The organism is Alienimonas sp. DA493, from assembly GCF_043951915.1.
Lineage (GTDB): Bacteria > Planctomycetota > Planctomycetia > Planctomycetales > Planctomycetaceae > Alienimonas.
Genome location: NZ_JBINJD010000024.1, coordinates 1 through 47,346, shown reverse-complemented (window position 1 = coordinate 47,346; position 47,346 = coordinate 1). Strand labels below are relative to the sequence as shown.

Annotated in this window: 41 protein-coding genes and 1 pseudogene; 23 read left to right on the top strand and 19 right to left on the bottom strand. The window is 71.8% G+C overall.

Features of this window, described 5'->3' with window-relative positions:
• The 4 genes from mraY to ACG2DA_RS05875 all read left to right on the top strand — a co-directional run.
• Nucleotides 1–1,198, top strand: a 1,198-nt coding sequence (gene mraY / locus ACG2DA_RS05890) for a phospho-N-acetylmuramoyl-pentapeptide-transferase (protein WP_395254551.1), incomplete at its 5' end; no start/stop codon positions are given.
• A gap of 11 nt (nt 1,199–1,209) precedes the next feature.
• The gene (locus ACG2DA_RS05885) at nt 1,210–2,337 is read left to right on the top strand and encodes an FtsW/RodA/SpoVE family cell cycle protein (protein WP_395254550.1); all 1,128 of its coding nucleotides are present in this window, start codon (nt 1,210–1,212) and stop codon (nt 2,335–2,337) included.
• Nucleotides 2,334–3,347, top strand: a complete 1,014-nt coding sequence (locus ACG2DA_RS05880; RefSeq protein ID WP_395254549.1) for a UDP-N-acetylglucosamine--N-acetylmuramyl-(pentapeptide) pyrophosphoryl-undecaprenol N-acetylglucosamine transferase — start codon at nt 2,334–2,336, stop codon at nt 3,345–3,347. The genes ACG2DA_RS05885 and ACG2DA_RS05880 overlap by 4 nt, the downstream gene beginning before the upstream one ends.
• A 32-nt stretch (nt 3,348–3,379) precedes the next feature.
• Nucleotides 3,380–3,619, top strand: coding sequence for a hypothetical protein (locus ACG2DA_RS05875; protein ID WP_395254548.1), 240 nt, complete (start codon nt 3,380–3,382; stop codon nt 3,617–3,619).
• Between the two features lie 122 nt (nt 3,620–3,741).
• On the opposite strand, the gene uvrB is transcribed toward ACG2DA_RS05875, so the two are convergent.
• The 3 genes from uvrB to ACG2DA_RS05860 all read right to left on the bottom strand — a co-directional run bounded on the left by uvrB (nt 3,742) and on the right by ACG2DA_RS05860 (nt 7,404).
• Complete coding sequence (gene uvrB, locus ACG2DA_RS05870) at nt 3,742–5,838, bottom strand: excinuclease ABC subunit UvrB (protein ID WP_395254547.1); 2,097 nt, start codon at nt 5,836–5,838, stop codon at nt 3,742–3,744.
• A 98-nt stretch (nt 5,839–5,936) separates the two neighbouring features.
• A complete protein-coding gene (locus ACG2DA_RS05865) occupies nt 5,937–6,737 on the bottom strand; it encodes a segregation and condensation protein A (RefSeq protein WP_395254545.1) in 801 nt (266 codons plus the stop codon).
• Complete coding sequence (locus ACG2DA_RS05860; RefSeq protein WP_395254544.1) at nt 6,727–7,404, bottom strand: tRNA (adenosine(37)-N6)-threonylcarbamoyltransferase complex ATPase subunit type 1 TsaE; 678 nt, start codon at nt 7,402–7,404, stop codon at nt 6,727–6,729. The genes ACG2DA_RS05865 and ACG2DA_RS05860 overlap by 11 nt, the downstream gene beginning before the upstream one ends.
• Here ACG2DA_RS05860 and ACG2DA_RS05855 point away from each other — a divergent pair.
• Nucleotides 7,403–8,479, top strand: a complete 1,077-nt coding sequence (locus tag ACG2DA_RS05855; protein WP_395254543.1) for a C45 family autoproteolytic acyltransferase/hydolase — start codon at nt 7,403–7,405, stop codon at nt 8,477–8,479. The genes ACG2DA_RS05860 and ACG2DA_RS05855 overlap by 2 nt on opposite strands.
• Before the next feature lie 561 nt (nt 8,480–9,040).
• Nucleotides 9,041–9,856: a gamma-glutamyl-gamma-aminobutyrate hydrolase family protein gene (locus ACG2DA_RS05850; protein ID WP_395254542.1), complete on the top strand. Its 816-nt coding sequence runs from the start codon at nt 9,041–9,043 to the stop codon at nt 9,854–9,856.
• A 279-nt stretch (nt 9,857–10,135) separates the two neighbouring features.
• Here ACG2DA_RS05850 and ACG2DA_RS05845 read toward each other — a convergent pair whose 3' ends face one another.
• Nucleotides 10,136–10,564, bottom strand: coding sequence for a hypothetical protein (locus ACG2DA_RS05845; RefSeq protein WP_395254541.1), 429 nt, complete (start codon nt 10,562–10,564; stop codon nt 10,136–10,138).
• A gap of 51 nt (nt 10,565–10,615) precedes the next feature.
• Between ACG2DA_RS05845 and ACG2DA_RS05840 the strand changes: the two genes are divergently transcribed.
• From ACG2DA_RS05840 to rpmA, 5 genes and pseudogenes are all read left to right on the top strand, one after another.
• A complete protein-coding gene (locus ACG2DA_RS05840; RefSeq protein WP_395254540.1) occupies nt 10,616–11,476 on the top strand; it encodes a deoxyribonuclease IV in 861 nt (286 codons plus the stop codon).
• Between the two features lie 292 nt (nt 11,477–11,768).
• Nucleotides 11,769–13,631: a hypothetical protein gene (locus tag ACG2DA_RS05835; protein WP_395254539.1), complete on the top strand. Its 1,863-nt coding sequence runs from the start codon at nt 11,769–11,771 to the stop codon at nt 13,629–13,631.
• A 250-nt stretch (nt 13,632–13,881) separates the two neighbouring features.
• Nucleotides 13,882–15,516: a hypothetical protein gene (locus ACG2DA_RS05830; RefSeq protein WP_395254538.1), complete on the top strand. Its 1,635-nt coding sequence runs from the start codon at nt 13,882–13,884 to the stop codon at nt 15,514–15,516.
• A 265-nt stretch (nt 15,517–15,781) separates the two neighbouring features.
• The gene (locus ACG2DA_RS05825) at nt 15,782–16,723 is read left to right on the top strand and encodes a hypothetical protein (protein WP_395254536.1); all 942 of its coding nucleotides are present in this window, start codon (nt 15,782–15,784) and stop codon (nt 16,721–16,723) included.
• Between the two features lie 233 nt (nt 16,724–16,956).
• Nucleotides 16,957–17,199, top strand: a pseudogene (gene rpmA, locus ACG2DA_RS05820) (50S ribosomal protein L27); the annotation flags it as partial.
• A 152-nt stretch (nt 17,200–17,351) separates the two neighbouring features.
• Here rpmA and ACG2DA_RS05815 read toward each other — a convergent pair.
• The 7 genes from ACG2DA_RS05815 to ACG2DA_RS05785 all read right to left on the bottom strand — a co-directional run bounded on the left by ACG2DA_RS05815 (nt 17,352) and on the right by ACG2DA_RS05785 (nt 25,916).
• Nucleotides 17,352–19,133 carry an LbtU family siderophore porin gene (locus ACG2DA_RS05815; protein ID WP_395254535.1) on the bottom strand — a complete coding sequence of 594 codons (1,782 nt, stop codon included), beginning with the start codon at nt 19,131–19,133 and terminating at the stop codon, nt 17,352–17,354.
• 157 nt (nt 19,134–19,290) lie between these two features.
• On the bottom strand, nt 19,291–19,569 hold the full coding sequence (locus ACG2DA_RS05810) for a hypothetical protein (protein ID WP_395254534.1): 279 nt from the start codon (nt 19,567–19,569) through the stop codon (nt 19,291–19,293).
• 70 nt (nt 19,570–19,639) lie between these two features.
• Nucleotides 19,640–20,686 (bottom strand): phosphoribosylformylglycinamidine cyclo-ligase, encoded by a 1,047-nt coding sequence (purM, locus tag ACG2DA_RS05805; RefSeq protein ID WP_395254533.1) that lies wholly within the window; start codon nt 20,684–20,686, stop codon nt 19,640–19,642.
• A gap of 12 nt (nt 20,687–20,698) precedes the next feature.
• Nucleotides 20,699–21,565 carry a DUF4058 family protein gene (locus ACG2DA_RS05800; RefSeq protein ID WP_395254532.1) on the bottom strand — a complete coding sequence of 289 codons (867 nt, stop codon included), beginning with the start codon at nt 21,563–21,565 and terminating at the stop codon, nt 20,699–20,701.
• Between the two features lie 148 nt (nt 21,566–21,713).
• Nucleotides 21,714–23,129: a type I glutamate--ammonia ligase gene (glnA, locus tag ACG2DA_RS05795; RefSeq protein ID WP_395254531.1), complete on the bottom strand. Its 1,416-nt coding sequence runs from the start codon at nt 23,127–23,129 to the stop codon at nt 21,714–21,716.
• Nucleotides 23,130–23,361: 232 nt separating this feature from the next.
• Entirely contained in the window at nt 23,362–25,182 is a 1,821-nt protein-coding gene (locus ACG2DA_RS05790; RefSeq protein WP_395254530.1) for an Hsp70 family protein, read from the bottom strand.
• A 107-nt stretch (nt 25,183–25,289) separates the two neighbouring features.
• Nucleotides 25,290–25,916, bottom strand: a complete 627-nt coding sequence (locus ACG2DA_RS05785) for a DUF2760 domain-containing protein (RefSeq protein ID WP_395254529.1) — start codon at nt 25,914–25,916, stop codon at nt 25,290–25,292.
• Between the two features lie 226 nt (nt 25,917–26,142).
• Between ACG2DA_RS05785 and ACG2DA_RS05780 the strand changes: the two genes are divergently transcribed.
• The 4 genes from ACG2DA_RS05780 to ACG2DA_RS05765 all read left to right on the top strand — a co-directional run bounded on the left by ACG2DA_RS05780 (nt 26,143) and on the right by ACG2DA_RS05765 (nt 29,455).
• Nucleotides 26,143–27,579: a phytoene desaturase family protein gene (locus tag ACG2DA_RS05780; protein ID WP_395254528.1), complete on the top strand. Its 1,437-nt coding sequence runs from the start codon at nt 26,143–26,145 to the stop codon at nt 27,577–27,579.
• Nucleotides 27,576–28,013, top strand: coding sequence for a 3-hydroxyacyl-ACP dehydratase FabZ family protein (locus ACG2DA_RS05775; RefSeq protein WP_395254527.1), 438 nt, complete (start codon nt 27,576–27,578; stop codon nt 28,011–28,013). Before ACG2DA_RS05780 ends, ACG2DA_RS05775 begins: the two co-directional genes overlap by 4 nt.
• 1 nt (nt 28,014) lies before the next feature.
• On the top strand, nt 28,015–28,968 hold the full coding sequence (locus tag ACG2DA_RS05770) for an endonuclease/exonuclease/phosphatase family protein (protein WP_395254526.1): 954 nt from the start codon (nt 28,015–28,017) through the stop codon (nt 28,966–28,968).
• A 133-nt stretch (nt 28,969–29,101) separates the two neighbouring features.
• Nucleotides 29,102–29,455 (top strand): hypothetical protein, encoded by a 354-nt coding sequence (locus ACG2DA_RS05765; protein WP_395254525.1) that lies wholly within the window; start codon nt 29,102–29,104, stop codon nt 29,453–29,455.
• A gap of 42 nt (nt 29,456–29,497) precedes the next feature.
• Here ACG2DA_RS05765 and ACG2DA_RS05760 read toward each other — a convergent pair whose 3' ends face one another.
• The 4 genes from ACG2DA_RS05760 to cobA all read right to left on the bottom strand — a co-directional run bounded on the left by ACG2DA_RS05760 (nt 29,498) and on the right by cobA (nt 34,249).
• A complete protein-coding gene (locus tag ACG2DA_RS05760) occupies nt 29,498–30,040 on the bottom strand; it encodes a hypothetical protein (protein WP_395254524.1) in 543 nt (180 codons plus the stop codon).
• 198 nt (nt 30,041–30,238) lie between these two features.
• On the bottom strand, nt 30,239–31,792 hold the full coding sequence (locus ACG2DA_RS05755) for an HTTM domain-containing protein (protein ID WP_395254523.1): 1,554 nt from the start codon (nt 31,790–31,792) through the stop codon (nt 30,239–30,241).
• Between the two features lie 55 nt (nt 31,793–31,847).
• Nucleotides 31,848–32,579 (bottom strand): hypothetical protein, encoded by a 732-nt coding sequence (locus ACG2DA_RS05750; RefSeq protein WP_395254522.1) that lies wholly within the window; start codon nt 32,577–32,579, stop codon nt 31,848–31,850.
• A gap of 149 nt (nt 32,580–32,728) precedes the next feature.
• A complete protein-coding gene (gene cobA / locus ACG2DA_RS05745; protein WP_395254521.1) occupies nt 32,729–34,249 on the bottom strand; it encodes a uroporphyrinogen-III C-methyltransferase in 1,521 nt (506 codons plus the stop codon).
• Nucleotides 34,250–34,354: 105 nt separating this feature from the next.
• On the opposite strand from cobA, the gene ACG2DA_RS05740 reads away from it, so the two are divergent.
• The gene (locus ACG2DA_RS05740) at nt 34,355–35,146 is read left to right on the top strand and encodes a class I SAM-dependent methyltransferase (RefSeq protein WP_395254520.1); all 792 of its coding nucleotides are present in this window, start codon (nt 34,355–34,357) and stop codon (nt 35,144–35,146) included.
• An 18-nt stretch (nt 35,147–35,164) separates the two neighbouring features.
• Here the strand turns inward: ACG2DA_RS05740 and ACG2DA_RS05735 are convergent, their stop codons facing one another.
• The gene (locus ACG2DA_RS05735; RefSeq protein ID WP_395254519.1) at nt 35,165–36,106 is read right to left on the bottom strand and encodes a DUF1207 domain-containing protein; all 942 of its coding nucleotides are present in this window, start codon (nt 36,104–36,106) and stop codon (nt 35,165–35,167) included.
• 206 nt (nt 36,107–36,312) lie between these two features.
• On the opposite strand from ACG2DA_RS05735, the gene ACG2DA_RS05730 reads away from it, so the two are divergent.
• The 4 genes from ACG2DA_RS05730 (at nt 36,313) to guaA (ending at nt 40,898) form a co-directional block, all read left to right on the top strand.
• Nucleotides 36,313–37,437, top strand: a complete 1,125-nt coding sequence (locus ACG2DA_RS05730; protein WP_395254518.1) for a hypothetical protein — start codon at nt 36,313–36,315, stop codon at nt 37,435–37,437.
• A complete protein-coding gene (locus ACG2DA_RS05725) occupies nt 37,434–38,705 on the top strand; it encodes a PQQ-binding-like beta-propeller repeat protein (RefSeq protein WP_395254517.1) in 1,272 nt (423 codons plus the stop codon). The genes ACG2DA_RS05730 and ACG2DA_RS05725 overlap by 4 nt, the downstream gene beginning before the upstream one ends.
• Entirely contained in the window at nt 38,702–39,151 is a 450-nt protein-coding gene (gene crcB, locus ACG2DA_RS05720) for a fluoride efflux transporter CrcB (protein ID WP_395254516.1), read from the top strand. Before ACG2DA_RS05725 ends, crcB begins: the two co-directional genes overlap by 4 nt.
• Before the next feature lie 118 nt (nt 39,152–39,269).
• Nucleotides 39,270–40,898 carry a glutamine-hydrolyzing GMP synthase gene (guaA, locus tag ACG2DA_RS05715; RefSeq protein WP_395254515.1) on the top strand — a complete coding sequence of 543 codons (1,629 nt, stop codon included), beginning with the start codon at nt 39,270–39,272 and terminating at the stop codon, nt 40,896–40,898.
• A gap of 7 nt (nt 40,899–40,905) precedes the next feature.
• Here the strand turns inward: guaA and ACG2DA_RS05710 are convergent, their stop codons facing one another.
• The 3 genes from ACG2DA_RS05710 to surE form a co-directional block, all read right to left on the bottom strand.
• Entirely contained in the window at nt 40,906–42,111 is a 1,206-nt protein-coding gene (locus ACG2DA_RS05710; protein WP_395254514.1) for an alpha/beta fold hydrolase, read from the bottom strand.
• 106 nt (nt 42,112–42,217) lie between these two features.
• Nucleotides 42,218–42,805, bottom strand: a complete 588-nt coding sequence (locus tag ACG2DA_RS05705) for a hypothetical protein (RefSeq protein ID WP_395254513.1) — start codon at nt 42,803–42,805, stop codon at nt 42,218–42,220.
• A 16-nt stretch (nt 42,806–42,821) separates the two neighbouring features.
• Nucleotides 42,822–43,616: a 5'/3'-nucleotidase SurE gene (gene surE, locus ACG2DA_RS05700; protein ID WP_395254512.1), complete on the bottom strand. Its 795-nt coding sequence runs from the start codon at nt 43,614–43,616 to the stop codon at nt 42,822–42,824.
• A gap of 509 nt (nt 43,617–44,125) precedes the next feature.
• Here surE and ACG2DA_RS05695 point away from each other — a divergent pair.
• The 3 genes from ACG2DA_RS05695 to ACG2DA_RS05685 form a co-directional block, all read left to right on the top strand.
• Entirely contained in the window at nt 44,126–45,766 is a 1,641-nt protein-coding gene (locus ACG2DA_RS05695; protein WP_395254511.1) for a hypothetical protein, read from the top strand.
• A 185-nt stretch (nt 45,767–45,951) separates the two neighbouring features.
• A complete protein-coding gene (locus ACG2DA_RS05690) occupies nt 45,952–46,929 on the top strand; it encodes an NAD-dependent epimerase/dehydratase family protein (protein ID WP_395254510.1) in 978 nt (325 codons plus the stop codon).
• Nucleotides 46,926–47,346 (top strand): hypothetical protein (locus tag ACG2DA_RS05685; protein ID WP_395254509.1); only part of this gene is annotated, 421 nt, incomplete at its 3' end. The genes ACG2DA_RS05690 and ACG2DA_RS05685, both read left to right, overlap by 4 nt.

Below are 47,346 nucleotides of genomic sequence, written 5' to 3'. Positions count from 1 at the left end.
GCGCCCCCGCCGGCGGAAACGCCGGCGGGGGCGTTTTCATTCACGCCCCCGTTTCGTCTCTCCCCAGTCCCCCGACGCGACCGCGGCCTGGCCGATGATCGTCTTCCTGCTCCAGGCGTTCGGCCCGCTGTTGGACTCCGCCGACGCGCTGGTGTCCGGGGACAGCCGGGTGTTCCTCGCCGGCCGCACCGTCGCCGCCGGGGTGACCGCCTTCTGTTTGGCCCTGCTGCTGGGCCCCAAAGCGATCGCCTGGCTGCGGGCCCGGTTTCGGGAAGAGGTGAAGAGCGCCAGCGGCACGCTGGACGCCCTCCACGCAAATAAAACCGGCACCCCGACGATGGGCGGCCTGTTCACCGTCGCCGCGACCCTGCTGGGCGGGGCGGTCTGGGGCGACCTCTCCAACCGCTTCGTGCAGGCCGGGCTGCTGGTCGTCGGCTCCTTCGCGGCGCTGGGCGCCGCGGACGACTGGGTGAAGCTCCGCACCGCCCGCCGGGGGCTGCGGGCGAAGGAGAAGCTCGCGGTGCAGTTCGGCCTCGCGGCGCTCGCCGCGGTCGTCCTGCAACTCGCGTTGCAGGAGGCCGGGGCGACGACGGCGATCGTGCTGCCGCTGGGCGGCTTCGAAATCCCCACCGGGCTGCTGTTCGTCCCCTGGATCGCCCTGGTGACGACGGCCGGCTCCAACGCGGTGAACCTGACCGACGGCCTCGACGGGCTCGCCGCCGGCTGTGCGGTGGTCAGCGGGGCCGCGGTCACTGGCCTGTGCTATCTCGCCGGGCACGCCCTCTGGGCGGAGCACCTCACCGTCCCGCACGTCCGCGGCGGGGGGGAACTCGCCGTGCTGCTGAGCGCCGCGACCGGCGGGATGCTCGGCTTTCTCTGGTTCAATACGCACCCGGCGGAGGTGTTCATGGGGGACACCGGCGCCCTGTCGTTCGGCGGCCTGCTGGCCTTCGGGGCCGCGGCGGTGCGGCAGGAACTGTTGCTGATCCTCGTCGCCGGCGCCTTCGTGGCGGAGGCCGTCTCCGTTATCGGGCAGGTCGGCTGCTACCGGCTGTGGGGCTTCAAACCGATCGCCTGCAGCCCGCTGCACAACCACTTCGTCTTTCGCGGCCACGCCGAGGGCCGCATCGTGGTGCGGTTCTGGATCGGCTCGGCGGTCTGCGCCGCGGCCGCGTTCGCCAGTCTGAACCTGCGCTAGATCAGGACCCCATGAGCCCCGCCGGCGACGATCGCCGCGCCTTCCTCTGCGTCGCGGCCGTGCTGGCCGGGGTGGGGCTGACGGTCGCCCACTCGACCGCCATGGCCGAGCCGGACCCGGCCCGCGTGCTGGCGAAGTGCTGCATCCTGATGGCCGTCGCCGTCGCGGCGGGCGTCGTCTGCGCCAGCACGCCGCCGCGGTGGATTCGCATTCTCACCCCGTGGCTGCTGGCGGGGACCGTGTTGCTGTTGGTCGCCGTGCTGATCCCCGGCGTGGGGGTGAAAAGCGGCGGGGCCCGGCGTTGGCTGCGGGCCGCCGGCGTCAGCGTGCAACCGGCGGAGCTGGCGAAGCTGTGCGTGCCGCTGGCGATCGCCTTTCGCCCCGTGCCCCCCCGGCGCCTGATCGCCGGGCGGTTCGGACTCGGCTCCCTCCGGCGGGCGGGCGGTCTGTGGCCGGCCGTGCTGTGCGCAGGGCTGATCGCGGCGGAGCCGGATCTGTCCACGGCCGTCACCGTGCTGCTGGGGGCGACGGCGGCCGTCTGGCTGCGGGGGTGGCCGGCGTGGCCGTTCGCGGCGGGGCTCTGTGCGGCCCTGCCGGCCGCCGCGGCGACCTTCTGGCTGCGGCCGTACCAGTGGGGCCGGGTGACGGCGTTCCTCGAAGCCCTCGCCGACCCGGCCGCCGCCCCGTATCAGGTCCGGCAGGGGGCCGTTGCCCTGGGCTCCGGCGGCGTGTGGGGCTGCGGACTGGGCCGGGGCTGGCAGAAACTGAGCTTTCTGCCGGAGGCCGACGACGACTTCGCCCTCGCCGCCGTCGGGGAGGAATTGGGCCTCGTCGGCGCCGGCGGGGTGTTGCTGCTCTGGGTGGCGCTGGCGTGGTTCGGCCTGCGGGCGGTCCGCGTCGCCCCGCCGGTCCGGCGGGCCGCGGCCGGGGCGCTGATCGTCCAGCTGGTCGGGCAGGCGCTGTTGAACGCCGGCGTGGTCTGCGGGCTGCTCCCGCCGACCGGCATCCCGCACCCGTTCCTCTCCCGCGGGGGGAGCAGTCTGGTAGTGACCTGCGCCGCGATTGGCCTCGCGCTCGCCCTCGGACGCCCGGCGGACTCTCGCGGACTCCCGGTTGAAGAGTCGAGAGACTTTCCGTGACTCTCGGTCGACTCCCGCTGGTTCTGTTCTGCGGCGGCGGCAGCGGCGGGCACCTCACTTTGGGGCTCGCCGTCGCGGACGCCCTCGCCGCGTCGCCGGGGCCCCCGGAGCTGCGGTTCCTCACCGGTGAGCGGCCCGTCGAGTTGCGCATGATGGGCGCGGAGCCGTACTCCCACGAGACATTTCCGCTGGCTCCGCTCGGCGGAACCGTGCGGTCGCGGGCGTTCGCGGGGGGCTTCGGGTGCTGCTTCGCGACCGCCCGGCGGCTGGCCGCCGGGCGGGCCTGCGTGGCGGTCGGGACGGGCGGGTACGTGAGCGTTCCCGGCGTGCTGGGAGCTCGGGCGGGCGGGGCGACGGCCGTTCTGATCGAGCCGAACGCCGTCGACGGCCGGGCGACGCGGGCGCTGGCCCCGCTGGCCGCCCGTGTCTTCCGCACGACGCCGAACCGCAAACGCGGGTTGCCGGGGGAGGTGTCGGTGGAGCCGCGGTCGCTGTTTGTGATGGGCGGGTCCGCGGGGTCGTCGGCGTTGGACGCCGCCGTGCCCGCGGTCGTCGCGGGGTTGGCGGACGCCGGCACGCTGCGGGTTCGTCACCAGTGCGGCGGCGACGTCGACGCGGTACGGGCCGCGTATCTGGCGGCGGGGACGCGGCCGGAGCGGCTGGAGGTCGCCCCCTTCTTCCCGCAGGCCGCGGTGCGCATGGCGGAGGCGGCCGTGTCGATCACGCGGGCCGGGGCGCTGACGCTGGCGGAGGCCGCCGGGTACGGGGTGCGGCCGATCCTCGTGCCGTACCCGGGGGCCGCGGGGCATCAACTCGCCAACGCCCGCCGGCACGCGGCGATCCAGGGCGGCGCGGTCGTGGAGGAGGGGCCGGACCTGCCGGGCCGGCTGCGGGCGGCGCTGGTCGAGGAGCTGGCCGCCCCGCCGCCGGTGCGGCGGTTGACGGCGACGGACCCGGCGGCGGAGTTGGCCGAGCGGATTTCGCACGAACTCCGCCGCCTGCGCGGGTAGACTGCGATCCGACCCCCGCCGAGCCGTCCCCCGTGCGTCCGCAGCATCGATTCGACTGGAACCACTTTTGGAAGTGGCTGCCGGCGTATCTGGCGATCGTGCTGGCGCTGTACGTGCTCGCCGCGGGACCGCTGTATTACCCGATTTATTACGGCGTCTACTCCGGCAAGCACCCGTTTCTCGTCCGGTTGTATCTGCCGTTGATGCTCCTGTGCGAAGCCGTCCCGCCGATCGGGGCGGCGATGGACTGGTATCTGCAATTCTGGGTGTGAAGGCAGGGATCAATACCAGCCCGGAGCGCAAGCTCCAGCCGTGCGTCGCTGGCTCGATGAGTCCGCCGACGGCCGACGCTTGCGCATCGGGCTGGTTACGCTCTGCTCTCCCGCACGACTCTTTAGCGGCCGGAGGAGCCGGCGGGTATGGGGACGCGGTCGCCGCCCTTTTTGCCTCCGCCGCGGCCCCGGCGGCCGCGTTTGCCGCGGCCGCCGGCGGGCTTCAGGTCCGCCGCCTCCAGCGGTTCGCCGATGCGATCGCTGAGGCTCGCCACCCGGTCCCGCAGGCTGGCGGCCTTTTCGAACTCCAGGTTTTCCGCGGCGGTCAGCATCTCTTTTTCCAGTTCCGCGATCAGTTCCTTGGTGATGACGACGGTCTTCTCCTCGGTCGTCACCGCCTCGCGGACGCTGCGGTTGGCGTCCACCTCCGCCTCGATCCCGCCGCTGATTTTGCGGGTCGTGGAGCGGGGGGTGATGTTGTGTTTCTTGTTATGGGCGATCTGAATCGCCCGGCGGCGGTTCGTCTCCTCCATCGCCCGGGCCATGCTGTCGGTGACGCGGTCGGCGTAGAGAAACACCTCCGCGTTGACGTTCCGGGCGCTGCGGCCGATCGTCTGGATGAGGCTGGTTTCGCTGCGGAGAAAACCCTCTTTATCGGCGTCCAGGATCGCCACCAGCGAGACCTCCGGCAGGTCCAATCCTTCCCGCAGCAGGTTCACGCCGATGACCACGTCGTGGCTGCCCTCCCGCAGTTCGCGGAGCACCTGGACGCGTTCGATCGCGTCCATTTCGCTGTGCAGCCACATGCATTTCACCCCGTCCTCCTGCAGATAGGCCGTTAAATCTTCGCTCAGACGCTTCGTCAAACAGGTGACGAGCACCCGTTCGCCGCGTTCGACCCGCTTGGCGATCTGCTCTCTTAAATGCGGGACCTGGCCGCGGGCGGGAACGACGTGGATTTGCGGGTCGACGAGGCCGGTGGGGCGGATCACCTGCTCGACGATCTCCCCGCCGGTGAGGTCCAGTTCCCAGTCGTCCGGGGTGGCGGAGACGAAAATCGTCTGCCCGCGGCGTTGCTCCCACTCCTCAAATTTGAGCGGTCGGTTGTCCATCGCCATCGGCAGGCGAAAACCGTGCTCCACCAGCGTTTTTTTGCGGGCGTGGTCGCCGTTGAACATCGCCCGCACCTGCGGCACGGTGACGTGCGACTCGTCGATGACCGTCAAAAAGTCCTTGGGGAAGAAGTCCAGCAGCGTATCGGGCGGCTGGCCCGGCTTGCGGCCGGCGAGAGCCCGGCTGTAGTTCTCGATGCCGGGGCAGAACCCGGCCTCCTTCATTAGCTCCACGTCGTACCGCGTGCGGGCGCTGAGCCGCTGGGCCTCCAGTAGTTTGCCCTCCTTGTGGAATCGTTCGAGCTGGGCGTTGAGTTCGTCGTCGATCTCTTTCAGCGCCCGCTCCATCTTGTCCGCCGGCATCACGAAGTGCTTGGCGGGATAGATATACGCCTCGTCGACCTTTTTGATCGTCTCCCCGCTGGTGGGGTTGATGACGGAGAGGGCCTCCACCTCGTCGCCCCACAGCTCGATGCGGTAGGCGAATTCCTCGTAGGCGGGCCACAGCTCGATGGTGTCCCCCCGCACCCGGAACCGGCCGCGGGCCAGGTCGTAGTCGTTGCGGTCGTACTGAATGTCGATGAACTTGAGCAGGGCCTCGTCGCGGTCTAATTCCTCGCCCACGCGGACGGGCACCATCATGTTGACGTATTCTTTCGGGCTGCCGAGTCCGTAAATACAACTAACCGACGACACCACGATCACGTCCCGGCGGCTGACCAGCTGGCTCGTCGCCTGGAGCCGCAGACGGTCGATCTCCTCGTTGATGCTGGAGTCTTTTTCAATGTAAATATCCCTCGCGGGGATGTACGCCTCCGGCTGATAGTAGTCGTAATAACTGACGAAATAACTGACGGCGTTGTTGGGAAAGAACTCCCGCAGCTCCCCGTACAGCTGGGCGGCGAGGGTTTTGTTGTGCGAGAGCACCAGCGTGGGCTTCTGGACCTTCTCGATCACGTTGGCGATCGTGAACGTCTTGCCGGAGCCGGTCACGCCGAGCAACACCTGATCCCGCTCGCCGGCCTTCAGCCCGGCGGTGAGGGCCTCGATCGCTTTGGGCTGGTCGCCGCCGGGGGCGAACTCGCTGACGACCTCGAACTTCGGCATAATCTCAATGCGGCGGGCGAGCGGCGTAGGGTCCGCTGTGCGGACCGCGACGAGGGGGCGGAGGCGAAGGGGACGGTCCGCACAGCGGACCCTACATGCTATGCCGGCGGCAGGATCACGATCGGGCCGAAGTTCTCCTTCTGCTCCGCCCGGAAGCGGTGGTGGCGGAGCAGTTCCAGCACGGCGAGGAACGCCCCGGTGACGGCGTCGCGGTCCTTCGGGTCCTCGAAGCAGTCCTCAAACCGCAGGCGGCCCTCCTTGCGGACCCGCTCGCCGAGGAGTTCGACCCACTTCGCCACCGGGATCGCCTCCCGCTTCACGGTGCCGGCGCCGACCTCCTCGGCCGGTTCGATCACGCGGGCCAACGCCCCGACCAGGTCCCACAACTCCACGTCGCGGATGCGGTCGGCGCCGCCGCGGTCGTTGGAGGGGCGTTCCACGATCCGCGGCAGCCGCTCCGCGGCGCCGGAGGCCCGGCGCTCCAGGGCGGCGGCGGCCTCCTTATAGCGGCGGTACTCCAGCAGCCGGCTCAGCAGGGCGGTGCGGTCCTCGCTGGGAGCCTCCTCCTTCGTCTTCTTCGGGGCGACCGGCAGTGCCCGTTTGCTCTTCATCTCCACCAGGTGCGTCGCGGCGGAGAGGAAGTCCCCCGTCCCGTCCAAGTCGAGAAAGCCCAGCGTGCGGCTGTAGGTTTCGAACTGGCCGACGACCTCCGCCAACGGCAGATCGAGCAGGTCCAGCTCGCTGCGGCGGGCGAGGTGATGGAGCAGGTCGATCGGGCCGACGTACAGGTCCAGCTCCGCCCGAAAGCCTTCCGGCTCCGGCGGTTCGGCCGCCTCCGCGGCCCGGGACCCGCTCTCTTCCGGGCGGTGCACCGAGAGGGCGGGGCCGTCAGCGGTCATTGCGGGCCGCGGCGGGGGAGAACTCGGACAGAACCGCGTCCCGCAGGCGGCGGGCGTCGGGGCCGCCGGCGGTCAGCGTAACGGCGCGACTCGTCTCGCCGGTGGCGGCGAGCGTGAGGGTGAGCCGGTCAGCCGGCAACACGTCTTCCACGCGCTCGGCCCATTCGATCAGCACGGCGCCGGCCTCGACGAACTCCTCCGGGCCGAGGTTCAGGTAGTCGTCCTCGTCCGTCAGCCGGTAGGCGTCGAGGTGAAAGAGGACCGGCGGGCGGGGCGGGGCGGACTCGCCCGCAGCGGAGGCGGCGTCGTCCGGGGAGAACGCGGCGGTGAAGTCGGTCGCGTATTCGCGGACAAGGGTGAACGTGGGGCTGCCGATCTCCTCCGGCGCCACGCCGGCGGCCAGGGCGACGGCCCGCACCAGCCGCGTTTTGCCGGCGCCCAGGTCCCCGTTCAACCCGACGACCGAGCCGACGCGGAGCCCCGCGGCGAGGATCCGTCCGAGGCGGTCGGTGTCGCCCTCGTCGCGGAGGGCAAACTGATGCGTTGGACGGGGCTCTGTCGAAATGGGAGGGAGTGCGGTCGGGAGCCGTCGGGACGGAGTCTCATCGGCAATCGGCGTGCCAGCCGGACGTGAGAGCCCACGAGATTTGTGTAAAGTTTCCTGCATGTCGAGCCCCGCCGAGCCGCCGCAGCCCACGGGACCCCCCGCCGGGGGCGGCGGGCTGCTGCCTTGGGCGGACGCCCCGGCGGTGCGGCTGAACGGCGATCTTCCCCCCGCCGAGCGGTTCCGGCAACTGCCCGCCGACAGCCTGGACCGCTGCCGCGAACTGCTCGCCGATCTGCGGACGCACCTGCCCACCGGCGCCGGCGGGCTGGCGCTGGCCGTCAACGCCCGCACCAAGGGGCGCTGGCGGGCGGAGGCGGAGGCCCTCGCCCACCTGCTGGGGTCCACCTGGGCCGAGGTGCTGGTGGCGAACTGCACCTATGACCTGGCCCTCAGCGGGTTCGCGTGCAGCACCGCGGCGCTGGCGACGCCGAGCGGCCCGGTGCTGGCCCGCAACATGGACTGGATTCCCGCCGGCCCGCTGGCCCGGGCCAGCCTGCTGGTGGAGACCCGCTACGCGGAGGGCCCCGGCGGCTCGCCGCTGACGGTCTGGAACGCCGGCTGGCCGGGGGGCATCGGGGTGGTGACGGGGCAGAGCTCCCGCGGGTTCGCCCTCGCCCTGAACGCCGTGGGCGTCGCCGGGGCCCCGGACCTGTTGGGCTGCCCGGTGCTGCTGTTCCTCCGCCGGGTGCTGACGGTGGCGAAGGACTTCTCCGACGCGGTGGTCCGCATCCGCCGGGAGCGGCTGGTCTGCGGGGCGATCGTGACGGTCGTGGGGCGGGACAATTCGGAGCGGGTCGTGGTCGAACGCACGCCCCGCCGCAGCGGCGTGATCTGGGGGGAGGGGGACGACCCGTTGGTGGCGACGAACCACCTCCGCGTGTTGGACGCCGGCGGCGGCAGCGAGGCGGCCGACCCTGACGGCGACGTGATCGGGCACTCGCACGAACGCCTCGCCGCCCTCTACGACGCGGTCCCCCGCGGCGAGGTGAGCGACGGCGGGTGCTTCTACGCCCTGACCGAGCCGGACGTCGTCCAGAATTGCACCGCCCAGCACATCATCTGCCGTCCGACCGAGGGCACGGTCCGGCTGGCGGTCCCCCGGGCGCTCCTGACCCCCGGCGTTTGCGGGTGGTGAAGCCCCTGAGAAAAGGGGTGGGGGAGCGGTCGCCCGTCGGGAGCGGGGATTACGAAGCGTTGCTTCGGTTCTGAACAGTTTGGTCGAGGAGCGACCGCGAAAAGCGTTGCAAAACGCAACAGAATCGGCCGGGGTCGGGCCACCTGAACGGGTGTGGACGGCAGATATGGGGACTTGAGGGAGATCTTGCACAACTTCGGGGAGAGGAACCCCTAGGGAGATTCCCCCTGCTAATGTCCCCCGCGTCGCAGGTCGGGGCGGCCGCCGGAACGTCCGGCCGGCAAGCCCCCCGCGGCCGGTTGAAAGGATTCGACCGCCCCGGAGCAAGACGCTCCCACGTCGAGAGACCCCGCCGCGACGGCATGATCGCCCGAGCGGCGGGGTCCTTACGACGCCCCCCGCCCGACGACGTCCCGCACGACCGCGGCTCCCGTCGCCCCGGCGCCAGTCTCCGTCATCTCGCCCGCAACGGGAAGACGGGTCTGCCAAGTTTTTTCGACCTATCCCGGACGCACGACGCGTCCCCGTCTTCCGCAGACGACCCCGGAAAAGGATTTCCCCATGCCCCGCCGCAAGAAGCCCGCCGCCCCCGCCCCCAAGCCGGCGCCGAAGCCCGTCATCGGGATCAACGGCGACTTCCGCGGCCCCAAGGCGGACAACAGCCTGCCGGCCCTCAGCTGGTTCAACGCCGGCTACTTCGACACCGTCACCAAGGGCGGCGGCCTCCCGACCCTCATCCCCCCGATGATGGACGACGAGGACCTGCGGCAGTACCTCGGGATGGTGGACGGCATCATCCTCTCCGGCGGCCCGCTGGACCTGGACCCAGCCCGGCAGGGCGTCGAGCGGCACCCCGCGACCCGCACCATGCCGGTCCGCCGCGAAGACTTCGACCGCCGCCTCGCCACCATGGCGATCGAGATGAAGCTGCCGATCCTGGCCATCGGCGCCGGCATGCAGCTCCTCAACGTGCTGATGGGCGGCACCCTCCATCAGCACCTCCCCGAGGACAACCCGACCGGGCTGCCCCACCGCGACGGCTGCGAAGCCAACCTGCGGCACCTCCTGGAACCGGTCCCGGGCACCCGCGTCGAGGCCGCCTACGGCACCGGCGAGATCCGCGTGAACAGCCTGCACCACATGGCCGTCGACGCCGTCGCCCCGGAGTTCGTCGCCAGCGCCCACGCCCCGGACGGCATCGTCGAGGCGATCGAGACGCAGGACGAGGACTGGTACTGCGTCGGCGTGCAGTGGCACCCGGAGAACGAGACCGCCAGCGCCCTGGACATGCAGCTGATCGACGGGTTCCTCACCGCCTGTAAGGAGAGCAGCCCCGCCGTGCTGCCGATGAGCCGCGGCCTCCGCGCCGCCGCCTGACCCGACCGGCCCCGGCCGGTTCCCGAACCGCCCGGCGTCCCAGGCCCGCTCCCCCCGGCAAGAGGCCGGCTCGAGCGGGACCCACACCCTCTGACGCCGGCGCGACGAAGCCGGGGGCGAATGGAAGTCGCCCCCGGCTTGTCGCTGCGCGGTGTGATTCCGTTCATACCTGCCCGATGCGCAAGCATCGGCGGTCCGTGAAACGCCCTTACGGGATGACGCACGGCCGGAGCTTGCGCTCCGGGCTGGTATCGCCGCGAAGCGTCCGTGAGAAACGCCTCAGAGCCCCGCCGCGATCCGCTCGGCGGCGGTCTCCGGGGTGTGGTTGAACAGCACACGGCCGCCCGTGCCCCAAGCGCCGGCGGCGCCGGGCAGCCAACCCGGCAGCCAGGCCGGGGCCGGGCGGTGGTGGAACTGGGCGACGGCCGCCCGCGGCAGCCGGGCGGCGGGGGCGTCCTCCAACCCCCCGCCGGGGATCGGCTCGAACTGCACCACGACCGGCAGCAGGGCGTCCAGTCGGCCGTCCGGGGCGACGACGAAGGCCGGCTCCCCGGAGAACTCCACCTCCACCCAGCGCAGCCCGGCCGGTCGGCCGTCGCGGCCGGCGAGGGCGCGGAACCGTTCCTCCAGGTCCGGTCGGACGGACCGGAACAGTTTCTCGGCCGCGGTGCGGCGTGCGGCGGGGAGGGCGGTCGCGGCGTCGGACATCGGGGGCGATGCTAGCGCCCGCCGCTCGCCCCCGACCCCCGCCCGTTCTCCATGCCGCTGTTCGGTTCGCACCTCTCCGTCGCCGGCGGGTTCCACAACGCCGCCTCCCGGGCCGGCGAACTGGAGCTGACCGCGGTGCAAATTTTCACCAAGAGCAACCACCGCTGGGCGGCCAAGCCGCTGACGGACGAACTGGTCGCGAAGTGGACCGACGCCCACGCCGCCGCCGGGCTGCGGTTCGCCTGCTCGCACGCCAGCTACCTGATCAACTTCGCCACGCCGGACCCGGAGCTGCGGGAGAAAAGCGTGGCGGCGATGGCGATCGAACTGGAGCGGGCCGACGCCCTCGGGCTGGCCGGCGTGGTGGTGCACCCCGGCAGCCACGTGAAAAGCGGCGAGGAGGCCGGGCTGGCCGCCGCCGCGGACGCCGTCGCCGACGTGCTGGAGCGGGCCGCCGGCGGGACCTGCGGGCTGTGGCTGGAGAATACGGCGGGGCAGGGGACGAACCTCGGCTGGCGGCTGTCGCACCTCGGGGCGATCGTCGACGCCGTGCCGGAGCGGCTCCGCGACCGGCTGGGGGTCTGCTTCGACACCTGCCACGCCTTCGCCGCCGGCTACGACCTGCGGGACGAGGCGGGGTACGAACGGACGTTCGAGGAGTTGGACGCCGCCGTCGGGCTCGACCGGCTGGCCTGTTTGCACGTCAACGACAGCAAGGGGGGGCTCGGCAGCCGGGTGGACCGGCACGAGCACATCGGCGAGGGGGAACTTGGCGACGCCGGCTTCCGTCGCCTGATGAACGACCCCCGCTGGGCGGAGACGGCGTTTCTGCTCGAAACGCCCAAAAAGGACCGGGACGGCGTTCCGTGGGACACGATCAACGTAAACCGGTTACAATCGCTAATCGATTGACTCGCCCCAGCCTGCCTGGCTGGACCCTCTCGGCCCTCCGCGCCCGCATGGACGAGCGGCGCGATCCGGCGTCGCGGAATAATCGGCACAGTCCCGGCCCCCCGTTGCGGGCCGCGGGCTGGAGCCGGTCGCGGCGACGACGAGTTCGATCCGAATCCAGACGGTGCCGACGGTTCTCTGCCGGCCCGTTCGCGGGTTCGACAGATCCCGTTCCGCCGCGACCGACGGACCGGTCGCGCCCCCGCCCCGGTTCCTCGAGCCGCCGGCTCCGTCCATGGAAAGGGCTTTCGCAATGCCGCATCGCACCGCCGCCCGCCGCCCGCTCCTCGATGGCGCCCTGCCCCTGCGCCCGCGGGCCGGGGAGCGCCGGGCGTTCCGTTTGTGGACGAATCGGACCGCCCGCCGGGCGGCGTTGCCGTTAGCGTTGGTTCTGTCCGCCGGGGCGGTGGGGTGCCAGTCGGCGCCGCGGCCGTTGGAGGCCCTCGCCGGCGCCCGCGACGCGGTGCTGTCCCCGAACCGTCCTTGCGAGGGGGCTGATTGCGGCGACGCCGTCGTCGCGAAGACTGCTCCCGACCCGTTTGCCGCGACGGACGCGGCCTTTGCGAAGCGGGAAGCGGCCTTTGCGAAGCGGGAAGTCGCCGCCGACGCCGTCCTCGCCGACGCCGGAGACGCGGCTGGGACGCCGGAGTTCGCCGCTGAGACGCCGGACGCCGGCGGCCTGAAATTCGCGGACGAGTTCGACGCGACCCTCGCCGTGTTGCGGGACGAGGCGACACCCTTCCCCTCCAGCGATCCGGCCGACGACCCGGCCGCCGTCGCCGCCGCGGAGGGCGCCGCGCCCGACCCGGCGGGGCTGGACCCGTTCGCGGAGGTGGAGGCGCTGTCGGAGTCCGCACCGAAAGCAGATCTCGCCTCCGCCCCGACCGGCCCCGGCGACCTGTTCCACGACGCGCCGGTCGGCCCGAAGGACCTGTTCGCCGGGGAGCACGCCGAGCCGAGAGTGCGGCCGACCTCGCTGGATCAGGCTTTCGCCGACACCGCCGCCGGTCCGACCGCCGCCCCGGCCTCCGCGGAGCCGGCCGCCGGCGGGGTGGAGCAGACCGCCGCCGTGCAGGACGCCTCCGCGGAGTCGGCGGCGACGACCGCCGCGGCGACCGAGGCGGCGACGGAACAGGCGACCGAGGAGGTCGACCTCGTGCCCCCGCCGTGGGGGCCGGCCGCCGTTGCCGCCCTGGCGGCGGAGGACCCGGGCGAGGGCTTCGACCCGTTCGCCCAGGCGGACCTGACGGCGGAGGCCGAGCGGACCGCGAAGGCCGCCCGGGAGGCCGAGCGCCTCCGCAACGCCGCGACCGCGAACGCCGCCGCGGCGCTCGCCGCCCCGATGCCTCGGACGCTGCCGGCCGCGGACCCCTTCGCCGGGCCGCTGGTCGCTCCGCAGTCCGCGGCGCCGCAGCCGACGGCGTCGGTCTCGGCGAACCTTGGGACCCTGCCGAGCGTTGCGGCGGACGCGCCCGCGGCCTCGCCGGCCCCCGCGGTCCCGGTGGAGGCGTTGGGCCCGGCGCCGGAGCTGTCGTTCGGCCGCCCGCCGCTGCCGCCTTCGTTCACCGACGCCGCCGGCGAACCCGCCGGGGACGAGGCGATCGACCCGTCGCTGCTGGCCCTCGCCGGCCCGGACGACGGACTGCCCGCCGGGGAACCGCGGATCGCGTTCAGCCCGCAGGAACCGCAGTTCCCGGAAACCGCCGTCCCGGCGGCCGAACTCGACCCCGGTCTGGCCGCGCTCGCGGCGCCGGAGGACGGGGAGGACCGGGATCTGGGGGGCCATGACGGGGGGGACAATGAAGAGGTGAGCGCGGCGTCGGCCGGGAGCGGACGCTTCGCCCCGACGATGCCCTCCTCCGAGGCCGCCGTCCCGAACGCCCCGGCGCTCGCCGCGGAGGGGGAGCCCGCGCTGGAGCTGCGGACGGCGGCCCGTCCGACGGCCCGCGGCGAGGCCCGGCTGCCGGGCGCCGTCGAGCTGGACGCGCCGGTGATGCAACCGGCGCTCGGCGCCCGCACCGCCTCCCCCGCGGCGCCGCTGGCGGCCGGTCTGGGCGTCGGCTGCGTGCTGCTGGTCGGCCTGAGCCTGTGGCGCCGGCGGGGCGGGCTGCTCTAGGGAAAGGCCCGGGGAACGGATCGGAGAGTCCCGGGCCGTCTTGACACGGCCCCCCGGGGCGGTAGCGTGAAAGGCTCCCATCGTTACCCGCCGTTTGCGGGCCGGACGGCCGTCCGGGCTCCGTTCGCGGATCCCGCCGGCCCCGGGGCTGCTGCCCGCCCCGGGCGTTCGCGGATTCTTCCCGTCGCCGGGGCCGCGGACCGGCGCGGCTCTCCGGCGCCATCCCGCGGCTCTGCTCGCGCCGACTCCCATGCCCGTATCCGCCCCCGACGGTAGCGCCGTTCTCGAACGCGGCCGCCCGGCGGAACCCGCCGAGCCCGCCGCCCGCCCTGCCAAGGCGGCGCCCGCCCGACCGGCGACGAAAGCCGCCAAACCGTCGGCTCCCGCCCCCGCCCCCTCCGGCGCCCGCAGCGTGCTGGAGGAGGAACCGCCCGCCCGGCGTTCGATCACCGAGATTCTCGGGGTCTGGGGCTTCGCGGTGTTGGTGCACGTCGTCGTGCTGCTCGGGCTGTCGTTCATCGTGATCGACAGCGAAGTCCGCGATCAGATCTTCAGCATCCTCGGCGAGCCCTCCGAGGAACCGGACGACGCCCCCATTTTCGAGGCGGTCGAGATGCCGGAACTCGTCGAGGTGGAGGAGCCCAGCGAGGTCACCGACGTCACCAGCGAGGTCGTCGCCGAGGAAACGACCGACATGCCGCTGGATCTGGCGGACGCCGATCCCACGATGGCGCTGGACCCGGCGGAGATGGGCGCCTCGCTGAACCTCGACCCCGGCGAGATCACGACCGGCCGCAGCGGCGCCGCCAAGCAGGCCCTGCTGGAGAAGTACGGCGGCAACGCGGCCAGCGAGCAGGCGGTCGCCAGCGCGTTGAAGTGGATCGCCGATCAGCAGCGGCCGGACGGGAGTTGGAACTTCAACGACGTCGGCGACGCGGAAGAATTCGACGCCGAAGGCCGCACCGAAGTCCGCGACGCCCCCACCGGCGCCACCGCCGCGGCGTTGCTGGCGTTTCTCGGCGCCGGGCACACCCACACCGACGAGGGGCCCTACCAGCAGAACGTCGGTAAGGGCATTAATTACCTGTTGCAGAACGTGAAGGTCGGCCCCGCCGGCGGCGACTACCGCGGCGGCGTCAAGCAGAGCGGGATGTACATCCAGGGCCTCGCCGCCATCGCCCTGGCCGAGGCGCACGGCATGACCGACGACCGCCGGCTGCGGCGGGCCGCCGAGGCCGGCGTCGCCTTTATCCTCAGCGCCCAGAGCCCTGTGGACGGCGGTTGGCGGTACACCCCCGCCTTCGAACGCTCCACGCCGGAGGTCAGCGACACCAGCGTGGTCGGCTGGCAGCTGATGGCGCTCAAAAGCGCCCAGGCGGCCAAGATCCGCATTCCCAAGCGGGCGTTCCTCGGGGTGAACACCTTCCTCGACCTCGCCGCCCACGACGACGGCGCCCGCTACGGCTATCTGCCCAAGACGGCCGACAACGCGGGCGGCGCCCGTCCCTCGATGGACGCCGTCGGTCTGCTCTGCCGCATGTACATGGGCTGGGACGAGACTGACGAGCGCCTGGAGAAGGGCGTCGAACTGCTCGCCAAGAAGGGCCCGAATCGGAACGACAGCTATTACGGTTACTACGCCACGCAGGTGCTCCACCACTGGGGCGGCAAGAAGTGGGAGGAGTGGAATGCCGTCCAGCGGGACCAGCTCGTCGCCACGCAGGAAAAAGGCGGCCAGCACGCCGGCAGTTGGAAGCCGGGCGGCAGTCACAACGACCGCGCCGGCGGCCGGCTGTGGGTCACCTGCCTGTCGGTGATGACCCTGGAGGTCTACTACCGCCACCTGCCGCTGTACGAACGCGGCGACATCAAAGTCGAGTTCTGAGCGAAGTCGAGTTCTGAGCGGTGCGGCCGTCGAGTTCCGAACCCGCCCGGATTGGCGGGCGGTTCGGGCGGGACGACGAGGTTCTGACGGCCGCGCCCGTCGCTGCGAACGCCGCAGCGGTTCCGGTCGCGGCGGTCCCGAGGCGCGGGGCCCGCGGGGCGCCCGCCGGCGGGCCGGGGGGCCGTTGACCGCCTTCGACGGCGACCGATACCGTAGACGTCCCGTCTGCGGACCGTCCGCTCGCCCTTCCCGGAAGTCTGTTCCCATGGTCTGCCGCACCGCCCCGACGCTCTCCCGGCCGACGGGGCTCGCCCTGCTGACGGGCCTCGCCGCGGTCGCGGTCGGCACGCTGTTCGCCTCCCCGGCCCTGGCGCAGGGGGGACGGGAGAGCGGCGGGTTCGACGCGACGCTGCCGTCGATCGCCACCGGAGCGGAGATCCGCTCGCAGGCCGATCTGTGGGTCATGCAGGTGGACTTCAAGCCGATGCGGCTGGCCGCCCTGCCGGTCACCGACCCGGAAACCGGCGAGACGGCGCGGGAACTGGTCTGGTATCTGGTGTGGCGGGCGACGAACCGGCCGCTGCAAAGCCCGGAGAAGAACACCGCCCGCACCCCGCAGAACCAGCTGGACCCGCCGCCCGCGGAGCCGCCGTTCGTGCCGGAGTTTGTGCTGATCGGCGAGGACGGCAGCGCCAGGCAGTACCGGGACGTGATCCTGCCCGGCGTGCTGCCGATCATTGAACAGCGGGAGCTGCGGGGGGCGTTCGCGGACGTGGAACTGAACACCACCGTCTCCGCCGCCGGCGACCTGCCGGAGGGCGTCGCCGCCGACGCCCCCCCGGGCGAGGGGGCGATCTACGGCGTGGCGACCTGGACGGGCGTCGATCCGGCCACCGACCGTTTCACCGTGCTGCTCAACGGGTTCAGCAACGGCTACCGCATCCAGACCGGGCCGGACGGGAAGCCGGTGACGGAGCGGCGGACCGGCGTGTTGAAGTTCTGGCGGCCCGGCGACGAGATTGACGAGGTGGAAACCGAGTTCCGCCTCGGCGTGGATCCCCGCGGGGACGAGCCCGCCTCCGCCGGCGTGCCGCATTGGGAATACCTGCCGGATGAGGTCCGCGACGGGGACGCCGAGGGCGACCTCCAGGACGCGGCCGGCGAAGGCGTTCGGGCCGAGGCCGTCGGCGGCTTCGGCGAAAACTGAGTCCCGCCGCGGTCCGCCCGTCCGTCGCGGCCGATCCGCCCGCCGTCCGCCGGGTTCTGCCGTCGTTCGCCGGGTTCTTCCGTCGCCCCGCGACACGTCGGGGTTGTCGGCGGGCGGGGCGGTCGCCACAATCCTCCCCCACTTCGTTTTCTCCCACAGCGTGCGCGGTCCCGGCGGGGGTCCCGGCCTCGCTGGTCCGCCCCCCGGCTCGCTCAGAAGTTAGGTTCGCCCCGATGGCACACAAGAAGGGACAGGGTTCCAGCCGCAACGGCCGGGACAGCAACGCACAACGGCGCGGCATCAAGAAGTTCGGCGGGGAAGCCGTCGTGGCCGGCAACGTGATCGCCCGGCAGTGCGGCACCAAGTGGCACCCGGGCGCCAACGTCGGCATGGGCAAGGACTACACCCTGTTCAGCCTGATCGACGGCCACGTGACCTTCGACCGCGGCGGCCGTCGGGTGAACGTCTTCACCGCGGAGCAGCTCGTCGAACGGGCCGAGCGGCTGGAAACCGCCCAGGCCAAGTCCGCCGAGGCCGCCGCCCGTAAGGCCGCCGCCGCCAAGGCGTAGGGCGTTCGTATTTCCGACCTATCTAACGTCGAGGCCCCGCGGGGCCTCGGCGTTATTGCTTACAGCACCAGCGAGACGCCGAGCACGACGCTGTTCTGCCGGACGTCGGTGTCGCTGACGCCGGGGGCCGTCAGGCCGATCAGCGGGGCGAAGCCGATGCTGCGGACGTATTCGAGGCTCAACAGGGCGTTCGGGTTGAGCTGCCAGCCGGCGCCGAGCACCAACTGGGCGTTGCGGTCCCACTCCTCGCCGTCCTGGGCCTGCTTGCCGACGCTGTAGCTGGTCGAGAGCCGCAGCGGGCGGCCGAGGGCGCTGACGTCCATGGCGGACTCCGCCTTCCACGCGGAGACCTCGTAGTCGGTCACCGGCCAGTTCCGCAGGGTCTGCACGTACTCGCCCGCCAGCGTGTAGCGGCGCCAGTGCAGCGTGCCGTTCACGTCCCAGACGCCGTTCTTCTCCGGGCCGGTCATGGTCGGGTCGATGTGCTCCGGCGTGGCGGCGTCGTAGATGGTGCCGTCGAGATAGCCGCCGCCGAACAGGTATTCCAACTCGCCGACCCGCCCCGCGTAGGAGGCGTTCACGGCGAAGTTGTTCACCTTGCCGGTCGCCTCGCTGTCGACGGTGCGGATGCCGCGGCCGCCGGCCAGGCCGGTCAGCACGACGTGCAGACCGCCCTGGACGAAGCCCACGCCGGCCCCCTCGCCCAACGCGGCGAAGTAGTGCCAGGGCACCGCCTGGGTGAACGGCGAGAGCGTGCTGAAGTCGCCGAAGCTGACGTTCTTCTTGCCAATGTAGGCGTACAGCGGAAAGGTGCGAACGTCGCCGAAGGTCGCGTACGCCTGCCGGACCTGGAAGCTGCCCTGATTGAACGACGGGAAAGTAAACACGTCGCTGAACAGCGTCTCGACGTAGCCGCTCGCCCAGGGGGTGAAGTAGGCCGTCGCGGCGAGGTTCGCCTGCAGGATCCGCAGGTCGCCGGCGGTGTGGCCGTTGAAGTCCGTCGGGAACCGACCGAGGTAGCCGAACTTGTCCGAGGTGTTCGTGCGGCCGAGGAGCCCGGACAGCCGCAGTTGGGCGCCCGGCACCAAGATCGGCCGCGGAACGACGGACGGGATTGAGCCGAGCAGGATGAGCTGCTTGTCCGTCTGCCGGTTCTGGAAGTCCAGCAGGGCGGCGGAGGTGGGGGTGTCCAGCCGCACGGCGAGCGCGGCGGAGAGCGGATCGACGACCGGTCCGGCGTCCGCGCCGTACAGCCGCCCGCAGAAGTCCTCCTCGCAGGCCAGCGGCGGCGGGGCGATCAGTCCGTGGGACCCCGCCGTCCCGCAGGTCGGCCCGCACACCGGCCCGCAGCCGCACGGTTGGACGAAGGAGGAACCGACCCCGCCCCGGCCGGACACGAGGGCCGGGGCTCCCACGTAGCCCCCGCCGTGGTAGGTCCCGCCGCCGTAAGCCCCCTGCGGGAGGTCGAGCGAGGGGGAGGTTCCGAGCGCCGGCGGGGCGGCCTGAGGGGCCGGAGCCGGAGCGAGGGGCGCCAGCCGAGGATCGCCGGCCGGCCCGACGGACGGAACGCCGCCCGGCACGTTGAAAGCGGGAGCGCCGGAGCCCGGGGCGGCCGTCTGCGGGGCGACGGGAGACTCTTCGCCGCGGACCGTCGGCCAGGCGGCCGCGGCCACGGGCGTCGCCGCCGGGGCGGGGCTCCAGACCGGCAGGGCCGTCTCCGCGTCCTGAGCGCACGCCGGCCCCCCGACGGCCGACAGCCCGACCCCCGCCGCGGACAGCAACGCCGCACGCAGCAGGGCCGAACGACGCGGCGTCCGGCGAAGGGAGGGAACCGCGGTCACGGGGGCGCTCGGGGCGGGAGAAGAACGTCGTCTCTCCCGTCGGCTCCCGCCGCCCCTCACATCCAGCAGAACCGCATCAGCCCAACCCCTTCCTGATGAATCGGGCGTTCGGGGCCGACGCAGCTCACGGTGACGCCGCCCCGGGCTGAAGACCGGGCTAGCGGGCGGCGTCGGCCGGGGCGTGGTCGCCGTTCTCTTTTCGCAGAGCCCGTCGCACCTCGTCCGCCCCGTCGCGGTCGCAGGTTTCCGGATCCGCCCCGCAGGCCATGCAGGGGCTTTTGTCGTCGTGCCCGGGGATGTTCGAGTTCGCCAGTCCCCCGCAACTGCCCTGGATGCGGCGGCCGGACAGCATCGTGCCCAGCGCCAGCAGGCCCACCGCCGCTCCGATCACGACCGCGGCGATGAGGATGACCGGGAGGAGGGTGGAGAGATCCATCGGGGGCGTCTTGGGTCGGGGGGCGGAAGGATTCTACCCGGTGGACGGGCTCGCGGTAACGGCGCCGTGGCTAGACGTCGGCCGCGGGTTCGCCCTCGCCGGTGACGGTTCCTAACGGGAACGGGCGTTCCCCCAAGGCTTCGAGGCGGTCCGTCACCCCGCCGGCCCATTCCTCGGCGACGATCAGCACGAAGCCGACGCCCATGTTGAAGACCCGCCGCATCTCCGGCTCGGCGACGCCGCCGAGGTCCCGCAGCCAGCCGAACACCGCCGGCTCCTCCCAGGCGCCTTCGTCGACGTTCAACCCCAGCCCGTCGGGCAGGATGCGTTCCACGTTCTCCCGCAGCCCGCCGCCGGTGACGTGGGCCAGGCCGTGCACGGCCTCCCGCAGGTCGCTGCCGAGCAGTTCCCCGATCGGCCGGGCGTAGATGCGGGTCGGTTCGAGGAACTCCTCGCCGACGGTGCGGCCCAGCCGGTCGACGGGCGTGTCGACGGAGAGCCCGCCGTGCTCGAAGGCGATCTTGCGCGCGAGGCTGTAGCCGTTGGAGTGCAGCCCGGCGGACGGCAGGCCGATCAGCCGATCGCCGGCGGCGATCTTCGAACCGTCGATGAGATGATCGCGTTCCGCGACGCCGACGCAGAAGCCGGCGAGGTCGAACTCGCCGTCGTGGTAGACCCCCGGCATGATTGCCGTTTCGCCGCCCAGCAGGGCGCAGCCGGCCCGGGTGCAGCCCTCCGCGACGCCGGCGACCAGGGCGGCGAGGCGGTCCGGATCGTCCCGGTCCATCGCGATGTAGTCGAGGAAGAACAGCGGCTCCGCCCCGAGGCAGAGCACGTCGTTGGCGCACATCGCGACCAGATCAATCCCGACGGTGTCGTATTTGCCGGCGGCGAAGGCGACCTTCAGCTTCGTGCCGACGCCGTCGGTGCCGCTGACCAGCACCGGGTCGTCGAACTTGGCCACGTCGGCGAGCCGGAACAGCCCGGCGAAGCCGCCCGGCAGATCCATCACGCCGGAGCGGCGGGTCTTCGCCAGGAGGTCGGGCAGTTTGGCCATGCCCTCGGCGTATCGGTCGAGGTCGACGCCGGCGGATTTATAGGAGAGCGGTTCGGTCACGAAGTCGGTACGTCAGTCGTTCGCCGCCGACGGCGGTTCGCCGTCGGCGGGTTCATCGGGGGGTTCATCGGGGGGAAAGCCGGGCGGCAGGGGGATGCCGGCGTCGGTCAGCAGTCCGGCCGCCCACGCGGCGTCCTCGGGGGAGAGCGGCGGGACGGGGGGGCGACGATAGGCGCCGCGGGCGTGTCCGCCGCGGTCGTAGGTGAGGGTGAACGCCTCGGCGAGGTCCAGCGTCAGAGGCGCGTCTCCCCCGCCGAGCGGGACCGGAATCGACGGGAGCGGATCCCGCAGCGCGATTGGCCACAGCGCCAACGACGGCCGGGCTTCGACTTGGCTGACCGAGACCAGGTAAGGCTCCGGCACCTCGTCGGCGATGGGCATCCGCTCGCCGATCCGGTGGAGGTCGATCTCGATCAGGTGGGCGTTCCCGCGAAGGTACTCGTACCGCTTCTGAAGGTAGACCTCCCGGTCCGGCCCCCGCCTCTTGTTCGTGGGACTGAGCAGTTCCAGCACGCAGACGACCTCGTCCCCTGCGAGGTTCCGTACCGTCACGTAGTTTTCCCGCTGTTCGTCCACGGCCGGAGGCACGTGGGACACGCGGGGCGACGCCAGCAGGACTCCGTTCGCCGAGGTCGGCGTCGTTCCCGGGGCGGGCGCCTCTCCGCCCAGCAGCATCACGCCGGCGTCGGACCGGCCGAGAAGCCGCCGCTGTTCCGCAGAGCGTTCATGGAGATAGACGTGCGATTCGAGCCGGCAGTAATATCGATCCGGAAGCGTCCGCAGGATCACCTCGGCGATCGTCGCCGCGAACGCCTGGTGAAACGAATGCCACGGTTCACCTTCGAGGAAGGGATCCATCCCCGGGAACGGCGACGGCATCGGCAGCTCCTTTCTGGCGAGGGGACGGGCGGAGGGGGCGAGGGCGAACGGACAGTATCCCCCCTCGTCACGCACGAAAACAGCCCGCCCCGCGGTGCGGGACGGGCTGGGGGCGACTCGTCGGTTCGTTCGTGCTCTGCCGGGCGGATTAGGCCTGGTAGTAGAGGTCGAACTCGTAGGGGTGGGGGCGGAGGCGGATCGGGTCGATCTCGTTCTGCCGTTTGTACTTGATGAAGCTGTCGATGAGGTCCTGGGTGAACACGTCGCCCTTGAGCAGGAAGTCGTGGTCGGCCTCGAGAGCGTCCAGCGCCTCGCCCAGGCTCTTGGGCGCGACGTTGGTCTGGGCCAGTTCCTCCTCGGTCATGTCGTAGATGTCGCGGTCGAGCGGCTCACCCGGGTCGATCTTGTTCTGGATGCCGTCCAGCATGGCCATCATCAGAGCCGTGAAGGACAGGTAGCCGTTGGCCAGCGGGTCCGGGCAGCGGAATTCGACCCGCTTCGACTTCGGACTGGGCGAGTACATCGGGATCCGCAGCGCCGCGGAGCGGTTCCGCTGGGAGAGGGCCAGCGTGACCGGGGCCTCGTAGCCGGGCACGAGGCGGTGGAAGCTGTTGACGGTCGGGTTGGACAGGGCGATCAGAGCCCGGCCGTGCTTGAGGATGCCGCCGATCGCGTTCAGGCCCAGCTCGCTCAGTCCCGCGTAGCCGTCCCCGGCCATCAGCGGCTCGGAGCCGTTCCAGAGGCTGATGTGGGTGTGCATGCCGGAGCCGTTGTCGCCGTAGACCGGCTTCGGCATGAACGTCGCCGTTTTGCCGTACTTCTTGGCGACGTTACGGATGATGTACTTAAACCACATGAACTGGTCCGCCATCGTCAGCAGCGGGGCGAACTTCATGTCGATCTCGCACTGGCCGGCGGTCGCCACCTCGTGGTGGTGGGCCTCGACGACGATGCCGACTTCCTGCATCGCCTTGGCCATCTCGGCCCGCAGGTCGCCCATGCTGTCGATCGGGGAGACCGGGAAATAGCCGGCCTTCGGGCCGACTTTGTGACCCAGGTTCGTGCCCTCGGCCCGGCCGCTGTTCCAGTGGGCCTCGGAGCTGTCGATCTGGTAGAAGCCCTGGTGCTGGGCGCTCTGGAAGCGGACGTCGTCGAAGACGAAGAACTCCGGCTCCGGGCCGATGTAGCAGGTGTCGGCGATGCCGGTCTGCGACAGGTAGGCCAGGCCCTTCTTGACCACGCCCCGGGGATCCTTGGCGTACAGCTCCTTGGTGACCGGGTCGACGATGTCGGCGATCACGGTGACCGTCGGCCGGGCGAAGAACGGGTCCATCTTGACGGTGTCCGGGTCCGGCACCATCAACATGTCCGAGTTGTTGATCGGCTGCCAGGCGCGGATCGAGCTGCCGTCGAAGCCGAAGCCTTCGTTGAGTTCGTCCTCGCCGATGATGTCCATCGGGTAGGAGCAGTGCTGCCACTGACCGAACAGGTCGCAGAACTTGACGTCGATGAATTCGGCGTTGTGTTCCTTGGCGAAGGAGAGGACGTCGGACGCGGAGGCCATGCGGGACGAGACTCGTACGGATTCGTCGGGGAGCGGTCGACGGCGAACGGCCGCCGTCCTTGAGCACTTGACAGTACGCGGTCCTGCCTCACCCGCAAGCGATTCGGCCGGGTGGCGAGGCGGCATCCGCAACTTTCGTCGTCAAAATCCCTCGTTGGATCTCCGCGGCGCCCAACTGGCGGGCAACAACGCCCGCCCGGTGAGCAGGAGCCCCCAAAAGGCAATCCGGCCGTCACTCCTCACGCACATCGAAGCCCAACGTCCAAGCGCCCTCGCCGTTCGTCTGGCGGGCGGACAGCGTGAGCTCGCCCAGTTCGGTGACGGCGGCGTGGAAGTTCACCGGGATCACCTGCCCCTCGGCCAACCCGTCGGGGTTCCGGTCGCCGCTGCCGGCGGCGGCCGGGTCGAGGGTCGTTTCGATCGGGTCGGTCTCCTCCAGCTCGTCCTCGCTCCAGCGGGTCAGCAGCGTGCCGGGGACGTCGTCGGGGCGGCTGGGGGAGGCGAAGAACCGGAACCGGGCCGGACGGCCGACCGTCACGCCGACCCCGCCGCCGGGCAGCCGTTCGACCGGCACCGCGGTCTCCGTGCCCTCCTCCATACCCTTCGGCACGACGCACAGGGCCGACAGCGGCCGCGGAGCCCCGGGGATCGCCAGCCCGGCGGTCTCGATGCCGACGTAGTAGCTCCGCCCCGTCCCGCCGCGGATCCGCAGGCCGCCGGTCTTCTTCGTCGCCCCGTAGAACGCCGCCCCGCGGGCCACGGCGTGGTCCAGCGCCGCGGCGGGACGCTCCAGCAGCGTCGGCGGGCTCGGCAGCCAGGCGGCGAGCGTCTCCCGCAACCGCTCCCGCAGCGGGGCGGAGCGGAACACCCCGCCGTTGAGCAACAGGTGCGTCGGCGTGACGTCCGGGTGTTGGGCGAGGAACGCGGCGAGGTGTTTGGTGACCGCCGGGTCGCTCTCGAACGGCAACCCGAGCTGCACGAACCCGCCGCCGGTCGCGCTCTGCGGCTTCTCGTCCGCGGCGACTCGGGGGAAGAACCCGTCCAGCACCAGCCGACGCACGTCCTCCGCGGCGAGGTCCACCGACACCGTCCCCCCGATCAGTTTTCGTCCGCGGCCCAACACCGCGACCGGGGCGTGCTCGGGAGCGTCCGCCCCCAGCAGCGTTTCCTTGGCGGTGCGGCAGGCGTGCCAGAGGGCGACGGACTGCCACGGGTCCGGCGTGACGCCTTTCTCCGCCAGCAGCCCGGCGGCGTGGTGGGCGACGGCGAGGTCCATGTTGTCTCCGCCCACCAGCAGGTGCCGGCCGACGGCGACGCGCTCCAACTCAAGATCGCCGTCCTTGTCCGTCACGGAGATCAGCGAGAAGTCCGTCGTCCCGCCGCCGACGTCGACCACCAGCAGGGCGTCGCCGGGCGAGAGGTCCCTTCGCCAGTCGTCGCCGCGGTCGGCGAGGTGGGCGTAGACCGCCGCCTGCGGTTCTTCCAACAACACAAAGTCCGGGGGGAAGCCGGCTTCCTTCGCGGCGTCCCGGGTGAGGTCGCGGGCGGCGGCGTCGAAGCTGGCGGGGACCGTCAGGGTGACGGCCTGTTCGCTCAGCGGCGCGTCGGGGTGGGCCTGAGTCCACGCGGCGGCGAGGTGCCGCAGGTAGCGGGCCGACGCCTCCACGGGGCTGATCTTGGGGACGTCGCCGTCGCCGGAGGAGGTCGCGTCCCACGGCAGGATCGGCTGCCGACGGTCCACGCCGGGGTGCCCCAGCCAGGACTTCGCCGTGCCGACCACCCGGTCCGGGGCCTCGGCGGCCCGCCGGCGGGCGTACTCGCCGACGGCGTAGCCGGGGGAGCCGGCGTCCCACGGCAGGGCGAGGGCGTCGGCTTCGTTCTCCGGGGCGAGGTAGCAGAAGCTCGGCAGGGCGTCGCGGCTCTCCGCCGTGCCCGCGGCGACGATCTGCGGGATCGGCAGCACCGCGGGGGCGTCGCCCGCCCCCTCTTCGCCCGCCGCACAGGAGGCGAGCACGCTGTTGGTCGTGCCGAGGTCGATGCCGACCGAATACATAGAGGGAAGGGGGGAGGCGTAAGGCGTAAGTGGATTGCGTCGCGGCGGCTCCGTTCGGCCGCGGGGGGCGATCTTACGCCTTACGCCTTTCCCCTTCCCCCCCGCCGTCAGGCGACTTCCACTTCCGCCGGGGCCAGCACGCGGGCGGCGGCTTCGTCCGGCGGGCCGGTGCGGGCCGGCAGGTTCACCTTGGTGGCCGCCCAGCCGGGGTGCACCAGCGTGCCGGCCCCGCCGCCGACCTGCCCGGTCGTCTTGACCCGCCCGGCCGGCAGGGTGGACGGATCGACCCGCGAGCCTTCCTCCGCGTCCACCGCCGGGCCGAGGGCGAACAGCCGGTCGAGCGTCGCGGCGGCGTCCCGGTGCACGTCCCGCACCGCGGCGCCGACCTGGGCGTCCTCGTAACCAGACAGGTCTTCCTTCAGGAAGTCGATCAGCCGGGCCTCCCGCTGGAGCGTGGCGAGCAGCACCAGGGCGTCCTCCCCCTCCGGCCGCTTCGGCTCCGGCGGTTTCGGCGGCGGGGCCGGCTTCGTCGGGGGCGTCTCGGCCTGCGGCTGGGCGGGCGCCGCGGCCGGCTCCGGCTTCAGCGACGCCACGCCGGCCGCGGTCCCGAACACCGCCAGCGTACCGACGACCGCGTCGATCCACTCCGGGCCGCCGGCGTCGTCGGCGTACCAGTCGGCCAGGCCGGCGAGAAGCGCCGCGGGCAGGGCGATCAGGGCGAGCGGCTTCAGCATGACGCGTGGGCGGGGGGCGGGCGGGAAGCGTCAGCCCCCTGAGACGGGGGACGACGGGACGAGGGGCGACGAACGAACGCGGCAACCCGGCGATCGGGTCACGGACGCGTCAACGTACCGACCCGCTCCGCTTTGCAAAGGGCGCCGGCGGCTTAGACTCCGTCCCGCCCCGGTTCGCACGTCCTTCCCGCACGGGGGCTCACGCCCCACGCTCGCCCGACGCTTCATGGCCAAAGACTTCCTCAAAGGCGCCGCCGATCACTACGACGTCGTCGTGATCGGCAGCGGACTGGCCGGCCTCACCGGCGCCAACCTGCTCGCCCGGCAGGGGCACTCGGTGTTGCTGCTCGAACACCATTACCAGCTCGGCGGGATGGCCACCTGGTTCAAACGGGCCGGCGGGCACATCTTCGACATCAGCCTGCACGGTTTCCCCGTCGGGATGAAGAAGAGTTGCCGCAAATATTGGTCGAAGGAAATCGCCGACCGCATCGTGCAACTGGAGCACATCCGGTTCGAGAACCCCCAGTTCAGCCTCCGCACGACCTTCGACCGGGAGGATTTCACCAACCACCTCGTCGAGACCTTCGGCGTCCCCCAGGAGACGGTGCAGGCCTTCTTTGACCGGGCCCGGTCGATGAACTTCTACGACGACCAGCACCTCACCACCCGGGAGCTGTTCGAGGAGTTCTTCCCCGGCCGCAGCGACGTGGTCCGGCTGCTCATGGAGCCGATCACCTACGCCAACGGCAGCACGCTGGACGACCCGGCGATCACCTACGGGATCGTCTTCAGCAACTTCATGCACAAGGGCGTGTTCACCTTCCGCGGGGGGACGGACCAGCTCGTCAAATTGATGAAAAAGGAGCTGGAGGCGAACGGCGTGGACCTCCGCATCCGCTGCGAGGTGGAGCAGATCGAAACGAACGACGACGGCAAGGTGACCGGCGTGGTCGTCAACGGCCGCCGCATCGGCTGCGACGCGGTGCTCTCCAACGCCAACCTGAAAAGCACCGTGTTAAAGCTTGTCGGCGAGGAGAAGCTGGACGAGGAGTACGTCAGGGAGGCGAAGGCCGTTCGCCTCAACAACTCCTCCTGTCAGGTCTATATGGCGCTGAAGCCCGGCGAGGGCTTCGACCCGGACCTGGGCGATCTGCTGTTCCACTCGGAGCACAGCGGCTTCGACGCGGAGGCGATGCTCTCCAAGGACGTCAGCAGCCGGACCTTTAGTTTTTATTACCCGGAGACCCGGCCCGGCAGCGACCGTTGGTTGATCGTCTCCAGCACGAACGCCAATTACGAGGACTGGGCGAACCTGCCCGAGGAGCAGTACGAGGCGGACAAAGCCGACCTCGCCGAGACGACGCTCCAATGTCTGGAGCAGAACTATATTCCGGACATCCGCGCCAAGCTGGATCACGTCGAGGTCAGCACGCCCCGCACCTTCGAGCATTACACCAAGCACCAGATGGGCGCGAGCTTCGGGACGAAGTTCGAGGGGCTGAAGGTCAGCGAGGAACTGCCCGAGCAGGTCCCCGGCCTGTGGCACGCCGGCAGCGTGGGGATCATCATGTCCGGCTGGCTGGGCGCCGTGAACTACGGGGTGATCGTCGGCTCCAAGGTGGACGAGTTCCTCGCGAACCGGGAAGGAGCCTCCGCATGACGGCCCTGTCGCAAGAGCGGATCATGGAATTGATCCCGCACCGCCCCCCCTTTTTATGGCTGGACGCCGCGGAGGTCGCCGGCGAGACGCTGACGGCCCAGGCGTTCGTCGCCCCGGACCTGCCGCTGTTCGAGGGGCATTATCCCGGCGCTCCGCTGCTGCCGGGGGTGATTCAATTGGAGATGTGCTATCAGGCCGGCGCCGTGCTGATCGCCGCGCTGGGCCAGGGCGGCGGCGGTTTGCCGGTGATCGCCCGCACCGACGGGGTGAAGTTCAAGCGCATGATCCGTCCCGGCGAGACTTGCGAAATTGAGGTCAAGATCACGGACCGGCTGCCGGGGGCGGTGTATTTAATCGGCAAGGTGTCCGTCGACGGCAAGCTCGCCTGTCGGTGCGACTTCACCACCGCCGAGGCGAAGCCGGAGTCGATCTGACGTGGACGAACCGCCCGCCCGGCCGTCGACCGGTTCGGCGGAGCGGCGGCGGCGCTCCCGCCTGTGGTGGGCCCTCGCGGCGCTGCCGTTCGTCCCCTGGCTGATCGGACTGGCCGGCCGCTGGTGGTGGTTCGCGGAGCTGTTCACGCACTTTCGCTTCCAATGGCTGCTGGCAACGGGGGCGGTCGGACTCGTGCTGCTGTGCGCCCGGCAGTGGCGGCCGCTGGCGCTGTGCGGCGTCGCGGCTCTCCTGTACGGCGGGCCGCTACTGACCTTGCGATTTGATAAGCCGATCGGGCAGGTGACGATCGTTTCGGCGAACGTGCTGACCCGCAATGCGGACGCCGCCCCGCTGCTGACCTATCTGGAGGAGAAGGACCCGGAGGTCGTATGCCTCCAGGAGATCGACGCCCGCTGGGCCGCGGACCTCGCCCCGCTGCACGAGCGTTACCCCAACCGACTGGTCGTGCCGCGATCGGATAACTTTGGCATAGCGATCTATAGTCGATTTTCCGCGACGTTCGAGACGATCGACCTAGAGGGCGTGCCGATGATCCGGGCGACGGTTCCGCTTCGAGAGTCGAACCTCGTCCTGTTCAACGTGCACACCCTGCCGCCGATCGGGGCGGAGAACGCCGCTCAACGGAACCGGCAGATGACGGAGATCGCGCAGCAAGTCGCGGCGACCGACGGGCCGGTCGCCGTCTGCGGCGATCTGAACTGCACGCCGTGGAGCCCGTACTTCGCCGATTTATTGGACGACGCGGCTCTGAGCGACCCCCGCGGCGGGGGGCGGTCGCCGGTCAGTTGGCAGGCCCAACACCCACTGTTCGCCCTGCCGATCGATCATGTCCTCGCCGGCGGCGGGGCGTACGTCACGTCTTTGGAGGCGGGGCCGAATGTCGGCTCCGACCACCGTCCGCTGCGGGCACGGGTGGTCGTCGGGAATCATTGATCACACTTCGGCACGCGGTTCGCGTTGAAGGGGAATCGCGTCCCCAACCGCCCCCGCAGGCCGCCCGGCGTTGCCGGAACGCCTCATCGGGGGCCAAGGACGTTGTCGTTTCGCATCATCCCGCCGCTCCGCCATGACTTCGCCGCAGACCGCCCCGCAGCACGCCGACGATCGCGCCGCGTTCCTTCGCCGCCTGCTCTGGGCCGCGTTTGCGGTCGCGCTGCTGGGCGGAGCCTTGACGAACGGCGCCCGGGGGGCCGACCGCTGGATGAGCCGACCGAGCTACTTCTCGCACCACGTTCCCCCGCACCTGGCCTATAAGCTGCCGCAGCCGGTTTCGCGGGAGGCTTACCGACCGGCCTGGGTGGGGACGCAGCCGGGCTTCAGCTCCTCCGGGGCGGTGCGGATCAACCGCGTGCAGATCAGCGCCGGCGGGTCCGTCGATACGACGGTGCTTTACAGCCAACGGGCCCAGTTCGGTCCCTGACCCGCCCCCGGCCCGTCCCCGGGGAGGAGCCGCGGCCGCGGGCTACATGCGGGCCAGCAGGTCGATCGGCTCGTCGGTGATCGGGTTGAAGCGGCGGACCTCGGTGATCTTCCACTCGCCGGCTTCCTTGCGCCAGACCAATTGCCATTTGGTAGGGAAATGCTTGCCGGCGCCGCCGAGCTGCGGCACGCGGACGGTGCCGTTGGCCCGGAAGTCGGAGACGGCCTGGGTGTCGTTCGCGGTGACGGTCGTGCTGCGGTCGGTCAGCCGCAGGTCGTCCTCGATGGTGACGAGGTTCAGCCCAAAGGCCACCGTGGTCCGGGGGATGACCGCGGTCGGGGAGAAGTAGCTGAGCACCTGCTCCGCATCGCCGGCGACCGCGGCGTCGGCGAGTTCGTCAATGAGGGCTTCGACCTTCTCCGCCTCGGTGACGATGTACCAATCCGCCCCGAACGCCGCGGCGCCCAACAGCAGGCAGACCCCCGCCACCGCCAGGAACTTCGCCTTCCCGCTGATCACCGCCCACCCGGCGAAGACCACGGTCGCCAGACCGAACGCAATCCACAGGGGCTGCAAATAGGACACGAGCCACACGGAAGCGGGCGCCGGGCGGGGGGAAGCGAGCGACCGGGACGAACCGCGGCCCCGAACAGGCCCAACCTACCACACCCGGCGGGCGTCAGCGACGACCGCCGGACGGCGGGAGCAAGTCGGCGGCGTGCCGGCCGGGGGCGGGACGAATGGGAGTCGGTACGACCGGGGGGCGAGGCGAGCGGGGGGCGGTCAGGGGGCGGCGATCGAGAAGAACTCGTGCGCCACGGGCACGCCGTCGATCTTCAACGTCATGCGGTAGGGCCCCGGCATCAGGCACTCGTCCACCGTCCAGTCGAAGGTGTGCCGGGCCTGTTCACGGGGCAGCACAGCGTTCTGCCGGGCGATCGCCGGGCCGGAGCCGTCCGGGCCGTCGGCGTGGTGCAGCACGCATTCGAGCACCACGTCGTCGTGCGGCGGGGAGAGCCACGCCTGGGCCAGAATCGTCCCGGAGCAGTCGAACTCATCGCTGCGGCCGATCAGGTGCCCGCCGATCAGGCGGCGGCCGAGGTCGAAGTCCCACAGCAGGTCCGCGGGGCGGGGCGGGCGGTGCGGGCCGGTCATCGACCGCACCAGCGCCGGATCGACTTCCTTGAGCGGCAGCGGTCCGTCGGCGCCGCGCTCCCCGTACGGGTCCAGCTGATATTCGGCCCCCATCCCGAGAACCGCGACCAGCGGGGCCGCGACGAGGTACCCCCACCGCGTCGCCGGTGCGGGAACCGCCGGCAGGGCGACCCGCGGCGGCCACAGCGACCGCAGCGCGTTCGCCAGCCCCGGCCGCTTCGTTCGCACGGTCTCGCATAACCACGCCCACCGCCGGCGGAACGCGGCCACGTCCCGCTCGTTCAAAAAGGCCCAGTAGGCGGCGACGCTCACCAGCGGGAAAATAAACAGGCCCAGGGAGAGCGTCGTCATAAAGTGGAACGACGCGCCCAACGTCAGCCAGATCCGGCGGCCCCAGCCCCGCCAGGCCATCATCAGGAAGGTGATCTCCCACAGGCAGGTCGAGTAGGCGCCGATCTGCAACAGGACCGGGTTGACCGCCAGCAGCGGGCCGAGCGGGTGCACGCCGTTGACGTTCGTGACCATCCAATAGGTCATCTGCTCGGCGTTAAAGAACTCCGGCATATGGATTTTGGTGAACGCCGCCCCGAAGTACACGATCGCGATCAGGAACTGCATGAGCCGGCGGGGCCAGGCGGGGGCCCGCTCCGGCGTCCAGGTCGCGCCGCGGGCCTCGGCGGCCCGGCGGGCGAGGCGGGCGTCGACGCTCCAGACGGCGCCGCAGCCACTCAGGCTCAATAAGACGAACAGGTGCGTGGCGACGACGAGATATTTATTCAGCGTGCCCGTCGCGTCCAGGGAGCCGAAATAAAAGCACCCCGCCGCGGCGAGGGCGCAGCTCGTCCGCGCCTTCCAACCGACCAGCGCCGCGACCAGGGCGAAGAAATACAGCGAATACAGCCCCACCGCCGCCCAGCCGGGCAGCTCCGGGACGGCGTTCGGCAGGCCGTAGGTGTGCCACAGGGCCGCGGGGGCGCCGTCCGCCGAGTACAGCTCCCGGGCGTGCGGCCAACGTTTGATCGCGTCGTGCAGGATCGGCACGGCGAGGGCGATCCGCACCGCCGCGGGGCCGTAAGGAACCTCCTCGGCGAAAAAGAACCGCCCGACCGAGCGCTTCAATTCAGCGAACGAGGGGCCGTCGGACGCTTCCGACGGGGCGGGAACCGATTCGGCGGGGGACATGGCGGGGTCGGGGGCGGGGCGTGCGGGGGGCGGACCGGGTCGGGCCGGGGGCGGATCAGTCGGCGAACGTCGAGAAGTGTCCGGCGGGGACGACCCCCGTCGCGCCGCGGCGCTCGACCGCCGGTCCGGCGTGCGTGGTCCGGCCGGAGCCGGCCAGCATTGGGGCGGCGCGGGCGGAGAGCCGCCGGATTTTCTCGCGGTCCTGCACGTGCCGCTGGACCACCTCCGTCGCCCAACCCGGCCGCGACCCGAGCAACTGCCCATCCGCCGAGAGCACGTGCCGCACGGCGTAGTAACTCGCCGGGTCCTTCGGCACGTTCCAACGTTCGGACCAGTGCGGCTCCGGCAGATTGAATTTCTTCGCCCAGACTTCCTCCACCAACGCGATGCGGACGATCGGCTCGTGGGAGGTGTGCCGCAGGACGTTCAACGCCGCCCGGGCGCTGTGGGTGGCGTTCACGTCGTAATGAATGCGGGCCAAGTCGCCGTACGGGCGGAAGGGGCGGGACTCCTCCCAGGGGCCCGTGCCGACCTCGTACCAGGTCCCGCTCTCGCCCTCGGCGATCACGTGGGTGCGGTAGCTCTGGGCGCTCCAGCCGCAGAACATGTCCCAGACGATGTAGTACATCAGGGGGTGGGCGCCCTGATTGAACTCCAACGCGTGGGCGGCCACGCCGGCGCCCAGCACGCTGAGGTAGCCGCCGATGAACAGGCCCGCCGCCCAGCGGCTCAGCCGGGTTTTGAGGGAGGGCGACGCGGCGGGGGGAACCGCGGGGGGGGCGTGCATGGCGGCGTCCGTGCCGGGGGGAGGGTCGGCGGGACGCCGGCCCGGTGTCGTGCTTGCCGCGGACGTTCAATCAACAGGCCCCGGGCGGTCAAGGCGAACCTCGGCGCGCGGGGGGACGAAACGCCGCGTGCGAAACCGCACACCGGCCGCTACCCGGTCGCTTCCGCCTCGCAAACCGCCTCCACCAAGCCGTCCCAGGTCGCCTCCGCGGCGACGGCGGCGACGGGCAGGCCGGCGTCGCGGCAGGCCGCGGCGACGTTCTCGCTGATCGCGGCGACCTGCAACCGCTCCCGGCCGGGGGACCGCTCCGTCAGCTCCGCAAACGTCCGGGCGAGGTTCCCGCTGGCGATCAGCGCCCAGTCCAGCCGCCCCGCGTCCAACAGGGCGGCGGCGTCCGCCGGCAGCGCCGTCGCCGGTTCCTGCCGGTAGACGTGCACCCGCCGCACCGCCGCCCCGGCGGCGGTCAGCCGGTCGGCGAGCGTCGGTTTCGCCTCCGGGCAGGTCGGCCACAGGACTCGCCGGCCCTTCACGTGCGGGGCGAGGGCGTCGGCGAGGGCCTCGGCGTGGAACTCCTCCGGCACGAGATCCGCCCGCACGCGGTAGTCCCGCAGCGCCTCCGCGGTGCTCGGCCCGACCGCGGCGAGCTTCACCCCCGCCAAACCGCGGCTGTCCGGCACGTCTTCGAGGAAATGCGTCACGCCGTTCTTCGAGGTGAACGCGACCCAGTCCGCCTCCGACAGCAGCGCCTGCGCTTCGGCCGGCGTGCGGCCCGGTTCCGGCTCGATGCGGAGCAGCGTGACCTCGACCGAGTCCGCCCCCTTCGATCGCAGGGCGTCCCGCGGCGCGGCGGTTCCCTCCGACCCCACGCAGGCGACGGTGCGGCCGGCCAGCGGGCGGCGTTCCCACCAGCCGCGGGCGCCGGGGGCCGTCGCGGCGGCGCCGACCAGCAGGATCGCCGGCCCGGGCAGGGCGACGGCGTCGCACTCGGCGGCGATCGTTCCCACCGTTCCGCAGACCGTGCGTTGCCGCGGCGTGGCGGCCTGGGACACGACCGCCGCGGGCGTGGCCGGGTCCAGGCCGTGCTCCGTCAACGAGGCGGCGATGCGGCCGAGCCGGCGGCGGCCCATGTAGAACACCCGCGTGCCGGGGAAGGCGGCGAGGGCGCGCCAGTCGATCCGCTCCCTGCGGCGGCCGGCGTCGTGGCCGGTGACGAAGCAGACGGCGCCGGCCCGGTCGCGGTGCGTCAGCGGGATGCCGGAGAGCCCGGACGCCGCGATCGCCGCCGTCACCCCCGGCACGACCTCCACCGGCACGCCGGCGGCCAGCAGGGCGTCGGCCTCCTCGGTTCCGCGGCCGAAGATCGACGGGTCCCCGCCCTTCAGCCGCACCACCCGCCGCCCGGCTTGGGCCTCGGCGATCATGCGGGCGATCAGGGCCCGCTGGTTCGTCTCCCGGGCGCCGGGGGCGTCGGCCGGGGAGTGCGTGCGGGTGACGATCTCCGCCGCGGGGTTCGCCAGCGCCAGCACGCCGGGGCCGACGAGGGCGTCCGCCAGCACGACCTCCGCGGCCCGGAGCAACTCCTCGCCCCGGCGGGTCAGCAGACCGGCGTCGCCCGGTCCGGCCCCGACGAGATGCACGGTCGGGACGACGGGGGGGACGGGCGGCGACACAGTCGGGGACGGGGCGGGGGACGGGGGCGTCCGTGCCGCGGGCAGGCGACGGGCGTCAGCGGGGAATCTACACTCCCGGCTCGCCGATCGCTTTCAACCCGCCGCATGAGCGCCTCCGCCCTTCGCACCGCCGCCGCCGAGGCCTCCGACGGCTTGCTCCGCTGCCCGCCGGGGGAGGTGAAGGGCGCCGGGCCGGGGAACCTCCTCGCGGTCGTGTGGCGGCAGTGGCGGACGGAACGGGCGCTGCGGGCCCGCGGCGTGGACTTTCGCTCCGCGGACCCCGTCCGGGTCGAGGCGGCCTACGCGGCGATGTCCGCCGAGGAATTCGATGCGATCAACGGCCGTCAGGCCTGGGCAAATTGGCGGACGATTCCCGCGTCCCTGGACGGCCTGCTGCCGGTCGCCCGGCCGGACGGCGGGCCGCTGCGGGCGGTCGATCTGGGCTGCGGGACGGGCGGCAGCACGGCCGTGCTGGCCTACTGCCTGCCCGACGGCTCCGAGGTGACGGGGGTGGAGTTCGCCGCCCCCCTGGTCGCCGTCGCCCGCCGCCGGCAGTACCCGAACCGCACGGGCCGCTGCACGGTGCGGTTCGTGGAGGGCAGCGCCGTCGGTCCGCTGACGGACGCCGACGGCGCCCCGCTGGCCGACGGCTCCCTCGACCTGGTGAACAGCAGCGGGGTGATCGGCCATCACCTCACCGGCGGCGACCTGAACGCCTGCCTGGACGAAACTGCCCGCGTGTTGCGGCCCGGCGGCGTCGCGGCGCTGGACCCGGGGCCCTGCGTCTCCGCGGACCGCCTGACGGAACGGGCAACCGCCCGCGGCCTCCGTCGGCAGCGCCGCACGCGGTCCAACCCGCTCGACCGCTGCGGGCAGGTCGTGTTCGTGCGGGAATGAGGGCGGTCAGGGCCGTTCTCAGTAGTCGTAGAACACGCCGAGGCCGATCGCGGTTTCGTTCTCGCCGAACAGTTCGTAGTAGGGGCTCTTGCCGGCGTCGTACTGGGCGGCGAAGCGGAGCAGGCGGCCGGTCTCCGGTTCGCGGAACTGCCAGCCGACGACCGTGATGAAGCGGCCGGCGAAGTCGTACTCCTCCCGCAGCTGGACGTTGGCGGCGGCGACGGGGCCGCCGGTTCCCGGGCTGATCTCGTCGAAGTACTCCGCCCCGAACTGGAGGGCCCACGGTGCGGAACCGCCGTCCCGATAGAAGGCGTACGCCGCCTCGGCGTAGGCGGTCAGTTCGGGGGAGAGGTCCTGCCGCACGCCGAACAGCAGGGCGTCGCGGGAGTAGTTCACCCGCTCGAAGGTCGGATTGCGGACGAGGAACTCGTCGCCGACATGGGTGCTGATGTGGTCGTACCCGAAGGTGAACGCCGTCCCCCCGCTGCGATAGGAGAGGGGCACGCCGGCCCGAAAGTCGGTGGCGTCGACGTCCATCTCCTCGTCGGCGTTGAGCCGGGGGAAGGCGGCGGCCTCGATGTCGAGTTGCCAGCCGTCGCCGTCCGGGCCGTCCTGCCCGAACCGCACGACGCCGATGCGGGCGCCGAGGGAGCCGTCCAGGGTCGTCTCGCCCATCCGGCCGCCCTCGACGTGGTTGATCACGCCGGCCATCCGGGCGGCCTTCACGCCGGCGACGTACGGCTTGAACAGCAGGGAGGAGGGCAGCAGGCGCCAGCGCCAGACGTCGTCGTCCGCGGCGCAGTAGGGGCAGTTCAGCCCGGGTTGCTGGAGAGGTCCGCCGCCCGCGTCGTGGGTGCACAGGTCGTCGGCGTGCGCCCCGCCGCCGACCGCCGCCGCGCAGCAGACCGCCGCCGCGCAAAAGGCGGTGAGCGGCTGGCGACGGACGAGGCGGGCGAACACGGGAGCGATCCTTCGCAGGGGGTCGGCCCGGGACGGGGACGCCCGCCGGGGCGGCGGGCGGCGGACGGTTCCGGGCGGCGGAGGCCCCCGGTAATATCGGCTGATTCGGCTCCGTCCTCCGTCGAGCGAACCCTGTGGCAACATCTATCGCACCGAGCGGACCCGCCGGTCCAGTCCGAATGCGGGGTTGCGTTACCGTTGCGGTTTTGACCCTGCTGTCCGTCGGGGTCGCCCCGGCGCCGGCCGGGATCGAGGCTGGGTTTGAGTCGGATCTCGCCGCCGTCGTCGCCGTGGGGCCGAAAGGGGAGGGCGCGGCGGAGGCCGCCGAGGCCCTGTCCCGCTTGAACGACGCCCCGGCCGACCGCCTGCCGGCGCTGTTCGCCGCCTTCCACGACGCCGGGCCGGTCGGCCGCAACCTGCTCGCCGGGACAGTGCAGGCCGTCGCGGACGACCTGCCCCCCGCCGAACTGGCGCCGGCGCTGACGGGCGTGCTGACCGCGAAGAACCCGCACCCGGACGCCGCCGCGTTGGCGTTCGATCTGCTGCAGGACCGCGCCCCGGAGGCCGCCGTCCGCTACCTCGCCGACCGCGGGCTGAGCAGCGCCGCCCCGCCCGTCCGCCGTGCCGCCGTCGCCTCCCGGCTGGCCGCCCTGGGGGACGACGCCCCCGCCGCCGAGTTGCGGGCGCTACTGGATCGCACGCTGGACCGTGACCAGGTGGAGACCCTCGCCGGGAAGCTGGAAGAGGCCGGAGAGCCGGTCGACCTGCAACGGCAGTTCGGCTTTCTGACGGACTGGCAGCTCGTCGGCCCCTTCGACCACCGCGGCGGCGTCGGCTGGGACCGCACCCTTCCGCCGGAGGAGACGCCCAGCCGGTTCGATTCGGGCGCGACCTACCCCTCCGAACACCCCGACGCCGACGGTGCGGTCGCCTGGCAACCGCTGACGACCGACGAGGACTTCGGCGCCCTCGACATCGCCGGCGACCTGACCAACTGGAAGGGCTCCGCCGTGATGCTGGCCCGGGAGTACGACGCCCCCGCCGCCGGCCCGGTAACGTTCCGCCTCGGCACGCCGAACGCCTTCAAGCTGTACCTCAACGGCGAACTGCTGTTCGCCCGGCAGGAGTACCACCGCGGCACGAAGATGGATCAATACGTGATCCCCGGCGAGGTGAACGCCGGCCGCAACCTGCTGATGGTCAAGCTGCTCCAGAACGAACAGAAGGAGAGCTGGGCCCAGGCCTACCAGTTGCAGTTCCGCGTGACCGACCCCACCGGCGCCGCCCTCCGCGAACCCGAACCCGCGTCCGAAGTCGGAGCGACCGAATGACGCCGCTGCTGATTCTCGCCGCCCTCGCCGCCGGCCCGGCGGACGACGCCGAGTGGCGGGGCTTCCTCGGCCCCGGGGCTCGCCCGACGGCCGCGGTGCCGACGACCTTCGACGGCGCCGGCACGAACGTCGCCTGGGCCGCCGACTTGCCCGGCGGGGGCTTCAGCGGACCGGCGGTCGCCGCGGGGCGGGTCTTCCTCACCGCCGACAGCGGCTACGACTCGGACGTGCTGCACGTGCTCGCCTTCGACGACGCGACCGGCGCCAAGCTGTGGGACCGCCGCTTCCGGGCGACGGGCCGCACCGCCACCTACGAACCGGATATGCGGGTCGCCACCGCGACCCCCGCCACCGACGGCGAGTTCGTCTTCGCCCAGTTCAGCAGCAACGACGTCGTCTGCCTGACCGCCGAGGGGGACGTCGTTTGGTACCGCGGGCTGACCGCCGACTACCCGAACGTCTCGAACAGCCTGGGGATGAGCTCCTCCCCGCTGCTGACCGCCGCCGCGGACGGCTCCCGCACGCTGATCGTGATGGCGGAGAACGACGCCGAGAGCAAACTGTTCGGCCTCGACCCGGCGACCGGCGCCTCCCGCTGGGTTCTCGATCGGCCGAACAAGGCGAACTGGAGCAGCCCGGTTCTGCTGCCGGCCGGCTCGGAGTTCCGCAACGAGGGCGACCTAGCCCTCTGCCAGGGCAGCTACGGCCTGCAGGCGATCGACCCGGCGACCGGCGAGATCGCCTGGGAGTGGGGCGACGGGGCCAGCACCGTCGTCTCCCCCGCCGTCGCGTTGGACATGGAGGAGGGCGACCGCGTTCTCGTCGTCTCCGACGGCATCGCCGCCCTGAAGCCGGTCGTCGGCTCCGACGCGGTCAAGTTGGACTGGCAGAACGGCCGGTTGCGGCCGACCTACGCCTCGCCGGTCGTGGTGCGGTCGGCCGCGGGCACGCTGGTGGCGACGCTCACGCAGGGGGGCATCCTCTCCGTCGCGGACCTCGCCGTCGGCGAGGAGATCGGCAAGGCCCGGCTGGACGGGAAGTACTGGGCGACGCCGGTGGCCGTCGGCTCCGGCGAGAACGTCCGGCTGCTCTGCCCGAACTCCGAGGGGGCGGTCGTCGTCGTCGGCTTCGACGAGGAGGGCGCCCCGAAGGTTCTGGCGACGAACGAACTGGGCGAGCAGGGGATGTGGGCGAGCCCGGCCGCCGCCGGCAACGCGGCCTACTTCCGCTCCGACGCAACGCTTTGGAAGATCGCCGACGCCCCGTGACGAGCCCCGCGACGGCGGCCGCCGACGCCGCGCCCCCGCCCGCCGACGCCGCGGCGACGCCGGGCGTCTGGCTGATCGCCGCGGTCGCCGTCGGCGGGGCCGCGGGGGCCGTCTGCCGGTATCTGGTGAGCCGGGCGGCGGCGGAGCGGTTCCCGACGCACCCCTGGCTGGGCACGCTGGCGGTGAATCTGGCCGGCTGCTTCCTGATCGGCCTGGCGATGTACGCCGCCGCGGACCGCGGCCGCCTCTCCCCGGCGATGCGGGGGTTGATCGTCACCGGGTTCCTCGGCGGGCTGACGACCTTCTCCTCCTTCGGGCAGGAGGCCGTCGCTCTGGTGCGCGGCGAGCGCCTGCCGGTCGCCCTGCTGCAGGTGGGGGCGAACGTGCTGGGCGGGCTGGCGCTGGTTTGGGCGGGGCGGCGGGTCGGAACGATCCTGCTGGGCTGAGGGCGCCGGCTGCGGCCCGCGGGGCGGTCCGGCCCTACAGATCGGGCGGAACGGCGTTACACTGCCGGATTCCCCGCCGCCGACCCGGACGGGCCCCTCGTTTCTTCCAGACCGGTCGATGTCCAGCACCGTCTCCCCCGCCGCCCCTGGATCGGGGCTCGATCCGCTCGCCCCGGCGCTCTCCCCGTCGCAGGACGGAGCGGCCGGCGAAGACCGCGTGCTGGTGTTCGATTTCGGCTCCCAAACCGCCCAACTGATCGCCCGGCGGGTCCGCGAGCAGAACGTGTTCTGCGAGATCGTCCGCCCGGACCTCTCGGCCGACCGCGTGCGGGAACTGGCGCCGAAGGGGCTGATCCTCTCCGGCGGCCCGGCCAGCGTGTACGCCGAGGGCGCCCCCCAGCCGGACCCGGAGATCTTCGAGTTGGGCGTGCCCGTGCTGGGCATCTGCTACGGCATGCAGGTGCTGGCCCGGGCGATGGGCTGCGACGTGAAGCCCGGCGTCGACCGGGAGTTCGGTCGCACCGCGCTGCGGCTCGCCGAGCCCTCCGACCCGCTGCTGGACGGCCTGCCCAGCGAAACGACCGTCTGGATGAGCCACGGCGACCAGGTGGAGGGCCTCAGCGAGGCGTTCGCCTCGCTGGCGACCACCGCCACCTGCCCCGCCGCCGCCGTCAAACACCGCGATCGCCCGGTCTACGGGCTGCAATTCCATCCCGAGGTCACCCACACCGAGCACGGCGGTCGGCTGCTGGCGAACTTCGTCACCGCCGTGTGCGGCTGCCGGGGCACGTGGGAGATCGGCCGCCTCATCGACGAGGAGATCGCCGGCGTCCGCGAGACGGTCGGCGACGCCCGGGTGATCTGCGGGCTCAGCGGCGGGGTGGACTCCTCCGTCGTCGCGGCGCTGCTGTATCAGGCGATCGGCGACCAACTCTCCTGCATCTTCGTCGACAACGGTCTGCTCCGGCAGGGCGAGGCGGAGCAGGTCCGCACGGAGTTCGGCGACCACTTCAAAACCGACCTGCACGTCTGCGACGCCCGCAGCCAGTTCCTCGGCGCCCTCGCCGGCGTGACCGACCCGCAGCAGAAGCGCAAAATTATCGGTCGGGAGTTTATCGACGCCTTCAAACGCGAGGCGGAGAGCATCCCCAACGCCAGGTTCCTCGCCCAGGGCACTTTATATCCCGACGTGATCGAAAGCGGCGCCAACCCGGACGGCCCGGCCGCGACGATTAAATCGCACCACAACGTCGGCGGGCTGCCGGAGGAGTTGGGGTTCGAACTGATCGAACCGCTCCGCAACCTCTTTAAAGACGAGGTGCGGGCGATGGGGCTGGAATTAGGCTTGCCGGAGGACCTCGTCTGGCGGCACCCGTTCCCCGGCCCCGGGTTGGCGGTGCGGTGTCTGGGCGAGGTGACGGCCGAGAAGCTGACCACGCTGCGGGCCGCGGACGCGATCGTCATTGAAGAACTGCGGGCCGCCGGGCTGTACCGGGACGTCCGGCAGGCCTTCGCGGTGCTGCTGCCGGTGCAGTCCGTCGGCGTGATGGGCGACGGCCGCACCTACGAGGACACGATTTGCGTGCGGGCGGTCAAAACGGACGACTATATGACCGCCGACTGGTACCCCCTCCCGCACGATGTGCTGGGCCGGATCGCCACGCGGATTATCAACAGCGTTCGCGGGGTGAACCGGGTCGTCTACGACGTGAGCAGCAAGCCTCCGGCGACGATCGAGTGGGAGTGAGCGGTCGTCAACGGGGGGCGGGCGGCGGCGGAACGGCTCCGCGGTCCGCCGAAGGCGGCGCCCCCGCCGACGGCGTGCCGAAGCGGTCGTGCAGGGCGTGAAAGACGCCGGCCGTGCGGCCGGCCGCCTCGGCGTGCGGGTAGTGATCCAGACCGCACAGCCGCACCACGGGGGCGTTCGGGACCACCTCGGCGAACCGCCGGGCGATCGAGTCCCCGGAGACGCCGTCCTCGGCTCCGTAGATATACGCCACGGGGCAGGGGGCGCAGGCCAGCGCCGCCGTCCAGCGCTCCTCGTACCGTTTCCGCTCGTCCAGATATTGAATGATCCCGTGCATCACCCGCTTGCCGCGGTTGTAATTGAGGATCGCCCACCAAGCTTCCAAATCGACGACGCCGTTCCGGCCGGCGTCGCCCGCAAAACTGTTGGTGATGCATTTGAACACCGGCTCGCAGGTCAGCGCCCCCACGGGAACGCCGAGCGGCGAGTCGAGAAGATAATGGACCGGGGTCAGATTCTGGGCGTCGACGAACAGCCCGCCGTTGAGGAACGTCGCGGACTGCACGCACAGCGGGGACGTCCCGGCGTTGGAGCGGGCTAACACTTCCTGGGCCACGGTGCCGCCGTAATCGTGAGCCAGCACGTGGGTGCGGGCGACGCCCAGGGCCGCCGTCAGCCGCACCAGGATGTCCGCCTGTTCGAAGACGGAATAATCGTAGGGGAACGGCTTGTCGGAGAACCCCGAGCCCAGCAGGTCGACGGCGATCACGTCGAACCGGGCCGTCAGGGCCGGCCAGATCGCGGCGTAGTCGTAAGAGGAGGTGGGAAAGCCGTGCAGGACCAACAACGTCGGCCCCCGTCCCTCGCGGCGGAAGAAGATGCGGCGGCCGCCGTCGTTGAAGAACTGGCCGCGGGCGAGCCACGCCGCCGGGCCGGGCGGCAGATCCGCCCCGTCCGACGCCGCTCGGCGCCCGAGCGCGAACGGGCGCCGGGGAGACATTTCGACGTCGACGCACGTCGCGCCCTCCCGAACGGCCGAGCACATGCGGATCGTCGGACCGCCGCTCGCCGCCGGCGCCGGGGGCGGCGCCGCGACGGCCGTGCGGGTCCCGAGCAGCAACGCCGTCAGGCAGGCGCCGCGCACGACGGCGAATTGCAGTCTCCCGGAGGCGGTTCGGAAGTCGGCGGGCGTGCGGGCGGCGTGACGGGTCATACCGGCGCCCATCGGCGGATTCGCCGCGGCGATCCGATGCGATTCGCTCCGACGCGCAGAACCGTTACGACCGTGCGTCCGGCCGGCCCGGCGGGGCCGCGGCGGTTCAGTCCTCGGTCTGAGGCAGCAGGCGGTCGCCGTCCATGTCGAGGGAGCCGCCCTCGTCCGGGATGCCGCCGACCACGTCGAGCAGCACCACCGCCCCGCGGGTCTCGTCGTAGCCGTACCGCTGCGACAGCCGGGGCATCGGCATGGCGTATTGCTTGTTCTTCTGGAGGAAGGCGGTGAACTCCTCGTAGGTTGGGTAGCGGCCCTTCAGGGCGTACTCGCCCTGCACCCACTGGTGCATCGGCAGGCGGCCGACGAAGCCGGTGGCGCCGCCGAGGGCGTTCAGCGGGCCGGTGATCGGACCGCCGTATTCGACGTTCCCCATCGGGTCGCCCTCGCCGATCTTGTCCTGGGAAATCGTGTGGGTGCCGGCGGCGATGACGGCGGGGGCGTCCAGCACCTCAATCGTTTTGCGGCCGACGATGCCGGTCTTCTTCTCCGCCGGCGGGGCGGGGGCGTCTGCCGGACCGTTTTGATTCAGGGCCGCGTCGACCTCCGGCGGGATTTCGTCCTTCTCTTTGCAGCCCCCCGACGCCGCGAGACCCGCCGTCAGGCACAGGATGAGGAGGGAGCGGGCGGCGGGCATGGCGGCGGGGCCGGGGTCAGTCGAGGGGCAGGTCGAGGTCCCGCAGTTCGGCGAAGCCGGCGGGCTCGGTCAGATCGTATCGCAGCGGGGTCAGGGCCGCGTAGCCGGCGGCGACGGCGCCGGCGTCGGTGTCCGGGGCGGGGTCGCCGGCGGTCGCCGGATCCATGCCGGTCCAGTAGTAGGGGCGGCCCTCCGGGCTGTCGCGGCGTTCCAGCAGGTCGCCGCGGCGGGTCGGGCTGCACCGCACCGCCTTGAGGCCCCGCGGAGCGACGGCGGGGAGGTTCAGGTTCCACAACGCCGCCCCCTCCGCGGAGCGCTCGCGGCCGGCCTCGTACAGGCGGGTGGCGACGTCCACGGCGTAGTCGGCCAACGGGGCCCAGTCGTCCGGGTCGCGGCTGACGCAGCTCACGGCCACGCTGGTCACGCCGTGGAACGCCGCCTCGATCGCCCCGGCCACGGTGCCCGAATACAGCACCCCGTGCCCCACGTTCGCCCCGAGGTTAATGCCGGAGAGCGTCAGGTCCGGCCGCGTCCCCCGCAGTTGCCGGCCGAGTTCCAGCACGCCCAGCTTGGCGCAGTCCGCCGGGCTGCCGTGCACGGCGTAGCCGTAGTGGTAGCGCCGGCCCTGGTCGTCGCGGCGGTGCACCTCCTCATACATGAGGGGGTGGCGGTAGGTGATGGTCAGGCCGACGCCGCTCTGTTCGACGGCGGGGGCGACGACGGTGACCTCGCCCAGTTTGGCGGCGGCGGTCGCCAGGGCGGCGAGGCCGGGGGAGTGAATCCCGTCGTCGTTCACGACTAAGACGTGCACGGGCGGTTCGGTCGCTGCGGGCGGAAGGGGGAGGGCGGTGCGGGGGAGTGTGGGCCGGCCGGCAGAGGCTGTCGAGGGGGGCCGGCTGGGGAACGCCCCGCGTGAGGACGCGGCCGGCGCCGGTTCTGCGGACGCGCGCCAAAACGCCACATGAGGCGGGCCGTGAACGGCGCAACTTACCCATCCGGCCGACCTTCCGCGTGCGAAGTTTTCGTCGGGATCCGCCTCCGCGTCGGGGTTCTCCCGAACCCTGGCGGGCGAAGCGTTTTCCCTTTGCGAACCCCCCCGCGCCCACAGGACACTGTGTGGGAGACAGGACGCGGCCGACCCGCCCCGCTCAGGAGGAGCACGGCGCCCCACGACGGGTTGCCGGTCGGGATGGACAGAGTCGGCCTCGCACAGACGCGGCGTCCGGGGAGGTGAGCGATCGAACCGTCGGCTCCGTCTGGGAGCGGACTTCGATCGCGGCAACGACTTCCCCCAGTGAACCCGCCCCTCGAGAGCTTTCCATGAACGCCCGGACCCTCGCCGCCGCCGCCGCCGCGGCCGCCCTCTCCCTTGTGCCCGCCCCCGCCAGCGCGGGGCTGTGCGGGCTGACGAGCTTCGGCTGCTGCCCGCAGGCGGCGCCGCCCCCGGCGTGCTACACGGCGAACCGCGTCGAACGCACCACCGCCTACCGCACCGTCTACGACACCGTCGTGGAGCGGGAGGTCTGCTACGTCCCGCAGCAGGTCACGGAGAACGTCTTCGAGACGGAAACCCGCACCGCCACGCGGGTCGTGTTCGAGCCGCAGGTGCGCGAGGAGACCTACACGGTCCGCCGCCCGGTCTTCGAGACCTCCCAGCGCCAGCAGACCTACACGGTGATGCGGCCGGTGACGGAGACCGTCGTGCAGGAACGCCCCTACACGGTGATGCGGCCCGTGACGGAGACCCGCACCCGCGAGGTCCGCCGCGTCGTGATGCGTCCGGTGACGGAGACGGTCATCCAGGAGGTCCCGCGGACCACCTACCGCAACGTGACGGAAACGCACGTGCGGGAGGTGTGCCACACGGTGATGCGGCCGGTCACGACCTACCGGACCGTCACCCACACGGTGCCGCGGTTCCGCATGGCCCGCTATCAGGTGCCGCTCCCCCCGAAGCTCGGCTTCGTCCCGCCGGACCCGTGCGACCCCTGCTGCCTGCCGCGGCTGGCGTTCCGCCCGCACTGCATGACGGTCTGCAAGCCGGTGTACGAGCCGCAGGTCTGCCAGCGTCAGGTGCCCTGCACCACGATGGTGCCGCAGGTCGTGCGTCGTCAGGTGCCCTACACCGTCTGCCGCCGCGTGCCGGAGACGACCGTGCAGCGGATTCCCGTGACCACCTGCCGGATGGTCCGGCAGGAGATCTGCGAGCAGGTGCCCTACACCTGCACGCGGATGGTGCGGGAGCAACGCGTCTGCCGCACGCCGGTCACCACCACCCGGATGGTGACGGAGGAACGCACCCGCACGGTCCCGATCCAGACCTGCCGGATGGTCGAGGAGCCGCGGACCCGTCAGGTGCGGTACTGCGTGCGGAAAGAGGTGCCCTACGAATACCAGGTGCAGGTCTGCCGTCCGGTCTGCCGGACCGTGCAGCGCCCGGTGACCCGGCTGGTGCGGAAGTGCGTAGCCCGTCAGGTGCCCTACGAGGTCTGCCGGATCGTGCCGACGCAGGTCTGCCCGAACTCCTGCCCGACCGGCGACTGCGGCGGCTCCGCGATCACCGGTCCGCTGACGCCCCAGCCGGACCCCGGCGTCCCCGCCGGCCAAAGCTACGGCAACACCTACCGCGATCCGCTGCCGCCGTCCGGCCTGGACAGCCCGGACGCCTTCGACGCCGCTAACCCGAACGTCGACTTCCCCAGCGACTTCGACGACTTCGACACCTCCAACTACGGCTCCTACTACGGCACGTACGGGAACGCGTACGGGGGGACCTACGGCGGCACGACCTACGGCACGACCGGCTCCTTCAACACGGAGGGCATCGATCTGGCCCCGGGCGAGGTGATCACCGGCTACGGCCCGCTGCGTCGGATCGATCCGGCGGAACTGGACGCCGCCGAGGACGCCGCGGACGACCTGAACGAGGACCTGGAGCCCGTCCCGTCGCAGGACAACTGAGCCTCAGTCGGGCGTCCCACGGGGCGCCCGCCGACATCGCCGAGCGATCGGCAACACGTCTGCGCCGTGAGGTGCGGGTTCCGGCAGCGCCGGGGGATTGCGGTCCCCCGGCGTTGTTCGTTTGATGGACGGCCCGCCCCCGCCCGGGCGGCCGCCCCCGTTCGCTCCCCCGTGGAAGTCTCGCCGTGTCCCGCTGTCTCGTCACCGGCGGCGCGGGCTTCATCGGGTCGCACCTGACGGAGCGATTGCTGAGCGACGGGCACGAGGTCGTCGTGCTGGACGACCTGAGCACTGGCCGCAAAGGCAACCTCGCCGCCGTCAAGGATCACCCGGCGCTGCGGGTGATCCGGGCCTCCATCACCGATCCGCAGGCCGTTACGGAGGCCACCGCCGGCACCGACGTGATCTACCACCTCGCCGCCGCGGTGGGGGTGAAGCTCGTCGCCGACGACCCGGCCCGCACGATCGAGACGAACATCCAGCCGACCGAAACCCTGCTCCGGGCCGCCGCGGCCGGCGGGCAGCGGTTCTTCCTGGCCAGCACCAGCGAGGTCTACGGCAAGAACCCGAAGGATCGTTGGACCGAGGAGGACGACCTCGTTTTCGGTCCCACCGCCCGTCCCCGCTGGGCCTACGGGTGCAGCAAGGCGATCGACGAGTTCCTCGCCCTCGCCTACTGCCAGAAGTACGGCTTCCCGGTGATCATCGGCCGGTTCTTCAACGTCGTCGGCCCGCGGCAGCTGGGCGCCTACGGCATGGTCATCCCCCGCTTCGTGCGGGCGGCCTTGGCCGGGGAACCGTTGCAGGTCTACGACGACGGCTCCCAGGAACGCTGTTTCGCCCACGTCGGGGAGGTGGTGGACCACGTGCTTCGCCTGGTCGAGCGCCCCGAAGCCTCCGGCCGGGTGTGGAACCTCGGGGCGGACGAACCGGTCACGATGCGGCGCCTGGCGGAGACGGTGATCGAACTGTCGGGCAGTTCCTCGGAGATCGAGTTCGTTCCCTACGAGGCGACCTACGGCCCGAACTTCGAGGACATCCGCCGCCGCGTACCGGACACCACGGCGCTGAAGGGGCTGCTGGGCACGGCGCCGTCGATGCCGCTGCGGGAGATCCTCGCCGACGTGATCGCCCACGCCCAAGAGAGCCGGACGGTCCGGTGACGAACTCGGCGCCCCCCGCCCCGCCGTCGCCGGCAGGCGGCGCGTCCGCCGGGACGCGATCGGCCGAGGACGAGGGCCCCAGCGACGCCCGGGTGCTGGCGCTTGCCGCTAAGCCGGGCGAGCGGCTGTTCCGCGTGCTGGAGAACGCCGACCCGCTCCGCCCGCTGCTGGCGGCCCTCGCCGTGCTGCCGGCGGTGCTGGCGTCGCCGCGGTGCCGGCTGGACCGCGTCGATCCGGATTGGGGCGTGGCCTGTTTGGAAGCCCGAGTCGGCGACCCGTTCTCGGAGGCCGGTCCGGCCGCGTGGCTGACGGGGCGCCTGCTGGCGCTCACGGGCACTGAGGGGGCGGTGCCGTACTACGCGCTGAGTTGGGCCGGCGCGACGTTGCTGGTCTGGGCCGTGTGGCAGTTGACGGCCG

Excerpts from the sequence above, each read along its gene's own strand:
- ACG2DA_RS05885 (WP_395254550.1), top strand. The coding sequence starts at position 1,210 with ATGAGCCCCGCCGGCGACGATCGCCGCGCCTTCCTCTGCGTCGCGGCC.
- uvrB (WP_395254547.1), bottom strand. The coding sequence starts at position 5,838 with ATGCCGAAGTTCGAGGTCGTCAGCGAGTTCGCCCCCGGCGGCGACCAG.
- ACG2DA_RS05865 (WP_395254545.1), bottom strand. The coding sequence starts at position 6,737 with ATGACCGCTGACGGCCCCGCCCTCTCGGTGCACCGCCCGGAAGAGAGC.
- ACG2DA_RS05855 (WP_395254543.1), top strand. The coding sequence starts at position 7,403 with ATGTCGAGCCCCGCCGAGCCGCCGCAGCCCACGGGACCCCCCGCCGGG.
- ACG2DA_RS05860 (WP_395254544.1), bottom strand. The coding sequence starts at position 7,404 with ATGCAGGAAACTTTACACAAATCTCGTGGGCTCTCACGTCCGGCTGGC.
- ACG2DA_RS05850 (WP_395254542.1), top strand. The coding sequence starts at position 9,041 with ATGCCCCGCCGCAAGAAGCCCGCCGCCCCCGCCCCCAAGCCGGCGCCG.
- ACG2DA_RS05845 (WP_395254541.1), bottom strand. The coding sequence starts at position 10,564 with ATGTCCGACGCCGCGACCGCCCTCCCCGCCGCACGCCGCACCGCGGCC.
- ACG2DA_RS05840 (WP_395254540.1), top strand. The coding sequence starts at position 10,616 with ATGCCGCTGTTCGGTTCGCACCTCTCCGTCGCCGGCGGGTTCCACAAC.
- ACG2DA_RS05835 (WP_395254539.1), top strand. The coding sequence starts at position 11,769 with ATGCCGCATCGCACCGCCGCCCGCCGCCCGCTCCTCGATGGCGCCCTG.
- ACG2DA_RS05830 (WP_395254538.1), top strand. The coding sequence starts at position 13,882 with ATGCCCGTATCCGCCCCCGACGGTAGCGCCGTTCTCGAACGCGGCCGC.
- ACG2DA_RS05825 (WP_395254536.1), top strand. The coding sequence starts at position 15,782 with ATGGTCTGCCGCACCGCCCCGACGCTCTCCCGGCCGACGGGGCTCGCC.
- ACG2DA_RS05810 (WP_395254534.1), bottom strand. The coding sequence starts at position 19,569 with ATGGATCTCTCCACCCTCCTCCCGGTCATCCTCATCGCCGCGGTCGTG.
- ACG2DA_RS05800 (WP_395254532.1), bottom strand. The coding sequence starts at position 21,565 with ATGCCGTCGCCGTTCCCGGGGATGGATCCCTTCCTCGAAGGTGAACCG.
- glnA (WP_395254531.1), bottom strand. The coding sequence starts at position 23,129 with ATGGCCTCCGCGTCCGACGTCCTCTCCTTCGCCAAGGAACACAACGCC.
- ACG2DA_RS05790 (WP_395254530.1), bottom strand. The coding sequence starts at position 25,182 with ATGTATTCGGTCGGCATCGACCTCGGCACGACCAACAGCGTGCTCGCC.
- ACG2DA_RS05785 (WP_395254529.1), bottom strand. The coding sequence starts at position 25,916 with ATGCTGAAGCCGCTCGCCCTGATCGCCCTGCCCGCGGCGCTTCTCGCC.
- ACG2DA_RS05780 (WP_395254528.1), top strand. The coding sequence starts at position 26,143 with ATGGCCAAAGACTTCCTCAAAGGCGCCGCCGATCACTACGACGTCGTC.
- ACG2DA_RS05775 (WP_395254527.1), top strand. The coding sequence starts at position 27,576 with ATGACGGCCCTGTCGCAAGAGCGGATCATGGAATTGATCCCGCACCGC.
- ACG2DA_RS05765 (WP_395254525.1), top strand. The coding sequence starts at position 29,102 with ATGACTTCGCCGCAGACCGCCCCGCAGCACGCCGACGATCGCGCCGCG.
- ACG2DA_RS05755 (WP_395254523.1), bottom strand. The coding sequence starts at position 31,792 with ATGTCCCCCGCCGAATCGGTTCCCGCCCCGTCGGAAGCGTCCGACGGC.
- ACG2DA_RS05750 (WP_395254522.1), bottom strand. The coding sequence starts at position 32,579 with ATGCACGCCCCCCCCGCGGTTCCCCCCGCCGCGTCGCCCTCCCTCAAA.
- ACG2DA_RS05740 (WP_395254520.1), top strand. The coding sequence starts at position 34,355 with ATGAGCGCCTCCGCCCTTCGCACCGCCGCCGCCGAGGCCTCCGACGGC.
- ACG2DA_RS05725 (WP_395254517.1), top strand. The coding sequence starts at position 37,434 with ATGACGCCGCTGCTGATTCTCGCCGCCCTCGCCGCCGGCCCGGCGGAC.
- guaA (WP_395254515.1), top strand. The coding sequence starts at position 39,270 with ATGTCCAGCACCGTCTCCCCCGCCGCCCCTGGATCGGGGCTCGATCCG.
- ACG2DA_RS05710 (WP_395254514.1), bottom strand. The coding sequence starts at position 42,111 with ATGACCCGTCACGCCGCCCGCACGCCCGCCGACTTCCGAACCGCCTCC.
- ACG2DA_RS05705 (WP_395254513.1), bottom strand. The coding sequence starts at position 42,805 with ATGCCCGCCGCCCGCTCCCTCCTCATCCTGTGCCTGACGGCGGGTCTC.
- ACG2DA_RS05695 (WP_395254511.1), top strand. The coding sequence starts at position 44,126 with ATGAACGCCCGGACCCTCGCCGCCGCCGCCGCCGCGGCCGCCCTCTCC.